At 73.3% G+C, this 53,664-nt stretch carries 49 protein-coding genes and 1 pseudogene (1 of these 50 running past the window's edge); 40 read left to right on the forward strand and 10 right to left on the reverse strand.

Features of this window, described 5'->3' with window-relative positions:
- Together ACIPM1_RS24945 and ACIPM1_RS24950 are read left to right on the forward strand one after the other, a co-directional pair.
- Positions 1-154, forward strand: the end of a protein-coding gene (locus tag ACIPM1_RS24945) for a 3-oxoacid CoA-transferase subunit B (RefSeq protein ID WP_402438248.1). Its footprint begins 521 nt before the window's first position; 154 of the gene's 675 nt are visible here — the last part of the coding sequence; the start codon falls outside the window, past its left edge; the stop codon is at positions 152-154.
- 46 nt (positions 155-200) lie between these two features.
- A complete protein-coding gene (locus ACIPM1_RS24950; RefSeq protein ID WP_402438251.1) occupies positions 201-809 on the forward strand; it encodes a TetR/AcrR family transcriptional regulator in 609 nt (202 codons plus the stop codon).
- 39 nt (positions 810-848) lie between these two features.
- Here the strand turns inward: ACIPM1_RS24950 and ACIPM1_RS24955 are convergent, their stop codons facing one another.
- Genes ACIPM1_RS24955 through ACIPM1_RS24970 form a run of 4 tightly spaced genes read right to left on the reverse strand, consistent with a single transcriptional unit; the run spans position 849 to position 4,282 of the window.
- Complete coding sequence (locus ACIPM1_RS24955; protein ID WP_402438253.1) at positions 849-1,775, reverse strand: LysR family transcriptional regulator; 927 nt, start codon at positions 1,773-1,775, stop codon at positions 849-851.
- A gap of 10 nt (positions 1,776-1,785) precedes the next feature.
- A complete protein-coding gene (locus tag ACIPM1_RS24960) occupies positions 1,786-2,928 on the reverse strand; it encodes an NAD(P)/FAD-dependent oxidoreductase (protein ID WP_402438256.1) in 1,143 nt (380 codons plus the stop codon).
- A complete protein-coding gene (locus ACIPM1_RS24965) occupies positions 2,925-3,113 on the reverse strand; it encodes a ferredoxin (RefSeq protein WP_402438259.1) in 189 nt (62 codons plus the stop codon). The genes ACIPM1_RS24960 and ACIPM1_RS24965 overlap by 4 nt, the downstream gene beginning before the upstream one ends.
- A complete protein-coding gene (locus ACIPM1_RS24970; RefSeq protein ID WP_402438262.1) occupies positions 3,110-4,282 on the reverse strand; it encodes a cytochrome P450 in 1,173 nt (390 codons plus the stop codon). Before ACIPM1_RS24970 ends, ACIPM1_RS24965 begins: the two co-directional genes overlap by 4 nt.
- A 207-nt stretch (positions 4,283-4,489) precedes the next feature.
- On the opposite strand from ACIPM1_RS24970, the gene ACIPM1_RS24975 reads away from it, so the two are divergent.
- Genes ACIPM1_RS24975 through ACIPM1_RS25000 form a run of 6 tightly spaced genes read left to right on the forward strand, consistent with a single transcriptional unit; the run spans position 4,490 to position 11,317 of the window.
- Entirely contained in the window at positions 4,490-5,464 is a 975-nt protein-coding gene (locus ACIPM1_RS24975; RefSeq protein WP_402438265.1) for a phosphotriesterase, read from the forward strand.
- 51 nt (positions 5,465-5,515) lie between these two features.
- Positions 5,516-6,469 (forward strand): phosphotriesterase, encoded by a 954-nt coding sequence (locus tag ACIPM1_RS24980; protein ID WP_402438268.1) that lies wholly within the window; start codon positions 5,516-5,518, stop codon positions 6,467-6,469.
- An 11-nt stretch (positions 6,470-6,480) separates the two neighbouring features.
- A complete protein-coding gene (locus ACIPM1_RS24985; protein ID WP_402438270.1) occupies positions 6,481-7,611 on the forward strand; it encodes an FAD-dependent oxidoreductase in 1,131 nt (376 codons plus the stop codon).
- A 3-nt stretch (positions 7,612-7,614) separates the two neighbouring features.
- Positions 7,615-8,538 (forward strand): alpha/beta hydrolase, encoded by a 924-nt coding sequence (locus ACIPM1_RS24990; RefSeq protein ID WP_402438273.1) that lies wholly within the window; start codon positions 7,615-7,617, stop codon positions 8,536-8,538.
- Between the two features lie 37 nt (positions 8,539-8,575).
- Positions 8,576-9,517: an MBL fold metallo-hydrolase gene (locus ACIPM1_RS24995; protein WP_402438276.1), complete on the forward strand. Its 942-nt coding sequence runs from the start codon at positions 8,576-8,578 to the stop codon at positions 9,515-9,517.
- Positions 9,518-9,535: 18 nt separating this feature from the next.
- Positions 9,536-11,317, forward strand: a complete 1,782-nt coding sequence (locus ACIPM1_RS25000) for a CocE/NonD family hydrolase (RefSeq protein ID WP_402438279.1) — start codon at positions 9,536-9,538, stop codon at positions 11,315-11,317.
- Positions 11,318-11,488: 171 nt separating this feature from the next.
- Here ACIPM1_RS25000 and ACIPM1_RS25005 read toward each other — a convergent pair whose 3' ends face one another.
- Positions 11,489-14,158, reverse strand: coding sequence for a LuxR C-terminal-related transcriptional regulator (locus ACIPM1_RS25005; protein ID WP_402438281.1), 2,670 nt, complete (start codon positions 14,156-14,158; stop codon positions 11,489-11,491).
- A 291-nt stretch (positions 14,159-14,449) separates the two neighbouring features.
- Between ACIPM1_RS25005 and ACIPM1_RS25010 the strand changes: the two genes are divergently transcribed.
- The 4 genes from ACIPM1_RS25010 (at position 14,450) to ACIPM1_RS25025 (ending at position 18,526) form a co-directional block, all read left to right on the forward strand.
- Positions 14,450-14,824, forward strand: a complete 375-nt coding sequence (locus ACIPM1_RS25010; RefSeq protein ID WP_402438393.1) for an ATP-binding protein — start codon at positions 14,450-14,452, stop codon at positions 14,822-14,824.
- A gap of 211 nt (positions 14,825-15,035) precedes the next feature.
- Positions 15,036-16,409, forward strand: coding sequence for a rhodanese-like domain-containing protein (locus tag ACIPM1_RS25015; RefSeq protein ID WP_402438284.1), 1,374 nt, complete (start codon positions 15,036-15,038; stop codon positions 16,407-16,409).
- Positions 16,410-16,556: 147 nt separating this feature from the next.
- A complete protein-coding gene (locus ACIPM1_RS25020; protein WP_402438287.1) occupies positions 16,557-17,144 on the forward strand; it encodes a class I SAM-dependent methyltransferase in 588 nt (195 codons plus the stop codon).
- A gap of 392 nt (positions 17,145-17,536) precedes the next feature.
- Entirely contained in the window at positions 17,537-18,526 is a 990-nt protein-coding gene (locus tag ACIPM1_RS25025; RefSeq protein ID WP_402438290.1) for a mechanosensitive ion channel family protein, read from the forward strand.
- Between the two features lie 25 nt (positions 18,527-18,551).
- Here the strand turns inward: ACIPM1_RS25025 and ACIPM1_RS25030 are convergent, their stop codons facing one another.
- On the reverse strand, positions 18,552-20,279 hold the full coding sequence (locus ACIPM1_RS25030) for a hypothetical protein (protein WP_356195644.1): 1,728 nt from the start codon (positions 20,277-20,279) through the stop codon (positions 18,552-18,554).
- Positions 20,280-20,505: 226 nt separating this feature from the next.
- Between ACIPM1_RS25030 and ACIPM1_RS25035 the strand changes: the two genes are divergently transcribed.
- The 5 genes and pseudogenes from ACIPM1_RS25035 (at position 20,506) to ACIPM1_RS25055 (ending at position 24,459) form a co-directional block, all read left to right on the forward strand.
- Positions 20,506-20,925 (forward strand): cell division protein SepF, encoded by a 420-nt coding sequence (locus ACIPM1_RS25035; protein WP_356195646.1) that lies wholly within the window; start codon positions 20,506-20,508, stop codon positions 20,923-20,925.
- Between the two features lie 104 nt (positions 20,926-21,029).
- Positions 21,030-22,286, forward strand: coding sequence for an AAA family ATPase (locus tag ACIPM1_RS25040; RefSeq protein WP_402438293.1), 1,257 nt, complete (start codon positions 21,030-21,032; stop codon positions 22,284-22,286).
- Positions 22,283-22,618 (forward strand): annotated as a pseudogene (locus ACIPM1_RS25045) (nucleotide pyrophosphohydrolase); the annotation flags it as partial. The gene ACIPM1_RS25040 and the pseudogene ACIPM1_RS25045, both read left to right, overlap by 4 nt.
- Before the next feature lie 386 nt (positions 22,619-23,004).
- Positions 23,005-23,475, forward strand: a complete 471-nt coding sequence (locus ACIPM1_RS25050) for a DUF6099 family protein (protein ID WP_402438296.1) — start codon at positions 23,005-23,007, stop codon at positions 23,473-23,475.
- Between the two features lie 60 nt (positions 23,476-23,535).
- Positions 23,536-24,459, forward strand: a complete 924-nt coding sequence (locus ACIPM1_RS25055; RefSeq protein ID WP_402438299.1) for an LLM class F420-dependent oxidoreductase — start codon at positions 23,536-23,538, stop codon at positions 24,457-24,459.
- A 218-nt stretch (positions 24,460-24,677) separates the two neighbouring features.
- On the opposite strand, the gene ACIPM1_RS25060 is transcribed toward ACIPM1_RS25055, so the two are convergent.
- From ACIPM1_RS25060 to ACIPM1_RS25075, 4 genes are all read right to left on the reverse strand, one after another.
- Positions 24,678-24,956, reverse strand: coding sequence for a hypothetical protein (locus tag ACIPM1_RS25060; protein ID WP_402438302.1), 279 nt, complete (start codon positions 24,954-24,956; stop codon positions 24,678-24,680).
- A gap of 27 nt (positions 24,957-24,983) precedes the next feature.
- Positions 24,984-25,388: a nuclear transport factor 2 family protein gene (locus ACIPM1_RS25065; protein WP_402438305.1), complete on the reverse strand. Its 405-nt coding sequence runs from the start codon at positions 25,386-25,388 to the stop codon at positions 24,984-24,986.
- 15 nt (positions 25,389-25,403) lie between these two features.
- Complete coding sequence (locus tag ACIPM1_RS25070; RefSeq protein ID WP_402438308.1) at positions 25,404-26,369, reverse strand: NAD-dependent epimerase/dehydratase family protein; 966 nt, start codon at positions 26,367-26,369, stop codon at positions 25,404-25,406.
- Between the two features lie 97 nt (positions 26,370-26,466).
- Positions 26,467-29,313: an alpha/beta fold hydrolase gene (locus tag ACIPM1_RS25075; protein ID WP_402438310.1), complete on the reverse strand. Its 2,847-nt coding sequence runs from the start codon at positions 29,311-29,313 to the stop codon at positions 26,467-26,469.
- Between the two features lie 961 nt (positions 29,314-30,274).
- Between ACIPM1_RS25075 and ACIPM1_RS25080 the strand changes: the two genes are divergently transcribed.
- The 23 genes from ACIPM1_RS25080 to ACIPM1_RS25190 all read left to right on the forward strand — a co-directional run.
- Positions 30,275-31,057 (forward strand): DNA-binding response regulator, encoded by a 783-nt coding sequence (locus ACIPM1_RS25080; RefSeq protein ID WP_402438313.1) that lies wholly within the window; start codon positions 30,275-30,277, stop codon positions 31,055-31,057.
- A 35-nt stretch (positions 31,058-31,092) separates the two neighbouring features.
- Complete coding sequence (locus ACIPM1_RS25085) at positions 31,093-31,884, forward strand: LuxR family transcriptional regulator (RefSeq protein WP_402438316.1); 792 nt, start codon at positions 31,093-31,095, stop codon at positions 31,882-31,884.
- Between the two features lie 238 nt (positions 31,885-32,122).
- The gene (locus tag ACIPM1_RS25090) at positions 32,123-33,037 is read left to right on the forward strand and encodes an ACP S-malonyltransferase (RefSeq protein WP_402438319.1); all 915 of its coding nucleotides are present in this window, start codon (positions 32,123-32,125) and stop codon (positions 33,035-33,037) included.
- Positions 33,038-33,068: 31 nt separating this feature from the next.
- Positions 33,069-33,821 carry a thioesterase II family protein gene (locus ACIPM1_RS25095; protein ID WP_402438322.1) on the forward strand — a complete coding sequence of 251 codons (753 nt, stop codon included), beginning with the start codon at positions 33,069-33,071 and terminating at the stop codon, positions 33,819-33,821.
- Positions 33,818-34,576 carry an IclR family transcriptional regulator gene (locus ACIPM1_RS25100; protein ID WP_402438325.1) on the forward strand — a complete coding sequence of 253 codons (759 nt, stop codon included), beginning with the start codon at positions 33,818-33,820 and terminating at the stop codon, positions 34,574-34,576. Before ACIPM1_RS25095 ends, ACIPM1_RS25100 begins: the two co-directional genes overlap by 4 nt.
- 130 nt (positions 34,577-34,706) lie before the next feature.
- On the forward strand, positions 34,707-34,961 hold the full coding sequence (locus ACIPM1_RS25105; protein ID WP_356194314.1) for an acyl carrier protein: 255 nt from the start codon (positions 34,707-34,709) through the stop codon (positions 34,959-34,961).
- 31 nt (positions 34,962-34,992) lie between these two features.
- Positions 34,993-36,258: a beta-ketoacyl-[acyl-carrier-protein] synthase family protein gene (locus tag ACIPM1_RS25110; RefSeq protein ID WP_402438328.1), complete on the forward strand. Its 1,266-nt coding sequence runs from the start codon at positions 34,993-34,995 to the stop codon at positions 36,256-36,258.
- Positions 36,255-37,406 (forward strand): beta-ketoacyl-[acyl-carrier-protein] synthase family protein, encoded by a 1,152-nt coding sequence (locus ACIPM1_RS25115; RefSeq protein WP_402438331.1) that lies wholly within the window; start codon positions 36,255-36,257, stop codon positions 37,404-37,406. Before ACIPM1_RS25110 ends, ACIPM1_RS25115 begins: the two co-directional genes overlap by 4 nt.
- Positions 37,403-38,284: a beta-ketoacyl synthase N-terminal-like domain-containing protein gene (locus tag ACIPM1_RS25120; protein WP_402438334.1), complete on the forward strand. Its 882-nt coding sequence runs from the start codon at positions 37,403-37,405 to the stop codon at positions 38,282-38,284. The genes ACIPM1_RS25115 and ACIPM1_RS25120 overlap by 4 nt, the downstream gene beginning before the upstream one ends.
- A gap of 22 nt (positions 38,285-38,306) precedes the next feature.
- Positions 38,307-39,155 carry an alpha/beta fold hydrolase gene (locus tag ACIPM1_RS25125; RefSeq protein WP_402438337.1) on the forward strand — a complete coding sequence of 283 codons (849 nt, stop codon included), beginning with the start codon at positions 38,307-38,309 and terminating at the stop codon, positions 39,153-39,155.
- Positions 39,152-40,123 (forward strand): hypothetical protein, encoded by a 972-nt coding sequence (locus ACIPM1_RS25130; RefSeq protein ID WP_402438340.1) that lies wholly within the window; start codon positions 39,152-39,154, stop codon positions 40,121-40,123. The genes ACIPM1_RS25125 and ACIPM1_RS25130 overlap by 4 nt, the downstream gene beginning before the upstream one ends.
- Complete coding sequence (locus tag ACIPM1_RS25135) at positions 40,120-40,464, forward strand: hypothetical protein (protein WP_402438343.1); 345 nt, start codon at positions 40,120-40,122, stop codon at positions 40,462-40,464. The genes ACIPM1_RS25130 and ACIPM1_RS25135 overlap by 4 nt, the downstream gene beginning before the upstream one ends.
- Positions 40,465-40,872 (forward strand): hypothetical protein, encoded by a 408-nt coding sequence (locus ACIPM1_RS25140; protein WP_356194294.1) that lies wholly within the window; start codon positions 40,465-40,467, stop codon positions 40,870-40,872.
- Positions 40,872-41,261, forward strand: coding sequence for a hypothetical protein (locus tag ACIPM1_RS25145; protein ID WP_402438346.1), 390 nt, complete (start codon positions 40,872-40,874; stop codon positions 41,259-41,261). Before ACIPM1_RS25140 ends, ACIPM1_RS25145 begins: the two co-directional genes overlap by 1 nt.
- A gap of 62 nt (positions 41,262-41,323) precedes the next feature.
- Entirely contained in the window at positions 41,324-42,448 is a 1,125-nt protein-coding gene (locus tag ACIPM1_RS25150) for a beta-ketoacyl synthase N-terminal-like domain-containing protein (protein ID WP_402438349.1), read from the forward strand.
- Positions 42,449-42,539: 91 nt separating this feature from the next.
- Complete coding sequence (locus ACIPM1_RS25155; RefSeq protein WP_356194285.1) at positions 42,540-42,788, forward strand: acyl carrier protein; 249 nt, start codon at positions 42,540-42,542, stop codon at positions 42,786-42,788.
- Positions 42,788-43,189 (forward strand): 3-hydroxyacyl-ACP dehydratase FabZ family protein, encoded by a 402-nt coding sequence (locus ACIPM1_RS25160; RefSeq protein ID WP_402438352.1) that lies wholly within the window; start codon positions 42,788-42,790, stop codon positions 43,187-43,189. The genes ACIPM1_RS25155 and ACIPM1_RS25160 overlap by 1 nt, the downstream gene beginning before the upstream one ends.
- Entirely contained in the window at positions 43,186-43,683 is a 498-nt protein-coding gene (locus tag ACIPM1_RS25165; protein WP_402438355.1) for a 3-hydroxyacyl-ACP dehydratase FabZ family protein, read from the forward strand. The genes ACIPM1_RS25160 and ACIPM1_RS25165 overlap by 4 nt, the downstream gene beginning before the upstream one ends.
- A 34-nt stretch (positions 43,684-43,717) precedes the next feature.
- Entirely contained in the window at positions 43,718-44,464 is a 747-nt protein-coding gene (gene fabG / locus ACIPM1_RS25170) for a 3-oxoacyl-[acyl-carrier-protein] reductase (protein WP_402438358.1), read from the forward strand.
- An 85-nt stretch (positions 44,465-44,549) separates the two neighbouring features.
- On the forward strand, positions 44,550-45,173 hold the full coding sequence (locus ACIPM1_RS25175) for a DsbA family protein (RefSeq protein WP_356194276.1): 624 nt from the start codon (positions 44,550-44,552) through the stop codon (positions 45,171-45,173).
- A 79-nt stretch (positions 45,174-45,252) separates the two neighbouring features.
- Positions 45,253-45,465 carry an MbtH family protein gene (locus ACIPM1_RS25180; RefSeq protein WP_356194273.1) on the forward strand — a complete coding sequence of 71 codons (213 nt, stop codon included), beginning with the start codon at positions 45,253-45,255 and terminating at the stop codon, positions 45,463-45,465.
- A 206-nt stretch (positions 45,466-45,671) separates the two neighbouring features.
- Positions 45,672-49,688 carry an amino acid adenylation domain-containing protein gene (locus tag ACIPM1_RS25185; RefSeq protein ID WP_402438361.1) on the forward strand — a complete coding sequence of 1,339 codons (4,017 nt, stop codon included), beginning with the start codon at positions 45,672-45,674 and terminating at the stop codon, positions 49,686-49,688.
- Between the two features lie 44 nt (positions 49,689-49,732).
- Positions 49,733-53,664 (forward strand): amino acid adenylation domain-containing protein (locus ACIPM1_RS25190; RefSeq protein WP_402438364.1); only part of this gene is annotated, 3,932 nt, incomplete at its 3' end.

Genomic DNA, 53,664 nt, shown 5'->3' on the forward strand with positions numbered 1-53,664 from the left:
CACGTACCCGCTCACCGGGGCCGCCTGCGTGAGCGTGGTCTACACCGACCACGGCGTGTTCGTCCCCGGCCCGGACGGGGTGCGGGTACTGGAGACGTACGGCACCACGGTCGCGGAACTGCGGGAACGCCTCGCCGTCGACCTGCTCCCGTGAGCCCCTCGCTTTACGGTCAGTAAAGGCGGCGCGTTAGGATCCCGGCATGGCGAACCTTCGTGAGGCGCAGAAGCGGATGACGCGCCGTCTGCTGCTGGAGTCGGGACTCGAGCTGTTCAAGACCAAGGGGTACGCCGCCACGACGGTCGACGACATCGCCACCGCCGCGGGCACCACACGCGTCACGTTCTACGCGTACTTCCCCTCCCGCAGCGACCTGATGAAGGCGCTCATCGACGAGCAGCTCAACGAGGCGCTGCAGCGCGTCCGCTCCCCCGAGCACGGCTCGACGGCTCAGGACCTCGTCGCCACCGTCGTCGAAGGGACGCCGGAGGCGATCAGGGCGTGGCTGCGGCGAACCGCCGACAGCTGGCCGGCCATCCGGCCGATCATCCGCATCGGCCGCGATGCCGCGGCCATCGAGCCGGAACTCGCCGGCCTGGTCGAGCGATGGCTGGAGGAGGCCATCAGCGACATCGAGGACGGGCTGACGGCGGCCGGGCGGTTCGAGCCCCATCAGCGTCACTTCCGGGGCGTGCTCGCGATGGCCCAGCTCGACTTCGTCGCCCAGAACTGGCACCGCGCCGACTGGAAGCTCACCCGTGAGCAGATGCTCGACGAGCTCAGCGCCAGCTGGGTGGCGCTGCTGACCTGATCCGGTCCGGCAAGGCCTGACCGGCGCGGCCGGTCGGCGTCAGTCGTCGTGCGACGCCGCGTCGAACAGCAGCGCGCGCAGCCACTCGACGAAGTGGTGATCAGCCAGCCGGGGGTTCCAGACCATGTCGATCCCGAGCCCGGGGATCGGGAACGGGAACTCCTCGATCCGCAGGTCGGCGAGCGTCCGCATGGTGGCGGCGACCCGGTGGCGCAGGAGAGCGACGCCACCCGCGCGGGCGACCAGGAAGGGCACCAGCAGGAAGTCGGAGATCAACCGGCCGACGCGATAGGGGACCCCCTTCTCCTCCAGCACCGCGTACGGGAAGACGCGCCGTTCGGTGTCGACGACGACGTGCGGCTGGGTGGTCAGGAGATCGAGGGCGCCGGCTTCCGGTGGCGTGTCCGCGGCGGCCACCACCACGCAGCGGTCGTCGTACAGGCGCTCCCGCGGATACGGCGAGAAGTGCCCTTCGGAGATCAGCACGACGTCGACGCCCTTGTCGGTGAAGGTGGCTTCGGTCGGCACCGTGATCGTACGCAGCCGCAACGTGGCGCGGGGAGCGCGCTCGGCGACGAGCCGCGACAGCCGGGGGCCGATGACGAACGCCGTGCTGTTCGTCATGGCGATCGTGATGACGCGCTGATCCGTGGCGGGGTCGAAGGAGGGGAAGTCCACGATGCGTGCCGTCTGCCGCAGGGCACTGCGCAGCGGCGCGATCAGCTCGAGGGCCCGCGGGGTCAGCGTGACGCCCGTCCCCTGTCGGACGACGAGATCGTCACCCAGCAGACGCCGCATCCTCGTGAGGGCGTGGCTCATCGCCGGCTGGGACAGGCCGACCCGTTCCGCCGCCCTGGTCACCGAACGCTCCTCGAGGAGCGCGAGGAGGGGCACCAGCAGGTTGAGGTTGACCGACGCCAGTCGGTCCAGACCCGAGCCCGTGGTGCCCTCTCCGTGGTCGCCCATGGAGCGAACCCTACGCGGCGGCCCGGGTCAGACGCCGCAGCCGGGGGATCGGGATCCGGTAGTCGAGCGCCGCGGCCACCCCGGTGCCGTCGTCGTGCGACCAGCGCATCAGCGCCGGCCCGCCGCCGGGCCCGCCGTCGACGTACGACGGTTCCCCGTCCAGCGGCAGGTCGCCGACCACCTTCAGGCTCAGCCCGAACTGCTCGGTCCAGAAGTACGTCTGGAACCGCAGCGGCGGCGCCTCGTCGCCGCGCACGAGTGCCCTCGCGGCGACCTTCGCCTGCTCGATCGCGCTGCTCCACAGGGGGACGCGGCGCGGCCCGCGCGGCGTGGGGAAGGCCGCGAGGTCGCCCACGGCGGCGATGTCGGGGCGGACCAGCCCCCGCGAGTCGACCGGGACGACGCCCTTCGCCGTGAGTCCCGTGTCCGCGAGCCACTCGGTGTTGGGCACGTCGCCGACCGCGGTCAGGAGGATGTCCGCCTGGAGGACCGTGCCGTCGTCGAGGACGACCCGGGCGTCCCCCTCGTGCCCCTCGAGCCGTGCCGACCCCGTCTCGACGACGGTGAGGCCGAGGTCCAGCGCGGCCCCGACGAAGACGCCGGCGAGGTACGGACCGAGCTGAAGGGTCAGCGGCACCCCCTGGGAGACGAGGGTGACCCGGCAGCCGGCGGCCAGGCACCCCGAGGCGATCTCCATGCCGAGCGGGCCCCCGCCCACCACGACCACCGACGGCCGTCCCGCCAGTCGGCTGCGCAGGGACAGCGCGTCATCCAGCCCACGCAGGGTGAACTCCTCGGGAAGGCCGGACAATCGCCGCGCCCGGGAACCGGTGGCGACCACGAGGCGGTCGTACGGCAGAGCCGTACCGTCGTCGAGGGCGACGAGCCGGCGGTCGGGATCGAGCCCGGTCGCGCGCACGCCCAGCAGCTCCGTCGCCCCGTGGCCGGCCGGCGGAAGCACGTGCGGCGACATGCCGTCGCCGTCGAGCAGCAGCGCCTTCGACAGGGCCGGGCGGCTGTACGCCGGGTGCGGTTCGTCGCTGACGACGGTCAGCTCGCCGTCGAAGCCGGCCTCCCGGAGCGTGTCGGCCGCGGTGAGCCCGGCGATCCCGTTGCCCACGACGACGACCCGGTTCGGCGCGCCCCCGCTCATACGACCCTCAGCGCCGCGACCGGGCACACGCGGGCCGCGGCCTTCGCCAGGGCGGCGTCGGCCTCGCCGACCTCCTCGCGGTCGAGCACGAGCTCGCCCTCGTCGTCGAGGTGCATGAGCCGCGGGGCGGCCTCCTCGCACAGGCCGTGGCCCTCGCAGCGGGGGCGGTCGAGAACGATCCTCATGCGGGGATCACCTCCAGGACGGGGAGCTTTTCGATGCTCCGGGTGATGTTGGCGGGGACACGGACCTCGGGTCCGACGACCAGGCGCTTGACGCGCCGGGACAGTGCTTCGATCACGGCGTGGGCCTCCAGGCGGGCGAGTCCCTGGCCGGCGCAGCCGTGCGGGCCGTAGCCGAACGAGAGATGGTCGACCGGGTTGCGCTCGACGAGGAAGGCATCCGGGTTCTCGTAGTGCCGGGGGTCGCGGTTTCCGGCTCCGAGCAGGACCGCGGTCTGCGAGCCCGCCGGGACGACGGTCCCGTCGACGTCGACGTCCCGGGTGGCCCGTCGGCCCCAGGCGTTGACGGGGGGCCAGAAGCGCAGCACCTCGTTGAACGCCGCCGGTACCAGCGACGGGTCCGCGCGGACCAGGTCGAGCTGCTCGGGGTGCGCCGCGAAGAGGGCGACGATGTTGCCGATCGCCGCCACGGTGGTGTCGACCCCCGCGCCGAGGTACTGGTGGATGATGTGGCCGGCCGTGCCCGGCGGGACCGCGCCGCGCGCCTCGGCGTCGAAGATGCCGCGGCCGACGGACCCTTCGGCCAGGTCGGCGGCCTCGACCTGGGAGCACCAGCCGTAGAGCTCACCGGCGATCGGGAAACTCTCGGCCGTGCGCCGGTTCATCGGACCGAGGACCTGCATGGCGGCCTGGCCCCAGCGCAGCATGTTGTCGCGGACGTGGCCGGTGAAACCGATCAGGTCCGCGACGACCTCCAGCGGGAAGGCGCGGGCGAGGGCGTCGACGGCCTCGAAGGAGCCCCTCTCGACGAGCTCGGCGACGAGGGCGTCCGCCTTCGCCTCGATCCGGACCTTGAGGCCGCGCAGCGCGCGCGGCGAGAGGTTCTCGGTGAGGGTGGCGCGCAGCTGGGTGTGCGCCGGCGGGTCGGACGCGAGCGAGGTGCCGGTGAGCGCCTCGTTGGCCATCGGATTGAACGCGATCGAGGTCGAGGAGAACGACTCCCAGTCCGCGAGCGCGTCCCGGACGACGTCGTACCGCGTCAGGACGTACACGTCGTTCTTCCGCAGATGGACGACGGGGCCCTGGTCCCGCAGTTCGGCGTAGACAGGGTAGGGGTCGAGGGCGACCTCGTCGGCGAAGAGGTCGATGTCGGAGACGGGCGGCGTGGTCATGCCGCCAGTGAAGGGCCCGGTCTCCCATTCGGCAAGTGAATGATGCGCATGCCGATACATGCACCCGGTTCATGAATGCTTCGACTGCTACTCTCAGTGCATAAATTTTTCTCACCGTTCGTTTCATTGACGTCATGTAAAGCGAATGGCTAACGTGACGGCGACGACAGGGTGCTGTGCACCCCATCCCGGACACGTGAGGCAGGCATGAGCGGCAAGAGCACCACCGTGAACACCGTCCTGGGCCCGGTGCCGGCCGGGGAACTGGGCGTCGTGTCGGTCCACGAGTCCCTGCTGTCGGTGGTTCCGGGCGCGGAGTACGCCTTCGACATCACCATCGACCGCGCCGAGGTCTTCGAGACCCTCGCCGCCAAGCTCAAGGACTTCCGCGCCCACGGCGGCGGCACGATCGTCGACAGCACCGGCATGTTCCACGGCCGGGACGTCCGGCTGTACGAGACCCTCTCCCGCGCGACCGGCGTCCACATCGTCGCCTCGACGGGCCAGGGCCCGGAGGAGATGCTCGGCGGCTACTTCCTCACGCCGCAGACCAACCCGCCCACGCCGTGGCCCGCGGAGAAGTTCGCCGATCTCTTCACCAAGGAGGTCACCGAGGGCATGGTGGTCCCCCGTGTGGAGCGCCGCGGCGCCGCCGGCCTGGTGGCCACCACCGCGACCGCCGAAGGCATGACGGCGACCGACGAGAGCCTGTTCCGCGGTGCGGCGCGGACGGCCCTGCGCACCGGCGTCGCCGTCTCCATCCGCTACGGGAGCGACGCCGTCCACGACCTCGGCATCGTCCTGGACGAGAAGCTGCCGGCCGACCGCGTCGTCGTCGGCGGACTCGACCGCAGGGACGCCGTCGCCGCCGGCACGCCCCACGAGATCGCCCGCCTGGGCGCCTACGTCGCGGTCGACCACGTCGGCACGGAGGACGAGGCGCACCTCACCGACGCCGAGCGCGCCGCCCTGGTCGCCGGCCTCGTACGGGACGGCTTCGGCGACCGGATCCTGCTCTCGTGCAACGCGACCGGCGTGGCGAAGGGCCACCCCGCGGACGACCGGCCGTACAGCCACGTCCTGACCACCTTCGTCCCGCTCCTGAGGGCACAGGGCCTCAGCGACGAGGACGTACAGCGGATTCTCGTGGAGAACCCGCGCCGCCTGCTGTCGGTGCGCTGAGCGCGCCCGACGCGAACGCCCATCAAGTTCTCTTCGTCGAAGGTGAGTTCCGTGTCGCGAGTGAATACCGTCCTGGGGCCGGTGCCGACCGAGGAGCTGGGGCTCGTGGCCGTCCACGAGCACATCGGCTACGGCATGCCCGGCTCCGAGCTGGACACGAAGTGGTGGAAGACCCCCGAGCAGCGGTACGAGGAGACCGTCCCGAAGCTGCGCGCCTTCCACGAGTACGGCGGCGGCACCTTCGTCGACGCGACCGGGATCTGCAACGGCCGCGACGTCGACCACTACAGGTCGCTGTCCGCGAAGACCGGCGTCCACATCGTCGCCTGCACCGGCTTCGTCGGCGGCGACACCGCCCTGCCGCACTTCGCCCGGGCCGACGTGGACTACCTGACCCGGCAGTTCGTCCACGAGATCACCGTCGGCATCGGCGGCACCGGCGGCCTCGCCGGGGTCATCAAGGTCGGCGTGAGCCGCGGCGGCCGTATGACGGAGCTGGACAAGCGCATCTACCGCGCCGCGGCCCGGGCCTCGCTCACCACCGGCGTGCCGATCCTGACCCACCTCGCGATCGACGCCGAGAACGCGATCGCCGTCTTCGCCGAGGAGGGCCTGCCCCTGCACCGCGTCCTGTTCGGTCACGTCGACGACGGCGTGAACGCCGACAGGACGCGGGACGTCTGGATCGCGGAGCAGGGCGGCCGCATCGGCTTCGACACCTTCGGCTACGAGACGGAGCTGCCGGACCCGCCGTTCTGGGCCCGCCCCCGCAAGGAGCGGCTGGACCACTTCCTGAGGTTCATCGGCGAAGGCCGGCTGAAGCAGGTCCTCGCGTCCGCCGACGCCAACTGCAGCCCGCTGGGCTGGCCGGGGGTGAAGGGACACACCGTCAACTACATCTTCGAGGACCTCATCCCGGACCTCCGCGCCGCGGGCCTCGACGAGGCCGCCATCGAGACGATCTTCGTCGACAACCCGGCCGACTTCCTGACCATCCAGAAGTAGAGAGAACCACCATGCAGCTCTCCGACCTGAAGAACCTGAGGATCGCCGTCGTCGGCGCGGGATACGGCGGCGCGGCGGCGGCCAAGGCCCTGAGCCTGCTCGGCGCCACCGTCGACGTCTACGAGCAGGCGAACCGGATCCGGGAGGTCGGTGCCGGCATCGGCCTGCGCCCGGCCACCATGAACCGGTTCCGCGAGTGGGGCATCTTCGACGCGATCGCGGAGGTGAGCTCGCCCAGCGAGTACTTCGAGATCCTCACGGCCACCGCCGAACCGATCATGAAGGAGGCGTGGCCGGCCGCCGGCGAGCAGACCCGCACCCATCTGATCCACCGCGGGGACTTCATCGACGCGCTCCTGGGCGTGCTCCCCGAGGACATGGTGCACCTCGGCCACAGGCTGGAGACCGTCCGGGACGAGGGCGACAGCGCCGTCCTCACCTTCGCGGGCGGCAAGACCGTCGAGGCCGACCTGGTCGTCGGCGCCGACGGCATCAAGTCGGCGGTGCGCCGTGAGCTGTTCGGCGACAAGGGCCCGGTGTTCTCGGGCGAACACGCCTACCGCGCCGTCATCTCCGTCGACGCCGCCCACGGGATGGTCGTCGACGACAACCTGCGGATGTACATCGGCGAGGGCACCAAGGTGTACCTGCTGCCGCTGCGCCACCGCGGCCAGGTGTCGTTCGACATCACCGCGCTGTGCCCGGACGGCACCTGGGCGCCGCAGGTCACCAAGGACGACCTGCTCGCCACGGTGGAGGGCTTCGACGACCGCCTCGTGAGCATCACGCGGGACCTCGACATGGACACCGTGAACATCCGCGCGGTCTACGACATCGACCCGGTCGGCACATGGCACTCGGACTCCGTCGTCCTCGTCGGCGACGCGGCCCACTCGATGCTGCACCACCAGGGCCAGGGCGCCAACTCGGCCATCGAGGACGCCGGCGCGCTCGCCGACGCCCTGCGGCGGGCGGACTCCCCGAAGGAGGCGCTGGCCCTGTACCAGGCCACCCGCAAGCCGGTCACCGACGAGTTGCAGCGCATCTCGCGCCAGGGCTGGACGGAGGACGAGATCAACGACGTCTTCCCCGGCCAGAAGCCCGCGGCCCAGCAGCCCGCGACCGCCGCCCCGAAGGAGTGACCCATGCCGCTGCACCCTGAGATCGCCGAGGTCCTCGCCGGCCTGCCCGCCCCGGACGGGGGCCCGCTCGACCCGGCCGCCCTGCGCGCCGCGGAGGAGGCGCAGGTGCCGCCCCTTGCGGAGCGCCTGCCACTCCACAAGGTCGAGGACGTGACCGCGCGGACGGCGTCGGGCGAGGTACCGGTGCGGATCTACACGCCCGCCGCGGCCGACGGCTACGGCCTGCTGGTCTACTTCCACGGCGGCGCGTTCTTCCTCGGCAGCCTGGAGACGCACGACCACGTCGCGCGTTCCCTGGCCGAGGAGACGGGGCTCAAGGTCGTCTCCGTCGGCTACCGCCTGGCGCCCGAGGCCGCCTTCCCGGCCGGCCTCGACGACTGCCACGCGGTCGTGCGCTGGGCCGCCGAGGAGGGTGAGAGCCTCGCCTGGGACGGCACCACCCTCGCCCTCGCCGGCGACAGCTCCGGCGGCGCCTTCGTCGCCGCGGTCGCGGCCAAGGCGCACGACGAGGGCTTCCACCGGATCACGCACCAGGTCCTCTACTACCCCTCGCTCGACCTGGACTTCGACGTCGACCGCTATGCCTCGCTGCGGGAGAACGCCGTGGGCTACGGCCTGGAGACGGCCGCGCTGAAGCCCTTCAACGCCTTCTACCTCGCCGGCGGCGCCGATCCCGCCGACCCCCTCGTCTCGCCGATCAAGCGGGCGGACCTCACCGGGCTGCCGCCGGCCCTCGTCGTCACCGGGGAGTACGACCCGCTGCGCGACGAGGGCGAACTCTACGGCCGTCGCCTGCGCGAGGCCGGTGTGGAGGCGACGGTGAGCCGGTACGAGGGCGCGGGCCACGGATTCGTCCAGCACTTCTCCTGGATCCCGGAGTACCACCGGGTCTTCGCGGAGACGCGCGACTTCCTCGACCGGCGCTGACCCGGCCCCCCCACGCATGAGTTCGGAAACCCAAGCCATGACACACCCGGTCAACGTCCATCCCCTGGTCTCGCCCTGGGGCCGCTTCGGTCTCTACAGCTTCTTCATCGACGCCCCACAGCCCGCCGTCGTCGACACCGGGATCGCCTCCTCGCCCGTCGAGGGGATGGCTCCCGCGCTCGAGGCGATCGGCCGCCGTATCGAGGACGTGCGCTGGATCCTGCTGACTCACGGTCACATCGACCACATCGGCGGGGCGTACGCCCTGTGGGAACTCACCGGCCGGCGTGCCCAGGTGGTGATCCACGAGGCCGACGCGCCGATGCTGCGCTCGCGGCGGGCCCATGTGGAGGAGTACCTCGCGGGACGGGGCCGCTACCTGGGCGATCCCGAGGGCGAGGCGAAGGTGACCGCCGCCGCGGACGCCGTCATCTCCGGCGAGATGGAGCCCTCCGCGCTGCTCAAGGGCGGCGAGACCATCTCCCTGGGCGGCGACGTCACCGTCTCGGTGCACTCGCTCCCGGGCCACACACCCGGATCGGTCGCCTACGTCGTCGACGGGCAGCGCTCGGTGTTCGTCGGCGACGCCGTGCAGGTCCACGGAGCCGCCAACGGCTTCCCCGGCTACACGGACCCGGTCGCCTACCGCACCGGCCTGGAGTACCTGCGTGACGAGGTCCGTCCGCGGCACCTGTACCTGGGCCACCCGTACCGCCGCGCCGACGGCACGCCGTACGGCGTGGAACTCGACGCCGTACAGGCCCAGGAGGCCCTCGCCCAGAGCCTCGCCGCCGAGGGCCGGGTCGCCGCGGCCGCCCACGGCTGCCTGGAGGCCGGCCTGCGGGAGACGGGCTCGCCGTACTCCCCGTTCGCCCCGGTCGCCGAGGAGCTCGGCTATTCCGGCGACCCCACGCTCGAGCCGTCGCCGTTCTTCACCTCCCTGCACGGCTACCGAGCGCAGCACGACCAGACTCTGTAGTACAGGAGCTTCGCACTCATGACCGACCTTCGTACGATCCTGGCCGGCGAGCAGACCATCGCCGTCCGCAAGGACCTGCGGGTACCCATGCGGGACGGCGTGGAACTCGCGGCGGACGCCTACCACGGCGTGGACGACACCCCGCGGCCCGCCCTGATCGCGATGAGCGCCTACGGCAAGGAACTGCAGGCCCTCGCCCTCACCACGCCGCCGCAGCGCCGGCCCAGCCCGATGTGGGACGGCTGCATCGAGGCCGGTGACATCGCGCGCGTCGTCCGTGAGGGCTACGTCCACGTCATCGGCGACATGCGCGGCACCGGTGATTCCGGCGGCGTCATGATCGGCAACTACAACGCCGGCGGGGTCCCCCAGGGGCAGGACCTGTACGACCTCATCGAGTGGGTCGCCGGGCAGCCGTGGTGCGACGGCAACGTCGGCATGATCGGCATCTCCTACTTCGGCTCCATGCAGGTGCTCGCCGCCGCCGAGCGTCCGCCGCACCTCAAGGCGATCTTCGTCAGCGGAGGTCACTTCGACTTCTACGAGACCACGTACCACGGCGGCGTCATGTGGTTCATGCCGCGTGCCGCCCGTGAGGGCCGCGGCGGCGACTCCGGCATCGCGCACACCGAGGTCAAGTCCCGTATGCGGGAGGTGTATGCGCCCGAGGAGCTGGACAAGCTCGTGAACGAGCGGCTGCAGGACCCGGACGTGGCGGCCTGGCCGAACCTCGTGCACGTGCTCAAGTACCCGAAGAACCGCGAGTTCTGGTTCGACATCGTGATGAACCCCCTCGACGGCGACTGGTACGAGGAGCGCAACCCGATCACACTGGCCGGGAACATCGACATCCCGGTCTACCTGCAGATCGACCAGGGCCGCGGCTGGACGCTGGACGGCCACATCGAGCTGTTCGACGCTCTGAAGGGCCCGAAGAAGCTGGACATCGGCTCCTACCCGCCGATGCAGTCGCGCCCCTGGATCGAGGAGCACGACAAGATGTTCCGCTGGTACGAGTACTGGCTCAAGGGCATCGACAACGGCGTCATGGACGAGCCCGCCGTGAGCGTGTTCGTGGAGGGCTCGCGCGAGGTGGTCACCGCGGCGCAGTGGCCGCCGAAGGAGACCGTGTACCGGTCGCTCTACCTGCGCCCGCGGCACAGGCTCTCGTTCGAGCCCGAGTTCATGGGCGCCGAACACGCCGCTCCCGACGGCTTCTACCAGGCACCGCTCACCGTCACCGACACGGTGGAGGTGCTGAAGTGGAGCACCGAGCCGTTCGAGGAGCCCACCGAGCTGATCGGCACCGGTGCGGCGCACCTGTTCGCCGAACTCGACCAGGACGACACCAACTTCATCCTCCGCCTGTGGGACGAGGCTCCCGGCGGCGGCCGACAGCTCATCACCACCGGCTACCTCAAGGCCTCCCACCGGGAGCTGGACGAGGAGCGCACCACCGAGGGCAACCCCTACCACCCGCACACCCGCGCGGTGCCGGTGGAGCCCGGGACGATCGAGGAGTACGTGCTGCGGCTGTACCCGTTCGCCGCCACCTTCCGCCCGGGCCACCGCCTGGTGGCGGAGTTGTCGAACGACGAGCCGATGGCCGACGCGCACAACGCGCTGCTGCCGCCGGACGCCTTCCACCTGCCGGTGGGCCGCCCGGTCACCCACAAGATCTACCGCGACGCCGCGCACCCCTCCCGGCTCGTCCTGCCGTTCACGACGGCCACGACTCGAGCGGCGACGGGGCCGGGCCCCGCGCGCCGCCCCGAAGGAGACCGGTCCGGCGCCTCCTGAGGGGCCGATTCGACGGCGGCCGGGGGCGCCGCGCCCCCGGCCGCCGGCCCTGGGTGGGCGGCGGGCTGCAGCACCGCGTGGGGGGTGGGGGGCCGGCGCTGCAACCGGGGCCGATACTGCCGCGAGCGCGGCTCCCGGACCATCCGGGGGCCGGAGTTCACGGATACGCAATCAACGAGCGGCCGCCTCCAGGGCGTGGGCGAGCTGCTGCCGGGAGTGCACACCGATCTTCTGGAGCGCCCGGGCGACGTGCTGCTCGACGGTGCGCGGCGACAGGTGCAGCGTGCCGGCTATCTCCCGGTTGGACATGCCCGCGGCGGCGAGTTCCGCGACCTCCGCCTCCCGGGGCGAGAGGACATCGCCGTACCGGGGGCGGCCGGGCGGGCGGCGTTCCCCGGCGGGCTGGTGACGGCGCAGGTCGGCGCGGGTGCGGGCGGCGTCCCAGCTGGCGCCGAGCGAGTCGAAGACCGTGGCGCGGTCGGTGAGCGCGGCGACGGCGGAGCCGCTGTCGTCTCCCAGGGCCAGGGCGCAGCGGGCGGCCAGCGCGGAGGTGAGCGCCTCGTGGTACGGCCGGGGCAGCGCCCGGTACGCGGCGGCGCTCCTCTCGTAGTAAGTGGAAGCCTCGGCCGTCCTCCCCGTGTGCTCGGCCAGGACGCCGCGGGTCCAGACGAGCGCGGCCTCGGCCGACGGCGCGTCACGGCCCTCCAGCCCGGCGGCGAACTCGTCGGTCATCGCGCTCGCGGTGGAGACGTCGCCGGCCCGCAGGGTCGCTTCCACCGCCCAGGGGGCGAGTTCCGCGGCCCAGGCCCACAGGCCCTTGGCGCGCAGCCGTGTCCACGCGGCGGCCGCCTCGGCGGCCGCACCGGCGATGTCGTCGTGGGCCAGGGCGAGTCTGACCAGGGCACCGGACACGGTCGCCGAGATCGGTACCGGGCCGGTGTCGAGGTCGGCCGCCTCGGGCCCGGTCAAGTGGGTGAGCGTGCCGGCCCATTCGCCGCGGGACAGGGCGAGCAGGCCGAGGACCATCCGGGCGTCGGAGGCGAGGTAGGGCATGTCGCCGGCCTCGTCGACGAACGCGCGGCACCGGTCGGCGAGGCCGGACCAGCGGCCGGTCGCCCAGTCCAGGACGAGGGCGCAGCCGCGGCCGGTGTGCTCGGCGTAGACGGCGCCGCTGCGCGCGGCCAGTTCGACGCCCTCGGCGAGCAGGGCGCGCGACTTCTCGTAGTGGCCGAGCCACACCACCGCGTCCGCCGCGTTGCACAGGCCGCGGGCGGTCTGCTGCCGGCAGCCGACGAGGTCGCTGTCGCGGGGCAGTCGCTCGACGAGCTGCCAGGCGGCCGGGTCCCCGCCGTTGAGCAGGACGCTCACGTGGTTCGCGGCGACGGCCGCCCGGACCACCGGGTCCTTCGACTCGTCCGCGACGGCCACGGCACGTTTGCTCCAGACGATGTTCTCGGCGAAGGACGCGTCCGGCCCGTACGGCATCGCCAGCGCCGACATGGCCCGGGCCAGCGGCACCGGCCGGCCCGCCAACTCGTCTACCGCGCGGACGAGTTCGTCGTGCCCCTCGATGACGAGGCCCATCTGGTTGCACTGCAGGAGCCCGAGGTCCAGCCGGATCTCACCGCGCACGGCCGGAGGGAGGTTGGGGTCGGCCACGATGTGCCGGAGGACCTTCAGCGTCTGGTCGGAGCGCAGGCCCACCACGGCACAGCGGGCCAGCAGCGTGGCGAGCCGGGAACGGGCCTGCTCGGGAACCGGGGCGGTCGCCAGCGCCGACTCCAGAAGGCCCACGGCACGCTGCTGCTCGCCGGCGTCCTCGTACTGCTGGGCGGCGCGTTCGACGGCGTGCAGCCAGCCCCGTTCGTCGCCGCAGGCACGGCGGTGTCCGGCCACGCGCTCCCAGGGGACGGGCTGGCGCCGGGCGAGCAGGCGCGCGGCCCGCCCGTGCAGCGCCTCGCGGGCGGGACCGGGCGCCGCGCGGCGGGCGGCGGAGGCGGCGAGCGGTGAGGCGAAGCCGTACCGGCCGTCCCCGTGCTCTTCCAGCGCCGCGGTCCGCAGGGCCGCGACCAGGGCGTCGTGGCCCGCCCGGCCGGTGAGGCCCGAGACGACGGCGAGGTCGCGTGCCGTGGCGGGCTCGTCCAGGACGGCGGCGGCGAAGACGATCCGCCGGTGCTCCTCGGGCACGGCGGCGATACGCCGAAGAACCAGGGCGTCGAGGCGGGGAGGGGCGTCCAGCCGGCCGGGGTCCGCGGGGAGCGGCCGGCCGTCGGCGGGGGAGTCCGCGACCAGCCGGTCGAGCAGGTCCGCCACGGTCTGCGCGACACCCCCGGCGGCGCGGTGCAGGGCCTCGGCCAGACCGGCCGGGCAACGGTCCGCGCCGAGCGCGTCCTCGGCCATCCGGCGCACCGCGGTGACGTCGAGCGGCCCGAGAACGTGCCGTACCACGGTCAGTTCGGCCGGGAACTCGGTGTCGGGCCCCAGCACCAGCCCCGGTTCGGCGAGTTCCTCGGGGCGGTAGCTCAGGACGCACGCGAGGTGGGCGGGCGGGTCGGCGAGCAGCGCGCGCAGTCCGGCGGTCCCGGCGGCCGCCGCGCGGTGCACGTCCTCGACGACGAGCAGCAGGGGGCCGTGCCGGGGCAGCGGCCCGTCGGGGGCCGTCCGGTGCACGGACTCGCCCCGGACCGCGGCGAGTCGGCGCAGCAGACGGCTCTTGCCGGTTCCCGCGGGCCCCTCGACCAGGAGGAGCACGGGCCGGCCGGCGCCGTCCGGGTCAAGGGCGGAAACGAGCCGTCGCAGCAGTGCGGCCTCGGCTTCGTCCGCTCTTGCGGCCTCCGGCATGGTTCGTCACCCCGACTTCGCACAGACAACCTCGTTGTTTGCGTATCCGTACTCAGTCTGCCCTGATTGCCGTGCGCTCGGGGCGGCGGGCACGGTGAAATCCGTGAGGCCCCGCGGTCCGCAGGGACCGGCGGGGCCCGCCGCCTGACGCGGTCGGCTGCCCAGCAGGAGTACGGCGTGAGCTACGTGACGTGTCCGAGCCCCGGCGGGGCGTCCCTCGGTGTGGACGAGCCGCCGAGATCCGAGCGCCTCCGCGAGAGGGTGTCCCCCGGTACCGGGCGCGTCCTGGTGGTGGCCGCCCTTCAGACGTCCCCGCACGCCGTGTCCCGTTTACGCCGGCTGGCGCGGGCGGTGGCGCGCGGCCGGGGGCTGTCCGCCGCGGCGCAGGAGGCGCTCGCCGTGATCGTCAGCGAACTGGCGACCAACGTCGTCCTGCACAGCGGCAGCGCCGACCTGACGATGATGCTGCAGAGCGACGACGCCACGCTGACGGTGTCGGTGCGCGACCGCGGGCGATGGCGGGAGCGCCCCTCGCCCCGGTGCGAGGAGGCCGACATGGACGCCGAGTTCGGCCGCGGGCTCGCCCTGGTCGACGCGTACTCCGTGGACAGCACCGTGCGGTCCTCCGACGAGGGCACTCTGGTGCGGGCCGTGATCGCCCTGTAGCAGACAGTCACCGTCCGCCGGGTCCCCACCGCACTCCCAGGGATACCCAGGGGGGTATTTGACGCTCGCGCGTCCGGGCGGTTACCGTGCTGGTTATATACCCCCCTAGGTATATGAGGGTGTGGTGAGCCGGCGGCGCGCCGGAGCTGCACGGAGTTCGACGGGGGCTGGCGGCCGATCGCCGGATCAGCCCGTGTTCACGGAGGTTTCTGTGTTCTTCGCCCAGTACTACCTGGACTGCCTGTCCCAGGCGTCGTACATGATCGCCGACGAGAAGACCGGCCAGGCCGTGGTGGTGGATCCGCGACGCGACGTCACCGAGTACCTGGCCGACGCCGAGGCCCGCGGCCTCACCGTCGTCGGCGTCGTCAACACGCACTTCCACGCGGACTTCGTGGCGGGGCACCTGGAGATGGCGGCCCGCACCGGCGCCTGGATCGGCTACGGGCGCCGCGCCGAGACCGAGTACCCGGTGCGGCACCTCGCGGAAGGGGAGCGCGTCAGCCTCGGTGACGTGACCCTGGAGATCATGGAGACGCCGGGGCACACGCCGGAGTCGATCAGTGTGCTGGTGTTCGAGCGGGCCGACGACGCCGTTCCCTACGGTGTGCTGACGGGAGACGCCCTCTTCATCGGCGACGTGGGCCGGCCGGACCTGCTCGCCTCCTCCGGTGTGACGGCCGAGGAACTGGGGGCGATGCTGTACGACAGCGTGCAGCGCAAGCTGATGGGCCTCCCGGACGAGGTGCGGGTCTTTCCCGCGCACGGAGCGGGATCGGCGTGCGGGAAGAACCTGTCGTCCGAGAAGCAGTCGACCATCGGGCAGCAGCGTCTCACCAACTACGCCTGCTCGCCGATGAGTTCCGACGAGTTCGTGGCCCTGGTCACCGCCGGCCAGTCGGCCGCGCCGGGCTACTTCGCCTACGACGCCGACCTCAATCGGCGCGAACGGGCCCTGTACGACCCGGCCGTGGCCCCCAGGCCCCTGACGGTCGAGGAGTTCCTCGCCCGCCGCGCCCGGGGTGCGGTCGTGGTCGACGCCCGTGACCCGCAGGAGTTCGGCGCCGGGCACCTGCGCGGGGCCGTCAACGTGCCCGCCGACGGACGCTTCGCCGAGCAGGCCGGCACCGTGCTCTCGCCGGCCGACGAACTCCTCGTCGTCGCCCCGGAGAACCGGGAGGAGGAGATCGTGACCCGGCTGGCCCGTATCGGGTTCGACCGTGTCGGCGGGTACCTGCGCGGCCCCGACGACGCCCTCGCCGGGCTGGGCGCGGAGGTCACCCCCGCCAGCCGCCTCACGGCCGCCCAGCTGCGCGAGGCGCTGGGCGAGGACAACCCGCCGCTCGTCATCGACGTGCGCTCCTGCGGCGAACGCAGCGCCAACGGGCAGATCGACCAGGCCCTGCACATCCCCCTCGGCGAACTCCCCTCGCGGATCGGCGAGATCGAGACCGGACGCCCGCTCGTCCTGCACTGCGCGGGCGGCCACCGCTCCTCCATCGCGGCCAGCCTGCTGCGCCACCGCGGATTCGAGGACGTCTCCGACGTCCTCGGCGGCTACGGCGCCTGGGCGGCGACCGCCTGAACCCGCCCGCTCCGGGGCGGCGTCGTGCCGCCCCGGAGCCTGCCGGGGCACGGGTTTGCCGTTCCCTTAGCGTGGAGAGGGGTCGGCCGGTCCGGTCCGCCGCACGGGCGGGAAGGACGTGGTGGACCGGAGGAGCGAGGAGGAGACATGGACGCGGACGCCTGGGACGAGCGCTACCGGGCCGCGGAGCGCGTGTGGTCGGTCGAGCCGAACCGGTGGGTGGCCCGGGAGACCGCCGGACTGCGCCCCGGGCGCGCGCTGGATCTTGCGGCGGGGGAGGGGCGCAACGCCGCATGGCTGGCGAGCCGGGGCTGGCGGGTCGACGCGCTCGACTTCTCCCCGGTCGCGGTGCGCCGGATCGAGGAAGCGGCCGGGAGGTACGAGGGGGCGGTGCGGGCCGCGGTGGCCGATGTCACCCGGTACACGCCCGAGGAGGCCGCCTACGACCTGGTCCTGATCTCCTACCTGCATCTTCCTCCGCCGGAGATGGACCGGGTGCTGGCGAGCGCCTGCCGCGCCGTGCGGCCGGGCGGCACGCTCCTGCTGGTCGGCCATGACGCCGACAACCTGGAGCACGGCACCGGCGGTCCGCGGGACGCACGGGTGCTGTCCAGCGTCGAGCGGGTGCGGGCGGTGTGGGAACCGTGCGCCGAGCTCGTCGTGGCCGAGGTGGCCCGGCGTCCGGTCGGCGACGCGGTGGCCCTCGACACGGTGGTCCGCGCCGTCCGCCGCTGACCCCGGCCGGCACCCCCGGGGCCGTGCCCGCGTGCGGCTCATGGCCCGCACGCGCGGCATCTCCTCGACCGGCCGCCCCCGGCCGCGCTGCGCGACCGCCGACGCCGGCCATGCTCACGGCCCCGTCCGTGTGGTCAGTCGTCCCCCGCCCCCTCGGGCCGGGCACTTCCGGCCGGCCGGTGTCCGCGCGCCACGTGCCGGACTCGGTCACCACCCGCGTCTTACCGCACGGCCCCCTGTCCCCGGCAGCGGTGGGCGACTGAGCCGCGGCCGCCTCGCCGCCCGATCCCGGGGACATCGCGGGCGATGCCGGTGTCATGACCGCACGTGGTTGTGGGTAGGCGCGGACGACGTCAGCGCAACACCCCTCCAGGAACGGAGCACACGAGTTTATGGCGCACCTACCTGAGCTGGCCGGTGCCGCGAACGCGGCCGTCGCGATGCCGCGGTGGATCAGCGACCACACCGCTGCCCTGATCGGGATTCCGCTGCGGATCGCTCTGATCGTCATCGTCGTCGCGCTGGTCAGGATGCTGGCGAAGCGGGCGATCACCCGGGTCGTCCAGCACATCCTGCAACCCGCCGAGGAGGGTGCCCAGGAGGCACGGCGCAGGAGGGGCCGGGGGCCCGCGGTGCTGCACCGCGACAGCAGCCGGGCCGGCGAGCGGCGCCAGCAGCGCGCGCGCACCATCGGCTCCGTCCTCAGCAGCGTCGTCTCCATCGTGCTCTTCGCGGTCGGCGTCGCCATGGTGCTCGACCAGATCGGCATCGCCCTGGGCCCGGTGCTCGCCAGCGCCGGTGTGGTCGGCCTCGCGATCGGCTTCGGCGCGCAGAACCTCGTCGCCGACTACCTCTCCGGCATGCTCATCATGATCGAGGACCAGTACGGCGTCGGCGACTCCGTCGACCTCGGTGAGGCCGTGGGCGAGGTCGAGCACGTCGGCCTGCGGCTGACCCACGTCCGCGACCTCAACGGCGGCCTGTGGCACATCCGCAACGGCGAGATCCAGCGGGTCCGCAACGACAGCCAGGAGTGGGCCCGGGCCGTCCTCGACGTCGCCGTGGCCTACGAGGCGAACCTGGACGAGGTCTACCGGGTCCTGGAGGAGACCGGACACGCCATGCGGCAGGATCCGGCGTTCGCGGGTGTGCTGCTGGAGGACCCCTCGGTGTGGGGCGTGCAGTCCCTGGACGCGGACGGCGTGCTGGTGCGCCTCGCGGTCAAGACGGTGCCGCTCAAGCAGTGGGGGGTCACCCGCGAGCTGCGCCGCCGGGTCAAGGAGGCCCTGGACGCGGCCGGCATCGACATCCCCTTCCCGCAGCGGACCATCTGGCTGCGCAGCGACGACGGCACCACCACCTCCCTCGCCGAGCTGCGCTGACCGGGCGGGTCCGCCCGGCGCACGGTCATCCCCGCTGTCGCGCCGTCAGCCGGATGTCCTGGCTCGACAGGGTCTGGGGCACGGCCGTGAAGGCGCGCAGACGGATGCGCGCGCCGGGGCGGGGGACCGGGTACCGGCCGCCGGGAGCCCGCAGTTCGACACGGGCGGTGGTGTGCGCGGGGATCTCGGCCGGGCCGCGCGCGAGGGACCAGTAACGGGTCATCGCCTGGCCCGTGGTGAGCATGAAGTGCGGGGCCAGGGCGCTGTCGCCGGTGTTGGTGACCTGAAGGGCCAGCCCGGTGACGTACCCGGCGGAGGCCCTCCGCACCGATGTGACCCGCATGGCCAGCGGCGGGCGGCCCGTCGCGGCCACGGTCGCGCTCACCAGCGCGGGCAGGAGCAGGAGGACGGCCGCCGCGATCCGGGCCGGCCGACGGTGCCGGCCGGACAGCGGGCCCGGCCGGGGCTGCCAGGCCCCGGCGAACTCCGAGGGGGGCGCGGTGACCGCGGCCGCCAGCCACAGCGGCGCCATCATCAGGTAGTAGCCGTCCTGGGACCGGGTCGCCACGAAGAAGGCGCACCAGGGCAGGACGGTCGCCGCCGGTCCCAGACGCCGGACGAAGAGCACGAAGAGGGCCAGCAGGGCCGCGGCCAGCAGCAGGCTGGCGTGCGCGTACCAGTCCAGGCGGTCGCTGCCGTCGGTGAGGTACAGCGAGACGTCCACCAGGCCCTGCCCGTGCAGCACCGCGCCCTGCGTCAGCGGCAGCGCGACGCCCGACAGCCAGGGGCCCGGTTCGCGCACCACGAAGTAGGTGTCGGCCAGCAGCCATACGGTGACCGCGACCGCGATGACGCGCAGTACGACCAGCCCGGCCCGCCGGGGGCCCAGTTCCCCGCGGCGCACCGCGTAGATCCCGGCCAGCAGGAACGGCGTGAGGAACCACGGCAGTTGCTGTGCCGCGCAGGCCGCACCCAGGCAGGCGGCCCGCGCCAGGCCCGCCGGGCCGAGCCGGCCGCCCCGCCCGATCCGGGGCCAGCGCACCACTACCGGCACGAGCAGGGCGAGGGCGAGGATCGCCGGGTAACCCTGCCGCCCGTAGGTCGGCAGGAACCCGAAGCCGAGGCACACCATGGTCGCCGCCGACCGCCACGGCACCGGCAGCATCCGCCACAGCACGACCGCGCCCGTGACGAGCGCCCCGGTGCCCATCGCCGTCGCGGGCGCGCCGCCGTGCCCCAGCCACAGCAGCGGAGCGGTCAGCCAGATCGCCAGCGGGGGATAGCCGTACGTGAAGTCGTAGCCGCCGTGCACCGTCGGCGTCAGGGCGATGTGGTGGGCGTGGAATAGCCAGGGCCACGGCCGGCCGTAGACCGGGTGCCCGGCGGTCAGTTCCCGGGCGGCCTGGGTGGTGAGCACCGCCTCGTCGCCGCCCGCGTGGTTCATCGCCCACGCGCACAGGACGAGCGCCACCGCCGTCGCCAGCACGCACAGGTCCAGCCGGGCCAGCGACCGCGTCCGGCGCACCACCAGGGCGAGCACCCCGCACGCCAGGATCGAGGCGTAGCAGAGCGAGATGACCGCGGCGACGGGCAGCCGGTGCGAGGCGGCCTGCGTCCACACGGCCCGGGTGCCTATGAACAGGCTGATGTCGGCGAGCAGGGTGAGGACGCGGTGCCACTGGGCGGGACTGTCCGGTGGGGACGCCGCCGGCCGGGCCGGCCTGCCGGGCGCCACCAGGTGCTTCTCTGCCACGTGCACGGCACCGGACGCTAACCGCGGCCGGTGAGCGGGTCGTGACAGGAGATGAAAAGTCCGGTGTGAGGCCGGTAAGAAGCCATGTTCGGGCCGTAACCGCTTCAACGCGGCGTCAGGGTCGTTCCGGGCGCGCGGCGGTGGAAGGCGGAGGATAGTTCGTCGCGCACCGTGTCGCTGTTCGGCCGAACGGGTGACTTGGCGTAAGAATTGGCTGGTGCACGCGATGAGTACGAGTCAGGTCAGGGGGGAGCCGGTGAACAGCCACGACGTCACCGATGAGCAGTGGGAGGGGCTCGCCCAGGTCGTTCCGCTGCGCGGCCGGGACGCCTGGCCGTCCGCGGTGGACCACCGAGTGCGGCCCGACGCGGAGACGGAGACCCGCCGCCGTTTCGTCGTCCTCCGGGTCAATGTGTTCGCGGACGCCCGCGACGTCGCCGAGACGCTGATGGCGGGGGTCCCGGTGCTGCTCGACCTCACCGGCGCCGAGACCGAGGTCGCCAAGCGGGTCCTGGACTTCAGCACCGGGGTCGTCTTCGGGCTGGCGAGCGGGATGCACCGCGTCGATCGCAACGTGTTCCTGCTCACGCCCCCCGGAACCGAGGTCAGCGGGCTCATGGAGGGCGCGGCGGTCCCCGGCGTCTAGGACGGAGGGGCCCGGCGGGGACGCCCCCCGATCCGTCCCCCGATCGTAGGAAGATCCCCGGGCGGAACGGTTCGTCCTCCGCGGGCTCTCCTACCGTCCGGGACATGACCGTGCCACCCGCGTCCGCCCCCGCCCCGTCGTCGTCCCGGACGCCGGGAGCGGAGCCGGCCTCTCCGGCTTCCGCGGCTTCCCCGGCTTCCCTCGTGCCTTTCGACGGCCCCGAGGAACGTCCGGCCCGCCGGGAGCGCCCGGACCGCCCGTGCGTCGTCGAACTGCGGCTCTCCGCGTTCGCCGGGCACCGCGGCGCGCGCCTCCCGCTCGGGCCGCTCACCCTGCTCGCCGGGCCCAGCGGGTCCGGCAAGACCACCGCGCTCACCGCGTACGAGGCACTCGCCCGCCTCGGCGGCGGCGCCGAACTCGGCGCGGTCTTCCCCGACCCGGTCGCCTGCGTGCCCGAACGGGCCCGCCCCGACGCCCAGCGCCGCCGCGGCTTCCGCATCGGCTGCACGGTGGACGGCCCCGAGGGGCCGGTCCGGCTGGACGTCGCCGTCCAGGCCGAGCCGGAACTGCGCGTCGTGGGCGAGCGGCTGACCGGCGGGGGGCTGGTCCTGCTGGAGACCGCGCTGCGCGACCCGGGGCGCCGCACCGTGCAGGCCGCCTGGCACACGGCGGGCTCCTCGCCGGTGACCCGCGCGCCGCTGCCCGACGACCGGCTCGGCACCGCGCTGCTGCCGCTGCGGGTGGCCGGGAAGACCGACGGGCAGCGGCAGGTGATCGCCGCGGCCGAGCAGACGGTGGTGGCCCTGCGGTCGGTGTTCGCCTGCGACCCTTCGCCCGCCCGGATGCGTGAGCCGGTGCCGGCCGGAGCCGGGCGGCTCCTGCGGGGCTGCGACAACCTCGCCGACGTGCTGTGGCGCACCCGCGCCGAATGCGGGCGGAGGCACGCCCGGCTCGTGGCGGCGGTGCGTGCGGGCTGCGCCGGGCCGGTGGCGGACGTGCTCGCCGAGCCGGCGGACGGCGGGCTGGTCCGCGCGGTGCTGGACCGCGGGGACGGGGTGCGCACCGGGTTCGAGCGGCTGGGCGACGGCGAGTTGCGGTACGCGGCGCTTGCCCTGGTGCTGCTGACCGGGCCGGGCGTGCTGGAGGTCGACCCGGCGGGCGAGGTGCCCGCCGCCCTGCAGACCCTCACGGTCCTCGCCGACGGATTCGACCGGGGACTGGACCCCCGGCAGCGGGCCGGGCTGCTGCGGCTGGCGGCGGAGATGTGCGCACGTGGGCACATCCGGCTCACCGGCGCGGTGAGCGACGCGTCGGGGGCCGACGGGGTGCCCGGGGCGAGGGTGGTAGACCTGGTGCCGTGACGAAGGACTCCGAGCGGCCGCTGGACGCGGCCGGGTTGCAGGCCCGGCTGGCCGAGTTCGCGGCCGCCCGCGGCTGGCAGCCGTACCACACCCCCAAGAACCTGGTCGCGGCGCTGAGCGTGGAGGCCTCCGAACTGGTCGAGATCTTCCAGTGGCTGACGCCCGAGGAGTCGGCCCGCGTCATGGCCGACCCGGAGACCGCGCACCGGGTGACCGACGAGGTGGCGGACGTCCTCGCCTATCTCCTCCAGCTCTGCGAGGTGCTCGGCGTCGACCCGTTGGCGGCGCTCGCCGCGAAGATCGACCGGAACGAGCGGAGGTTCCCGGTGCCGGGGGAGCCGGAGGCGACGGGCGCTCCGGAGGCTCCGGATGCCGCGGGACCTCCGGACACGGCGGGGACTCCGGATGCCACGGGAACTCCGGATGCGGCGGGGACTCCGGATGCAGCGGGGACTCCTGGCTCCCCGGAGGCGCCGGGCGCCGCCGGCGCTCCGGGCGGCATCGCGGGGGCTCGGGCCCGCGAGGGCGGGCGACCCTGAGGGGAATTGAGGACTCCGTTATCACTCTCCGGAGTCATCAAGCAGTCCGCTACCGATTTGTTGTCCGCAGATTTCCGCCTTCCTCTGGCTTTTCGCCCCAGACCACTTCACTCTGGGTAGTGAACAAGGGAGTTCGGGCGGACGTGCGATGAGCACGTCGGGAGAGACGGGGACAGCGCATGGAAGCGGTGCGGCTCATCCTGGCGAGCAGACGTGCCCTGGCGGGGAGCGGCGACGCCTCCGCGATCCTGACGGAGGTGTGGCAGGCGCAGGCCCTGGCACAGGCGATAGGCAGCCGGCTCGCGGTCTCGGGCCCGCCCGAACTGCGCGGGGAGGCACTGGGGCTGACGGAACTGGCGGGCCGGGGCTGCGGGGTGCTGGACGTGCCGCACCTCGACCCCGGGGATCTGCGCGCGGCCCAGCTGACCGAACTGGACGACGCCCGCCAGGCTCTGCTGTGCCTGGACGGCCTGCTCGGCGACGTCGGCATATCCCTGGTCGGCATAGCCAGCGCGGCGGCCGACGAGGGCGTGTACTGGCAGTGCATGGAGGCGATCGACGCGGCGGACGAGTCCCGGGACCGGGTCCGCGAGATGCTGCGGAAACTGGCGGCCCGCGAGGAGGCGCTGCCGGAACGGGAGCCGGGCTAGATGCCGGGACGGGAGCCCGGCGAGCGCGGGAACGGGAGCCCGGTCGGGCAGGATGGAGACATGGATCTTCGCATCTTCACCGAGCCCCAGCAGGGGGCCTCCTACGACACTCTGCTCGCCGTGGCGAAGGCCACGGAAGACCTCGGGTTCGACGCCTTCTTCCGTTCGGACCACTACCTCCGCATGGGCAGCGTGGACGGCCTTCCCGGCCCCACCGACGCCTGGATCACCCTGGCCGGACTCGCCCGCGAGACCAAGCGCATCCGGCTCGGCACGCTGATGACCGCCGCCACCTTCCGGCTGCCCGGAGTGCTCGCCGTCCAGGTCGCCCAGGTCGACCAGATGTCCGGCGGCCGGGTCGAACTCGGCCTCGGCGCGGGCTGGTTCGAGGAGGAGCACAAGGCGTACGGCATCCCCTTCCCCAAGGAGAAGTTCGCCCGCCTCGAGGAGCAGCTGGCCATCGTCACCGGCCTGTGGGCCACGGAGGTCGGCACGACCTTCGACTTCCACGGGACGCACTACGACCTCACCGGGTCGCCCGCGCTGCCGAAGCCCGCGCAGGCCCGGATCCCGGTGCTGATCGGCGGGCACGGCCCGACCCGCACGCCGAGGCTCGCCGCCCGGTACGCCGACGAGTTCAACATGCCGTTCGCCTCCGTCGAGGACAGCGAGCGCCAGTTCGGCCGGGTGCGGGCCGCCGCCGAGCAGGCCGGCCGCGGGCCCGACGCCCTGATCTACTCCAACGCCCTGGTGGCCTGCGTCGGCCGGGACGACCAGGAGGTCGCCCGCCGGGCCGCCGCGATCGGCCGCGAGGTCGACGAGCTGAAGGCCAACGGTCTGGCCGGCTCCCCGGCCGAGGTCGTCGACAAGATCGGCCGCTACGCAGAGGCCGGCTCCCGGCGGATCTACCTCCAGATGCTCGACCTGCAGGACCTGGACCACCTGGAGCTGATCTCGTCCCAGGTCCAGACGCAGCTTTCGTAGCGTCCGCGGACGCCCCGCCGGACACTCCGCTCGCCCCGGGCGAGCGACCGCCCCGGCCGCCCGAAGGAACGGCCGCCCGGGCCGCCCGTGGCACCCGCCGCCGGTAGGTCCCCGGCCGCTCCGGCCGACCCGTACGAACGGCCGGCCCGGGTTCCCCCGGACCGACGGCCGCCCCGCCCCACCGGCCGGGGCGGTCGGGGCGGGGCGACTCGCCCGGCTCACCACGCGGTGCCCTCCCGCAGGCACACGGGTGTTCCGTCCAGCGCGGCCGCACGCAGGACGGTGAGTGTCGGCGGGGACGCGGCGAGTGGGGTGCCGGGCAGGTCGGCGAGGTCGAACCCGCCGTGCCCGTCGTGCTCGGGGCCGAGCCGGACGGCCGTGCCCGACGCGCCGGGGAGAGTGCCGCCGGGGAGCGTGCCGCCGTGGAAGAAGCAGTCGAGGACGGGGCCGGTGCCGAGGACGTCCACGCGGTGGTTCCCGCCGATCAGCAGGGGCACGGGCCCGGCGCCCGCCCGCGGCGCCGGTCAGCGTTCGATGAGGCGGTGGAACAGGACCGTGTCGAAGACGTCCTCCATCCGCACCGCCACGCCGTCGCGCAGCGTCCAGGAGTGGATGAACGGCAGGGTCTGCGTGGCGCCGCGCACCGAGGTCACCTCCCGGACGCCGAACACCACCACCCGGTCGCCGGCGGACACGAACTCCTGCGGCTCCAGGCGCATTCCGCCGAGCACGGTGGGCACGTGGGCCAGGAACTCCTTGACTCCCGCGTGGCCGCGCTTGGTGCCGCCGAGGCCGTACTCGGCCATGCCGTCCGGGTGCACCCACTCGACCTGCGGGTCCAGGGTGTCCAGCAGCGCGCCCACGTCGCGGGTGTGGAAGGCCTGGTAGGCGCGCTGGATCAACTGCAGATTGAGGTCGCTCGTCGCCATGCCGGTCGTCCTTTCTCAGGCTCCGAGGTGGGCCGGGTGGAGGGCGCGCAGGGTGCGCTCGATGCCGTCCCGCCAGCCGACGCGGCAGGGGCCGGTGAGGCTGCGGCGGAGGGTGGGGTCGAACTGGTAGGTCTCCCGGGTGACCGCGCTCGGCACGAGGTCGGCCCGCACGCCGGTGAGCGCCTCGATGTGCCGGACGCAGTCGGTGACCCCGACCGCCTCGTCACCGCCCCAGTTCACCAGCGTCGCCGGGGCCGCGGCCGCCCGCCACAGCCGGGGTACCTGGTCGACGAGGTCGTCGGTGTAGAGCGGCGAGCACCAGTTCTGCCCCCGCAGCGGTACGGCGATGGGCTCCCCGGCCAGCATCCGGCGGAAGTACAGCATCGGCACGCCGCCGTAACCGCTTGGCCCGTAGGCGATGTTGAGGCGGGCGATGGTGGTGGGCAGGCCCAGCACCTGGGCGAAGGCGCGCACCGCTCCCTCGGTGGCGAGCTTGCCCATCGGGTAGGCGGGCAGCCAGTCGACGGCGCCGTCGACCGGGTCGTCCTCGGTGTACCGGTGGTCCAGGGTCTGCCGCCGGTACAGGGCGCCGGTCGAGACGTACAGGAACGCCTCGGCGGTGCGGCAGTGGCTCATCAGACGGCCGGTGGCCACCGCGTTGGTCTCCGCGGTGGCGTTGAAGTCGCCGTCCTCGCCGCGCCGGACGGCCGAGTGCAGCACGTGCGTGAAGTCCTCCGGCACACCCTTCAGCGCGTCCGGCGAGGGGTCGGCCATGTCCCACCGCCAGGTGGTGACGCCCCTGTCCTGGAGCGCGCGCTCGACGGCCGGGTCGCCGAAACGGCCCAGGCACCACACGTCGTTGTGCTCGGCCAGCGCCTCCGCGACCGGTCTCGCGACCTGACCGGTGCCGCCGGTGATCAGGATTCTGGCGCCGCGCGGTGCGGACGGGGCCTGCGGCGTGATCGGTTCGTGCGGGGTCATCGGTCCTCCGGGGTCTCGCGCTCTGCGGCGTCGTGGGGTTCGCCGGCGTGGTGCGGTGCTGGGGCGCCGTGGCGTTCGGCGGTCTCGGGCCGCGGGGTCATCGGGTGTCGGCGCGCCGGTTCGCGAGCGCGTCCGCCTCGGCCAGCCGGTGGTCCAGCTCACGGCGCAGGATCGCCTGGAAGTCCGCCACGTGCCGGGGACTCATCAGGGTGTAGTGCTCGCCGGGCACCTCGATGTAGCGGTTGGGCTCGGTGGTGAACTCGTCCCAGCGGCGCAGTTCGTGGTCGAGCCAGTCCTGTTTCGTGCCGCGCAGCGGGATCGCGTAGAAGACGCTCATCGAGCCCACCGAGCCGCTGGGCCGGTAGCCGCGTCCGAGGTCGGTGAGCGCGTCGGCGAGCTCGGCCCAGGCGGCGAACTTGGCCGCGTCCAGATCGAGTTCGGCGAGCCGGGTGGCAGGCGCCAGCGCGATCAGCCGGGCGATCTGCTCCTCGCGGGGGAGGTCGCGCAGCAGGCCGGGGAGTTCGAGGCTCTGCTTCTTGTCGATCAGCGCGAGGAAGAAGGCCAGGTTGGCGGCCGTCTCGACGAAGTCCAGTTCCTCCATGCGGTACTTGATGTGCGGCGGCAGGTTGAAGCTGCCGACGAAGTCGACCCGCTCGCCGCGCGCCCGGAGCACCTTGGCGATCTCGAAGGCGACCGCGCCGCCGTACGAGTAGCCCGCCACCGCGTACGGCCCGTGCGGCTGCTGCCGCTGGATGGCGTCCGCGTAGCAGTCCACCATCTGCTCGAAGGTCGCGAAGGGCTTCTCGCCCTCGTTGAAGCCGCGGGCACGCAGCGCGTAGAACGGGCGGTCTCCCACGAAGTACTTGGCGAGGTTGACGAAGACCAGGACTTCGCCGACCCCGGGGTGCACGCAGAACAGCGGGGTCTTGTTGCCTCCGGTCTGGAGCGGCACCAGCGGGTCGTACGGGCGGGCGCCGGGCGCGGTGTGCCCGTCGAGCCGGGCGGCCAGGGCCCGGACCGTGGGTGCGGTCAGGACCGTGACGACCTCCAGGCCCCGCACGCCGAGCCGCTCGGCGACCCTGCCGCGCAGCCGCAGGATGTCCAGCGACGTGCCGCCCAGGTCGAAGAAGTTGGCGGTGGCGCTGACGGTTTCGGGGTCGGCGTCGAACAGTTCGGCGTAGATGCCGGCGAGCACCCGCTCGGTCTCGCCCTCGGGGGCCGTGTGGCCGCCCAGCATCCGCAGGGTCAGCTCCTCGGCGGCCCGGCGCTCGCAGTCGTACGCGCCGGACTCCAGGCGCTGCCGCATCAGCGCGCGCTGGATCTTGCCGAGGCTGGTCTTGGGGAAGGCGTCCGCGGGCAGCGGCAGCACGAGCGCGGGACGGAAGCCCCAGTGCATCACCACCGTGCTGCGGATCGCCGTGATCAGCCGGTGCAGCGCGGCGTCGTCGGCGGCGCCGGCGCCGGGTTCGGCGTCCGGGGCGGTTGCGGTGGTGCGGGTGACTCCCGGCTCGGGGGCGAACGCGATCACGAGCTGCTCGGTGTCGCTGCCGGACGGGCGGAGGGGGAAGGCCGCGACATGGGAGCGGGCCACCCCGTCGAGCCGTTCCAGGGCGGACTCCACGTCATGGCTGAAGTAGTTGACGCCATTGACGATGATGCTGTCCTTGCTGCGGCCGACCAGGGTCAGCCGCCCCCCGTCGAGGTGGCCCAGATCGCCGCTGCGGAACCAGCCGTCGGCGGTGAACGCCTCGCGGGTGGCCGCCGCGTTGTTGTGGTAGCCGCGGGTGATCACGGGCCCCCGGAGCTGGAGTTCGCCGACCTCGCCCTCGGGCAGCGGACGGTCGTCCGGGCCGGCGACGCGGATGTCCAGGCCCTCGACCGGTGTGCCCAGGTTGGCGAACTCGGCGCCCCGGTCGGCCTCGGGGAAGGCCTTGCGGGAGTACACGCTGCCCGCGCAGGTCTCCGTCATCCCGAAGGCGGGCCACAGCGCGTCCCGGGCCAGCCCGTGGGGCGCGAAGCGGTCGAGGAACGCCTCACCGGTGGCGACCACGACGGCCTCGCCGCCGCTGACGATGTGGCGCAGCCGGGACAGGTCGAGCCGCTCGCCGGTTTCCCGCAGCCGCCCGGCCGCCGCGTTGACCAGACCGAGCAGGAAGTTTGGGGTGAAGGTCATCGTCACGCCGTGCCGGGAGATCAGCCGCAGGAACTCCAGCGGGTCGCCGAGCACGACGGGCGCCTCCACGTGGAGCTGGCGGCTGCCGGTGGACAGCGGGAGCAGATGGCACTCCAGCAGGGCGGCCACATGGTCGAAGGAGACCCAGTTCAGCGTGGTGTCCGCGGCGGTCAGCCGGTGGTGGCCGTTCTTGGCGGTCATGGAGGCCAGCAGATTGGCGTGACTGAGGACGACCGCCTTGGAGTGGCCCGTGGACCCCGAGGTCAGCACGAGCAGGGCGGTGTCCTCCGGGTCGGCCCGGTGGAACGCCTCCGCGGGGGTCTCGTCCGCGCCGTCGAGGCTCTCCACGGTCACCACCGACAGGCCTCGCACCGACGGCAGTTCGGCGGCCAGGGCCTCGGTCACGACCAGCAGCGGCGCGTCGAGCAGCTCGTTCACATGGGCCAGCTGGGCGCCCCACCGCTCCCGGTCCCCGCGCAGCGGTGCCATGGGGCAGGGGACGAAGCCGCCGAGCACGGCCGCCCAGAACGCGGGCAGGAACTCCTGCGGGCGTTCCAGGATCAGCACGACCCGGTCGCCCGGACGCAGCCCCTCGGCCCGCAGCCCGGTGAGCAGCCGGGCCGCCTCGGCGAGGAGCCCCGGATACGGCAGGTCGAGGTGGCCCGCGTCGGCCGGGCCGAGACAGTGGCGGACGCCGGAGGACGGGTGCCGCTCGGCGGCGTCGAGGAGCAGGTCGGCGAGGGAACGCGCGCTGCGGGAGGGGGAGTTCACGGTCGGCTGTCTCCTGGGCTTCGAGGTGCGCCGGGTCTTCGGGGCGCGCCGGCGGATGCGGAAAGGGACGTGACTGCGACTGTGCTTCGGATGGTGCGGCGGGACTTCGCGTGCCGTGCGGCGGGGCTTCGGATGCGGCTGGACGGGATTTCGGATGCCGTACGGCGAGGCTTCGGTGCCGTGCGGGGGACTTCGGACGCGGCGGGCCGGCGCTTCAGATGCGGTGGGCCGGCGCCGCGGGTGCCGTTCGGGGGCCGCATTCTCGGCCACCCGTAATTCCCCTGGGCGGTTGCCGGAATACCCGGTGCGGGACCCCTCCCCGGAGGGTGGGGCGGGCGATGAACTCCTGGCGAACATTGGCCGACCGCATTCGGTCCGCGCTCACCGGTTCCGTCTCTCCGCGGAGGTGGTGATCGTTTCCGCTGTACCGTCCGGCGCTGCGTCGCCCCCGTTCGACATCCGAATCCGCGGTGTCCGGAAGTGGCGTGATTGTGTGCCGGGCGGCCCCCGCGTGGCTTGTGGTCACGCAGTCACCGTAGGCTCGGCCGTGGGCGAACTTCGTTGTGGGTAACGGTGTTTGGCCGGAACCGGACAGACGTACGATGCGTCGTCGAGGGGGTGGCGGGCTCCGGGACGGAAGCGGAAGCGGAAAGTCAACTTCTGTAGTCCGTGTGCAGCTTGCTGTCAGAGTGGCCGGAAAAAAGCCGCCCGTGCCGGGAAAAGCGGGACAGCGAATAAGGGCCTCTCGTGATCTCCCCCGGTGCGGGATTCGTTGACTGGTTCTGAGCCAGCGAACTAGTGTCGGAGCGGAGCCGACCCATAGATGCCGCACGCCGAAGAGTTTTTCTATTGAACAGTTTAAGACTCATGTTCTTGGTGCGGGGGCGACGGGGTCCGTCGGCTGCCGGCACGGGGTGTGCGGGGGACTTGAGCAGGTCCCGGGAAAACCAAGGGGGAGCAAGTGACAGGTGCTGTCATCGACTCATCAGGCGCGGAGGGCGCGGAGGAACTCGCCCCGGGCGCCCATGCCGCGCATGTCGAGGAGACCCTGCTGCAGGCCCGGGCCCTCATCGAGTCCACCGTCTCCCTCTACCGGAACCGGCCCTCCGGCGGCCCGGACGGGACGCACACCAGCGTCACGGCGCTCCGCGAGACCCTCGCCCAGCTGCTGGTCGACGCGCGTCACTCGGTCTGCATCGCCCTGTCCTCGGCCGACGAGTTCAGCGACACGGTGAAGGAACTGCTGGCCGAGCGGGAACCGGGCCCGGTGGTCCGGGTGCTGTGCGCGACCGCGGTCGCGGACTGCTCCCTCGCCCGGCTCAGCGCGGTCCCCGGCTCCCGCTTCGAGATCCGCTGCTCCGAGGGGGAGTTGCGGGACGCCGTGGTGGTGGACGGGGCCCGGGCCCTGGTCCGGGCCGCTCCCGGCGACGGCGGCTCTCCGGCGATCATGGTCACCGACACCGCCGCCGTGCGCGCGCTGGAACTGCTCTTCGCCGGCACCTGGTCCCGCTGCCGGCGGCTCGACGAACACCTCGCCCTCAGCCCGCGGCTGCACAGCGAGCTGACCCGCCGGATCCTGGAACGGCTGCGGGCCGGCCGGACCGACGACGCGGCGGCCCGCGAACTGGACGTGTCCCTGCGCACCTACCGCCGCCACGTCGCGGAGATCATGCGCGAACTCGGCGCCACCTCACGCTTCCAGGCCGGAGCCCGCGCGGTGGAACTGGGGCTCATACAGAACTAGAAGGTCAAGAAAACGGGGAAACGGGGGAGTACGAGGTGCCCAACGGGCCTGAGGACGAGTTGGAGCAGGCGCTCCTGCAGGTGCAGAACCTGATCGAGTCGACGGTGGCCATCCACCGCGACCGCAGCCTCCAGGAGCAGCAGATCACCGTGGTCGACGGCGGCTACCGGGAAGTGCTGGCCCTGGCGGAGGAGTTCATCACCGGGGCGAGAAGGACCATCGACATCGTGCACGCCCGGATGCCGGGCTCCGAGGAGGAACCCGATCGCGGCGAACTGACCGAGCGCCAGCTGATCTACCGTGCCGCCGAGTCGGTCTCGGCCCGGTTGCTGACCAGCCCCGCCCTGGTCGACGAGGACTTCGTCCACGAACAACTGGCCCTGGAGAGACCCGTGGCCATCCGCATCGCGCGGGTGCCACCCCTGCAGGCGCTCATGGTCGACGGAACCGTCGCCCTCGTCGTCGCCGAGTCCGCCGTGGGCCGCCGCGCCTCGGTGATCCGGGCGCCGGAGCTGATGCACACCCTGCGCACCCTGTTCGAGAACGTCTGGCGCAACGCCGTTCCGGCGGGCGAGCGCATCGTCTTCGGCAGCCGGGACCGCGGCGCCCTGGCCCGTCAGATCCTCGGCGCGCTCTGGGCCGGCGTCACCGACGAGGTGGCCGCCCGCGACCTCGCCGTGTCCGTCCGCACCTACCGGCGCCACGTCGCCGAGATCATGGCGCTGCTCGGCGCCAACTCCCGCTTCCAAGCCGGAGTCAGGGCCGCGGAACTGGGCCTGCTGCCGCCCGCCGCACCGCCCGGCGGGGCGTCCTCCCGCCGTCCGTGACCGGCGCACTGGCAGCTTCCTGAAACTCTTGTTGCCGCCCCCGCGCACCGGCAGTTGTATGGAGCCCGAGGAAAGGGATTCGCCCCGGGAGGGGCATGACGGAATTCCTTCCCCGGCGGCTTCCGAGAATCCCCCGCTCCCTGTGCCGCCGGTGAGCGGGGACCCGTGCGCCTCCATACCCGCACGGGTCCCCGCCCCTCCCCGGTGAATTCGCGCGGAAGGCGGGACCATGAGTCGCATGCCGATTGCCCTGCTGTTCCCCGGTCAGGGAACGCAGAAAGAGGCCATGGGTGAACCCTGGCGGGACACCCCCTCCTGGGAACTCACCCGGGACATCTCCGAGGTGACCGGGGAGGACCTCCCCGAACTCCTGCTGCGCACCCCCGGCGACCGGCTGCGCCGTACCGACCTGGCGCAGCTCGCCGTCTTCACCGTCTCGGTGATCGCCCACGCCGAGGCGGTGCGCCGGGACGCGCTCGGCGGCCGGCCCGTCGCCTGCGCCGGGCACAGCCTGGGCGAGTACGCCGCCCTCGTCGCCGCCGGGGCGCTCACCGTGCCCGCCGCGGCCGCGCTGGTCGCCGCCCGGGGCCGGGCCATGCGCAGGGCCGCCGAGGCCAAGGAGGGCGCCATGGGCGTCCTCGTCGCCGCCCCGCTCGCGGAGGTGACCGCCCTGACCGGGCGGATGCGGGCGGACGGCTGCGAGGTGTGGGTCGCCAACGTCAACGCCCCCGGCCAGACCGTGGTGTCCGGCTCCGTCGAGGGCATCGACCGGCTCGCCGGCGAGGCGCCCTCCATCGGCGCCAAGCTGATCCGGCTCCAGGTCGGCGGGGCCTTCCACAGCCCGTACATGGCCCCCGCCGCCGACGCCCTGCGCGCAGCCCTGAAGGACACCGCCTTCGCGCCCGCCCACCTGCCGGTCGTGGCCAACGTGGACGCCGGGGCCCACGCCGGCGACTGCGACTGGCCCGCGCTCGGCACCCGCCAGCTCACCTCCCCGGTGCTCTGGGAGCAGAGCGTGCGCACCCTCGTCGGCCCCCTCGGCTGCCGCCGCCTCGTCGAACTCGGCCCCGGCCGCACCCTGGCCGGGCTGGTCCGCCGGATCTCCCCGGACACCGAGGTCGTGTCGCTGGACGGGCCGGGCGCCCTGGACTGACCACTTCCACGCCGTCAGGAGACCACCCACCATGGCACTTGGCACCAAAAGCATCTGGCTGCGCCGGTACGCCGGCCCCGCCCCGCCCCGGCTGCGCCTGCTCTGCCTCCCGCACGCCGGCGGCTCGGCCGGCTTCTTCCACAGCTGGGGGCACGCCTTCGGCGACGACGTGGAGGTGCTCGCCGTCCGCTACCCCGGCCGGCAGGAACGCATCGCCGAAGAGCCCTTCACCCGGGTCGAGGACGTCGCCGACGCCCTCGCCGACGAGCTGTCGCCCTACCTGGACGTCCCGCTGGCCGTCTTCGGCCACAGTATGGGCGCCTCCATCGGATACGAGCTCGCCCTGCGGCTCCAGGCACGCCACCACACCGCCCCGGCCCTGCTGATGGTCTCCTGCCGCAAGCCGCCGCACCTGCTGACCCCGCGCACCGCCGCACTCGCCGACGACAGCGCGCTGATCGCCGAGGTCGGCCGGCTGGGCGGCACCGACGCCGCGCTCCTCGCCGACCCGGACCTGCGCGAGCTGGTGCTCCCCGCGATCCGCGCCGACTTCACCGCCGTCGCCCGCTACACCGCCCGGCCCGGTCTCCCGCTCGACTGCCCGGTGACCGGCTACGTCGGCGCGAGCGACCCGGACATCCGGGCGGACGAGGTAGCCGCCTGGGCGGGCCTCGCACCCCGCGGCTTCGACCTGAGGGTGCTGCCCGGCGGCCACTTCTACCTGGTGGACCAGCGCACCGCTCTGGTCGCGGACATCCGCGCACGGCTGGCACCGCAGTGGTGAGCACCGCGACCCGGCCCGGGCAGACCAGCGGGGTGGGCGTACTCGACAAGGCGGCGGCGCTGCTCGACATCGTGGAGGGCGGCCCGGCCACCCTCGGCGACCTCGTCTCGTTCAGCGGCCTGCCCCGGCCGACCGTGCACCGCATCGCCCTCGCCCTGGAGCGGCTCGGGCTGCTCACCCGCGACCGGCACGGGCGCTGGGTGCTCGGCCCCCGGCTCGACGCCGCCGCCATCGGCGTGCACCACGACCGGCTGGCCGGGGCCGCCGGACCGGTCCTCGCCGAACTGCGGGCACGCACCGGCCTGGACGCCCGGCTCTACCGCCGCCGCGACGGCCTGCAGATCTGCGTCGCCGCCGCCGCGGACCCGGCCGGCCGGCCCGGCGCGGTGCCCGTCGGCGCGATCCGGCCCGCCTCCGCCGGCCCGATCGCCCAGGTGCTGCTCGCCTGGGCGGAACCCGACGAGCTGTACCAGGGCCTGCAGTCCGCGCGGTTCACCGCCGCCCAGCTCACCGTCGTACGCCGCCGCGGCTGGGCCTACGGGCCCGACGCCGTGCCGCCCGGCAGCGTCTCCTACGCCGTGCCCGTGTGCACCCGGGACGGGCGGATCGCCGCGGCCCTCGCTCTGACCGGGCCCGCCGCGCGGATGCCCGAGGCGCCCACGCGCACGCTCGGCGGCGCCATGTTCGACGCGCTGGCGGGCCTCGCCGACGCATTGCTGCGGCTGCGCGAGGAAATGCGCCCGGCCGGCTCCTGAGAAACACCCCGCCTTGGCAGGTTGTTGCAGCCGCCATTGTCGCCGGGGAAGCTCCACCCGCACCATTCAAAGGCGATTGCAGAGCGCCGTCCGCGAATCCGCGGCGGCCCATTCGAAAAAGGGGAAAAGCGTGTCCACTCTCACGCGCGACGAGCGTCTGGAAACCATCAAGGAAATCGTCTGCGACATTCTCGAGATAGAGGAGGACGAGGTCACCGAGGTCAGCCTGTTCAAGGAGGACCACAACGCCGACTCGCTGCGCGCCATCGAGATCCTCGCCGCCCTGGAGAAGGAGTTCGGCGTCGTCATCAACCAGAGCGAGCTGCCGCGCATGGTGAACCTCAAGGGTGTCTACGAGGTCGTCGCGGAGCCGGCGGGCTGGTAGTCGGACCGCTCGCGCGGACTGGGAGGTTGGCATGACGACGGCAGTGAGCGGCCCCGGCCACGGACGGCCGGAGCGGCACCGGGTGGTCCTCACCGGACTCGGGGTGGTCTCCGGCATCGGGCTCGGCGCGAAGGAGTTCCTCCAGGGACTCCGCGAGGGCCGCAGCGGCGCCCGGCCCATCACGGTGTTCGACACCGAGGGTTTCGCCCACGCGAACGGGTGCGAGATCACGGACTTCGACCCGCGGGACTGGATCAGCACGCTCGACGTGGAACAGCTCGGCCGGGCCGCGCAGTTCTCGACGGCGGCTGCCCGGATGGCCCTGGAGGACTCCGGACTCGACCTGACCTGGCTGCGCGCCCGGCGCGGGCTGATCTCCATCGGCACCACCGACGGCGAGAGTCACGACCTCGACCAGCTGGTCGAGAGCGAACTCGCCCACGGCACCGGCTCGTTCGACCCCACGGCCGCCCGGCGGGTGCCGGCCGGGCGGCTGTCGGTGGCCATCGCCCAGGAACTGGGCCTGAGCGACGTGGAGGCGCTCACCATCCCCACCGCCTGCTCGGCGGGGAACTACGCCATCGGCTACGGCTTCGACGCCGTCAGCTCCGGCGAGGCGGACTTCGCCTTCTGCGGCGGCGCCGACGCCATGTGCCGCAAGACGTTCACCGGCTTCTACCGCCTCGGCACCATCGCCCCGGACCGCTGCCAGCCGTTCGACGTCGACCGCAAGGGCATCCTCACCGGGGAGGGCGCCGGCGTCCTCGTCCTCGAGCGGCTCGACTCCGCCCTGGAACGCGGTGCCACCATCTACGCCGAGGTCCTCGGCTACGGCCTCAACTGCGACGCCCACCACCAGGTGGCCCCCGACCAGGACAGCGTCGCCGACCTCATGCGGCTCGCCCTGGACAACGCCGGCGTCGCCCCGCACGAGGTGGACCTCATCTCCGCCCACGGCACCGGCACCAAGGCCAACGACATCACCGAGGCGGGCGCCATCCGCCAGGTCTTCGGAGACAGGCCCCCGCGGACCGTCTCCATGAAGTCGATGCTCGGCCACACCATGGGCGCGGCCAGCGCACTCGGCGCCATCGGCTGCGCCCTCGCCATCCAGAACCGGTTCATCCCGCCCACCATCAACCACGTCACCACCGACCCCGAGTGCGACGTGGACTGCGTGCCGAACCAGGCCGTCGAGGCCGACCTGAGGATCGTCCAGAACAACGGTCTGGCGTTCGGCGGCAACAACGCGGCGGTCCTGCTCGGCCGGTACGACGCGACCCGGGAGGCGTCATGACGAACCGTCCCGTCATCGGCATGGGGGCCGTCGCCGCCACCGGCTCCGGCGTCGGCGAGCTCTTCGACTCCCTGTGCCGCGGCACCAGTGGCCGCGCCGGGCTGCGCGGCTTCGACCGCAGCCGGTTCCGCGCCCAGCACGCCTACGAGGTCGACGACCGGCCGGTGCCCGGCCAGGACGTCCCCGGACGCGCCACCCGGCTGCTGCTCGACGCGGTCGGGCAGGCCGCCGCCGACGCCGGCCTCGGCGACGACCTCAGCGGCATCCCCGTCCTGGTCGGCACCGGGCTGCGCGAGCTGCGCTCGATGGAGCTGTGGTGGCGCGACGGATCCCCGTTCGCCGACTCCGGGCTGCACTTCGGCACCGGCCTGCGCGAACGCTTCAACGCCGACGTCACGCACACCTTCTCCAACGCCTGCTCCGCCTCCCTGTACGCGCTGGCCCTCGCCTCCGACCTGCTCGACCAGCAGGGCGACGGCGCCCCCGACACGGTGATCGTCGCCGGCGTCGACGTGCTGACCGAGTCGATGTACGGGCTGCTCGAACGCGTCCACCCGCAACCCCCGGACCGGGTACGGCCCTTCGACCGCAACCGCACCGGCGTCCTGATGGGAGACGGCGCCGCCGCCGTCGTCCTGCGCCGCACCGACGAGGGCGCACCCCAGGTCTACGGACGGCTGCGCGGCGTCGCCGTCAACTGCGACGCGTACCACGTGACCGCGCCCTCCCCGGACGGCATCGCCGAGGCCATGTGCGCCGCCCACCGGCTCGCCGGCGTCAAGCCGTCCGACATCGACCTGGTGATGCTGCACGGCACCGGCACCCTGCTCAACGACGAGGCCGAGGCCGCGGCCCTGCGCGACGTGCTCGGCGACGACGCATCCGTGCCGCTGATGACCGCCGTGAAGTCCATGACCGGCCACACGTCCGGCGCCTCCGGGCTGCTCAACCTGATCGTCGGCATCCGCGCCCTGCAGGAGGGGCGCGTCCCGCCGACCGTCGGCCTGGACGACCCGGTGGAGGAGGCCGCGCCCTTCCGCTTCGTCACCGGCGAGGCCGCGTCCGGGCGCGAACTCGGGGTGGCCCAGCTCAACGCCTTCGGATTCGGCGGCATCAACGCCGTGGCCATTGTGGAGGGTCCCCGATGACACTGACACCAGCGACCGCCTCCGCCGCCGTGGTGGTGTCCGGCGCCGCCGTGCTGCTGCCGGGCGCCGACACCGTACGGGCCCTGGCCGACGGACCCGCCCCCGGCGGCGCGGCCGTCGAACCCGCCGACCACGTCGGCCGCAAGGGGCTGCGCTACAAGGACCGGGCCACCCAGCTCGGCTACGCCCTGACCGCCGCCGCGCTGCGCGACGCGGGGCTGCTCGGCGCGGACGGCCTGACCGTGCCCGCCGCCAGCACCGGCATCGTCGCCAGCTCCAACTTCGGCAACCTGGACACGGTGGCCCGGGCCCTCGACACCATCCGCGAGGAGACCGTCACCGCCACGAGCCCGATGGACCTGCCCAACGCCTCCAGCAACGTCATCGCCTCCTCTGCGGCCATCCGCTACGGGCTGCGCGGCCCCAATTTGATGGTCTGCAACGGCGAGACCTCCGGCCTGGACGCCGTGCACTGGGCCGCCACGATGATCGCGGCGGGCCGGGCCGAGCGGTTCCTGGTGCTCGGCGTCGAACCCGACAACGAGGTCGTGCGCCGCCTGCTCGGCGGCGGCCGCGCCGTCGACGGCGGAGCCGCCCTCGTCCTGGAGTCGCGCACCGCGGCCGCCGAGCGCTCCGCCACCGTCCGCGCCGTGCTCGGCCCGTACCGCAGGGGAGCGGACGAGCCGGGCGGCACGGCCCCCGGCTGGGAGCTGCCCGCGCACCTCGGCAGCGCCTCCGGCGCCCACGGGGTGCTCCAGATCGCCGCCGCCGTCGGCTGGTTCGACGCCGGCCGGCGCGAACCGGTGCGCGCGGTGGCGGGCGGCCCCGGCCACGACGCCGGCGCGGGCCTGCTGCTGCTCGCCCCCGAGGCGGCCTGACCGCCATGAGGAGGACAACCCGGTGAACACGCACATCGATCTGCGGCCCGTCTCCGTGGAACAGCGCACCGACGGCAGCGGCCCCCGGGTCCTGCTGCTGCACGGCCTCGCCGCCGCCGACAGCGTCTGGGAACGCGCCCTGCCGCTGCTGCCGGACGCCTACCAGCTGTGGACCGCCCGGCTGCCCTGGCGGACCGAGACCATCGCCGACTGGGACGCACAGCCCAACCTGCGGGGCTGGCTCGCCCAGGCCCTGGCGGCCGTACCCGACGGACCCGAGGTGGTGGTCGCCCACTCCATGGCGGCCAACGTGCTCCTGGACCTGCTCGACCAGAAGCAGCGGGGCGGTGTCGACGCGCTGCGCCGGTTCGGCATCCGCGCCCTGGTGCTGGTGTCGCCCTTCTACCGCTCCGGCGGCGGCGAGTTCGACTGGAGCACCATCAGCTACTACCTCAACGACTTCCACCTGATCATGGAGGAAGGGATCCGCGCCCACTCCGGCGGCCGGTTCTCCGAGGACGTCCAGCGCGCCATGGCCCTGCGGGTGCGCGACCGGGTCGGCCCCTACGGATGGCTGCGGTTCTTCGACCTCTATCTGCGCACCCCCTCCCTGGACACCGGCCGCGTCACCGTGCCCACGCTGGTGCTGGCCGGGGAGACCGACTTCGCCGCCCGGCCCGAGGAGGGCCTGGCGCTCGCCGGCGCGCTCCCCGACGCCACGGCCCGCGTCCTGCCCGGCTGCGGGCACTTCCCGATGCTCGACGCGGCCGAGGACTTCGCCGCCGAGCTGAGCAGTTTCGTCCACTCGACCCTGAGCCTCCCGCTGCAGCGGGGAGCCGCCCCTCTCGACGCCCTGGAGCCCCAGCGATGACCCTCGTCACGGACACCGCCGTCAAGGCGCTGCTGACCACCGCCACCACCACGCAGGTGCGCCCCCGCTACGAGGGCTCCAACATCTGCACCTGGATCGGCTTCAAGCACGTCAACTACCTCGTCGAGGAAGCCGTCCTGGACCACTTCCGGCAGGCCGGGCTGCCGGCCCGCGCCCTCTACGAGGAGCACGGCCTCGGCCTGGACCTGGTGTCCCTCGACACCCGCATCCTGCACGCCTTCCACATGGACGACGTCGCCGAGGCCGAGGTCGTGCCGTGGACCAAGGACGAGGACGCGACCATCGGGTTCAAGGTCACCGTCCGGTTCGAGCGCGACGGCGAGATCCACAAGGCCGTCACCTCCAAGGTCCGCGTCTCGCTGCGCAGGGACACCTACCTGGAAGCGGCCGGCGAGGTGCCCGAGCCGCTCGCCCGGTTCGCCGTAGCCGTGCTCGGCGACGACCGGGAGCGCGAGCCGGGCACCACCGCCCCGGCGGAGGAGGAGATCCTCGCCTCGCTCACCGAGGGACGCAACGCCTACGCCTGGAAGTGGAACATCCCCTACCCGTACTGCCACTTCACCGAGCGCATCCAGATGTCCGGCTACCTGCGGCTGATGGAGGAGGGCAAGGACCGCTTCGTCGCCGACCGCGGCATCTCCATCAAGACCCTGCTCGACGACCGCCGCTGGATCCCCGTCGTGCCCCGCTCCGACATCCGCATCCTCGACGAGGCGCTGATGGAGGAGGACCTGTACACCGTCTACACGGTGGAGGAGGTCTTCAAGGACTTCACCTACACCTCCCGCATGGACTGGTACGTGCTGCGCGACGGCGAGCTGGTGAAGACCGCCACCGGGCGCATCGTGCACGGCTACGCCCTGATCGAGAACCGCCGCGACTGGAAGCTGGTCACCTTCGACCAGCACGTCCTCGACGCCCTGAACGGCAAGGCGCCCGGCGCGTGACGGAGGACTGGGAGAGCGGCACGCCACGGCTGCTGCTCGTCGAGAGCCAGGCCGGCGCCGCCGGGGACACGGGTTTCCGGCACGACGCCGTCACCCAGGTGCTCACCGGGCAGTCCGCCCTGCTCTTCCTGGTGCAGGACGGCGTCGTGCTCGCGGTGCCGGGCAGCGACGCCGACCTGGACCGGTTCCAGAAGGAGGGCGGCGTCCTCGCGGCCGACAGCTTCTCGCTGGCACAGCACGGGCTGGACACCGCGACCCTGCGGCCCGAGCTGCGCGTGGTCGGAATGGACGTGGTGGCGGGGTGGATCCTCGATCCGGCGGTCCGGGTGGTGTGGCACTAGGTGTCCAGGCAGATTCCGCACACCGATGTGCTCATCACCCTCATGGGCGCGCCCCACGCCTCCGACCAGGTCACCAGCGCCCTGCGGCTCACCCAGGCCCTGCTGGAGCGCGACGCCACCGTCCAGGTGTGGACCTGCGGGTACGCCACGCTGCTGACCCAGCGCGCCCAGGGCCCCGACAAGCCGCGCAACCTCGCCGAGTGGAACCGGACGTACCCCTCCCTGCCGGGCCTGGCCGGGGAACTGCTCGACGCGTTCCCCGACCGCCTGCACTGGTACGGCTGCCGCTTCTGCAGCGACGACCGGGGCGTGGCCGAGCACCTGCCGGCGGTGGTGCTCCGGCCGCCCGCCGGGTACGCCGCCAACGTCGCCGCCGCCGGCAAGACGCTGCTGATCGGGGTGATCTGATGCCACGGCGGCAGCGCGTGCTGGCCATCGTGGAGCGTGGCTACCGGGGCGCTCTGGACAAGCAGTTCTTCGACGAGCTCTACCTCGCCACCGAACTGCACCGCCAGCTCGGCGGCCTGGACATCCTGCTGCGCGGCCCGGCCGTCGGCTACGCCCTGGACGCCGACCCGCCGCCGCCCCTGCGCATCGGCAACCGGACCGTCGACACCCTCGCCGACCCCCGCAAGGGGCTCCGCTCGCTGCTCGACGCGGGCGTCGGCGTCTGGGTGGAGCGGCCCGCGCTCGCCGCGCTCCACTCGCCCCGGCCGCCGCTCGCCGGCATCCGGCTCGCCGGGGAGGGCGAGGTGGCCGCGCGCTGGGGCGAGTACCGGATGGTCTTCTTCCTCTGAACTGCCCGAACTCCCCGCGAAAGCAACCGTATTCCCGTGAACGGAAGGAACTCGTGACGGTCATGACCACCCTCACCCAGGGCAGGGACACCGGTACCGGCACCGGACGCCCGGTGATCACCGCATGGTCGGCCGTGTCGCCGTACGGCATCGGCCGGGCCGCGTACGCCGAGGGCCTGCGCGAGCGGCGCGGCACCGTCACCGGCCTCGGCCCCGAGCACGGCTCCACCCCCGACGGCGTCGGCTGCGTCGTGCCCGCCTTCGGCGTACGCGAGGTGCTCGGCAAGAAGGGCACCCGCTCCATGGACCGGGTCACCGGACTCGCGGTCACCGCCGCCGGCGCGCTGCTGGACGACGCCGAGCGCAACCGCGCCGTGGGCACCGGCGAGGGCGCCGCCTTCGCGCTCGGCACCACCACCGGCAGCGCCCAGTCGATGATGGACTTCACCCGCGACTCGCTCACCGGCGACCAGCCGTTCTTCGTCGACCCGGCGCGCTTCCCCAACACCGTGATGAACTGCGCGGCCGGCCAGAGCGCCATCTGGTACCGGCTCAAGGGCCCCAACGCGACCATCGCCGGCGGCCGCACCGCCGGTCTGCACGCGCTCAACTACGCGCGCCGGCTGCTCGGTTCGGGCCGCGCCCGCACCGTGCTGTGCGGTGCCGCGGAGGAGTTCTCGCCCGCCCGCGCCTGGCTGGAGCACCACTGCGGGGACGGCACGGCCGCCGCCCCGCCGCTCGGCGAGGGCTGCGCGATGCTCCTCGTCGAGCCGCACGCGCCCGACGACCCCGGACAGCCCGTCCTCGCCGAGATCCTCGCCGTCGAACTCGGCGTCGTCCTGCACGGCGACCCCCGCCCCGCCCTCGTCGCCTGCCTGCGCTCGGCGCTGCGCCGGGCCGGCGTCGCACCGGAGCGGGTGACCGCCGTCGCCCGCTCCGGCGCCCCCGGCCGCGAGGGCCGCGGCGAGGCGGAGGCGGTGCGCGAGGTGCTGGGCGCGGCGGACGCCGCCGACGTGACGCCGACCGCCCTGATCGGCGACACCGGGGCCGCGGCCGCCGCCTTCCAGGCCGCCGCCCTCCTGTCGTACGCCGCGGACCGGCCCGCCGCGGCGGCCGGCCGGGTCGGCGTGATCACCTCCGTGGACCGCAGCGGCAGCGTCGGCTGCGCGCTGCTCGGCCTGCGCTGAGCGCCGGGCCCGGCCCCGGGCCTCTCCCCGCCCCCGAATCCCTCCCCGCACCACCCCTCCCCGCATCCCGAGCTGCCGAAAGGACCCGACCGTGCTGGACAAGGAAGAACTGCGAGCCCTCGTGGCGCAGGTGCTCGACGTCGACGTCAGCGAGGTGACCGACGACGCCCGGTTCGTCGACGACCTGGAGGTCGACTCCCTGATGGCCCTGGAGGTCGTCGTGATCCTGGAGAAGAAGTACGGCATCCGGCTGCCGGAGTCGGACCTCAAGCAGATCGTCACCCTGCGCAGCGCCTACGAGCTGCTGCTCGGCAAGCTCGACCCGGCGCGGGTGGCCTGATGACCGCCGCGAGCCCGCTCGCGGCGCGCGTCGAAGTGCTGCCCGCCGAAGGGGAGTTCAGCACCACGGCCCGCTTCACCGTGGACCCCGCCGAGACCGTGCTGCCCGGCCACTACCCGGGCTTCCCGATCTTCCCGGGGGTCTGCCTGGTGGAGTGCACCCACCAGGGTGCCGTGGCGACCGCGCCCGACGGCGCCAAGGGCGCCGCGCTGGCCGCCGTGGAGTCGGCCCGGTTCACCGGACCGGTCTTCCCGGGCGACCGGGTGGACGTCGCCATGACGTGGAAGCGGACCCCGGCCGGCGACTGGCAGTGCCGGGCCAGGCTGGGCACCGCCCGCGGTCCCGCCGCCTCCGTGCGGCTCCGCTACACCCCGCGGCCGGGCGAGGGGGCGGCGGCATGACGGGCCAGCGCGAGATCCGGGCCCGGCTGCCGCACCGCTTCCCCATGCTGCTCGTGGACCGGCTCGTCGAGGTCGTACCCGGCGAGCGGCTGGTCGCGCTGAAGGCCGTCACCTGCAACGAGCCCTGGTACGAGAAGCTCGGCCCGGACACACCCGACGAGGACTTCGCCTACCCGCCGGCCCTGCTCGTGGAGTCCTGGTGCCAGGCCGCCGGGGTCCTCGCCACCTGGGACGCCCCCAACCCGGACGTGCTGACCGGGCAGGTGATGCTCTTCGGCGGGATGACCGGCGTCGCCTTCCACCGCCCGGTGCTGCCGGGCGAGGTGCTGGAGCACCGCGTACGGCTCGACCGCCGGGTCGACGAAACCGTGCTGTTCGAGGGCGAGAGCCTCTCCGAGGGCGAGCCGGTGATGAGCGTGGAGCGCGTCGTCATGGCCTTCCGCCCGGCCTCCGCCCTGCGCCCGGCGTCCCCTCCGGGCCCCGCCGCCGGCTGACGCACCCCGCACGCACACCCACGAAAGAGAGACCATGACTGACAGCACACGCCGGGTGGCGCTGGTCACCGGCGGGTCGCGCGGCATCGGCCGGGCCACCGTCCGCGCGCTCGCCCGCGACGGCTTCGACGTCGCCTTCTGCTACCGCTCGGACGACGTCTCGGCCCGCACCCTGGAGAAGGCCGGCGACGAGTTCGGCGCACGGATCACCGGCACCCGCGTCGACGTGGCCGACGCCGCCTCGGTACGCGCCTGGATCGAGACGGCCGAGGAGCGCCTCGGCCCGATCGACGCGGCCGTCACCGCCGCCGGCATCACCCGCGACAACCCGCTGGTCCTCATGGAGGACGAGCAGTGGCGGCAGGTCATCGAGACCAACCTGGACGGCGTCTACCACGTCTGCCGCGCGGTCGTCTTCGGCATGATGAAGCGCCGCCGGGGAGCCATCGTCAACCTCTCCTCGGTCGCCGGCGTCCACGGCCACGGCACCCAGACCAACTACTCGGCGTCGAAGGCCGGGATCATCGGCTTCTCCCGCGCCCTGGCCAAGGAGACCGGGCGCTCCGGCATCCGGGTCAACGCGGTCGCCCCCGGCTTCATCGACACCGACATGGTCGCGGCGATGAACGACCAGGCCCGCAAGGTCGCCCTCGCCGCCATCCCGCTGCGCCGCATGGGCACCGCCGAGGAGGTCGCCGACCTGGTCGCCTACCTGGTGTCGGACCGGGCCGCCTACATCACCGGCGCCGTGCTCCAGATCGACGGCGGCATCACCCTCTGAGGTACGCCCCCGCCGCCAGGCGGTCCGGCCCCCGGCCGGCGGACCTCCCGAACCACCCGAGCAGAAAAGACCGTTGGAGGCGGTGATGGCACGACGCGGACCGCGCTGGTACTTCTCCTTCCGCAGCCCCTACTCCTGGATGGCCTACCGGGACCTGCTGGACCGCTACCCGGACGTGGCCGGACAGATCGAGTGGCTGCCCTTCTGGGAGCCCGACCAGCCGGCCCTGGACGAACTCGAGCGGAGCAACGTCAGGCTGCCGTACGTCGCGATGTCCAAGGAGAAGCACCTCTACATCCTCCAGGACGTGCGCCGCCTCGCCCGCGCCCGCGAACTGGAGATGGTGTGGCCGGTGGACACCGCGCCGCGCTGGGAGGTCTCCCACCTCGCTTATCTGGCCGCCGAGCGACTGGGCGCCGGGCCGGAGTTCATCGCCGCCGCCTACCGGGCGCGCTGGGAGCTCGGCGAGGACATCTCCGACCCGCGCACCATGGCCCGGATCGGCCGGGACATCGGCGTCGACCCCGCTGCCCTGGAGAGCGCGCACGACGATCCCGCCGTACGGGAGAAGGGCCTTCAGGCGCTGAACTCGCTGCACCGGGACGGAGTGTTCGGCGTTCCCTTCTTCATCGTCGGATTCGACAAGTTCTGGGGAGTCGACCGGCTTCCCCAATTCGCGGAATCGGTACGGGCGAAAGTCGCCACCTGACCGGCGTACGACCATCGCACAAGGCGTACGGCGACCGTACAAAAAGAAGCAGTGATCGCAGAGAAAGGCGACCCGAATCATGGCCACCAATCCCTTCGAGGACGACGCCGCGGACTACTTCGTCCTCGTGAACGACGAGGGCCAGTACTCCCTGTGGCCCGCATTCGCCGAGGTGCCGGCGGGCTGGACCGTGCGGCACGGCGCGGCGGCCCGTCAGGAGTGCCTCGACCACATCAACGAGCACTGGACGGACATGCGTCCGGCCGGCCTGGTCCGCGCCATGGGCGGCTGACCGGGACGGACGGACGGACGGGCGGCCGCGGGCCGCGAAGGGGCGGGCGTTGGCAGTTATCTGCAACGCCCGCTTCGCGTGTGCGGGAGCGGTTGGCAGGTTGATGCAGTGGGCGTTGTCGGTGAATTCCGGCGGATGCGAGAGTTTCAGCGGTTCCCCGGAACTGCTGATCGAGGTTGTTCGCCGAAGTTGTCTGCTAGGGGTGGATGGGAATGCTTGGAGACGGCATATCGCTGACCGCGGCCCAGGCCGGAATCTGGTTCGCCCAGCAGCTGGACCCGCAGAACCCGATCTACAACGCGGCCGAATACCTCGACATCCGGGGAGACATCGACGCCGGAATCCTCGAAAGGGCGCTGCGCATCCTGGTCGGGGAGGCCGAGGCGCTGCGGATGCGCGTCGTCGAGGACGGCGAGGGGCTGTGGCAGATCGCCGACCCCGACCCGCGGTGGACGCTGGAGCGGCTGGACCTGAGGGGCGAGGAGGACCCGGAGGCGGCGGCCGAGGAGTGGATGCGCTCGGTGCTCGCGGAGCCCGTCGACCCGCGTCACGACCTGCTGTTCCGGTTCGCGCTGCTGCGCGTGGCCGCCGACCGCTGCTTCTGGTTCTACCGCTACCACCACGTCACCGTGGACGGCTTCGCCGTCGCCCTGCTCGCCCGGCGGGCCGCCGACCTGTACACCGCGCTCGCCGCCGGCGAGGAGCCGCCCGCCGGGGAGTTCGGCCCGGTCGCCGATCTGGTCGCCGCGGACACCGAGTACCGCGCCTCCGAACGCTTCACCGCAGACCGGGAGTTCTGGCGGGACCGGCTGGCCGGCTGCCCCGAGCCGGTGGGCCTGTCCGACCGCACCCCGGTCATGGCGCACGGCCTGGTCCGCCGCACCTCGTTCCTGCCCCGGGAGAGCCTGGAGCGGCTGCGGGACACCGCCCGCGAGGTCGGCGTCACCTGGCCGGCCACGATGATGACCGCCGCGGCCCTCTATCTCCAGCGGTCCACGGGAGCCGACGAGGTGGTCCTCGGCGTCCCCGTCTCCTGCCGCCTCGGCCGCGCCGCCCGCTCCGTACCGGGCATGGTCTCCAACGTGGTGCCGCTGCGGGTGCCCGTCACCCAGGACATGACGCTGTCCGAGCTGCTCCAGCGGCTCTCGGCGGAGCTGCGGGCCGTGATGCGGCACCAGCACTACCGTTACGAGGACCTGGTCCGCGACCGCAACCTGCTGGGCGGGGGCGGACGGCTGACCGGCCCCGAGATCAACATCATGATGTTCGACTACGGCCTGGCCTTCGGCGACGCCCCCGCGGTGGTGCGCAACCTCTCCATCGGCCCCTCCGACGACCTCTCCCTGATCGTCTACGAGCGTTCCGACGGCCGCGGCCTCCAGGTCGACTTCGACGCCAACCCCGCCCTCTACACCGGCGAGGAGATCGCCGCCCACCAGCAGCGCTTCATCGGCTTCCTGGACCGGCTGGCGACCGCCGCCCCCGACACCCCGGTCGGGCACCTCGACCTCCTGGACGCCACCGAGCGCACCCTGGTGCTCCGCGGCCACAACGACACCGCGCACCCCGTGCCGGACACCACCCTGACCACGCTCCTCGAACAGCAGGCCCGGCGCACCCCGCAGGCGGAGGCCCTCCGCTTCGAGGGCAGCTCCCTGACCTACCGGGACCTGCACGCCCGCGCCGACCGGCTCGCCCATGTGCTGCGGTCGAACGGCGTCGGCCCGGAAAGCCTCGTGGCGCTCGCCGTGCCCCGCTCCGAGCACCTGGTGACCGGCCTGCTCGCGGTGCTCAAGGCGGGCGCCGCCTACCTGCCCGTGGACCCCGACTACCCGGCCGAACGCGTCCGCTTCATGGTGGCCGACGCCCGGCCCGCGCTGCTGCTCACCACCGCCGCGACGGCCGCGCGGCTGCCGGACGACCTGTCCGTGCCCACGCTCGTCCTGGACACGGACGACACGGCGGCCCGGCTGCGCGCCCAGCCCGGCACCCCGCCCGCCGGCCCGGCCCCGGAGGGGGACCACCCGGCGTACGTCATCTACACCTCGGGCTCCACCGGCCGCCCCAAGGGCGCCGTCGTCCCCCACCGCGCCATCGTCAACCGGCTGCTGTGGATGCAGCACCGGTACGGGCTCGGCGCCGACGACCGCGTCCTGCAGAAGACCCCGTCCGGGTTCGACGTGTCCGTCTGGGAGTTCTTCTGGCCGCTGATCACCGGCGCCACGCTCGTCGTCGCCCGCCCCGAGGGCCACAAGGACCCCCAGTACCTGGCCGCGCTGATCCGCGAGGAGCGGGTGACCACCGCGCACTTCGTGCCGTCCATGCTCCAGGTCTTCGTGCAGGAGCCAGCCGCCGCCCGCTGCACCGGACTGCGCCGGGTGATCTGCAGCGGCGAGGCGCTCCCCGGCGAACTGCAGAACCAGTTCTTCCGCGTCCTGCCGCGCGTCGGCCTCTACAACCTGTACGGGCCGACCGAGGCCGCCGTCGACGTCACCTGCTGGGAGTGCGCCCCCGCGGACGGACCCGTGCCGATCGGCCGGCCCGTCTGGAACACCCGCACCTACGTCCTCGACTCGGCCCTGCGCCCGGCCGCGCCCGGCACGCCCGGCGAGCTCTACCTCGCCGGTGTCCAGCTCGCCCGCGGCTACCTCGGCCGGCCGGGACTGACCGCCGGGCGGTTCGTCGCCGACCCGTACGGCCCGCCGGGATCCCGGATGTACCGCACCGGCGACCTCGCCCGCTGGACCGGCGACGGCGCCCTCGTCTACCTCGGCCGCACCGACGACCAGGTCAAGGTCCGCGGCCTGCGCATCGAACTCGGCGAGATCGAGGCCGCCCTCACCCGGCATCCGGGTGTCCGCCAGGCCGCCGTGGTGACCCGCGAGGACCAGCCGGGCGACCAGCGGATCGTCGCCTACGTCGTCCCCGCCGCCGGAACCGGCACCGGGACCGGCGACACCGGGACCGGCGCGGGAACCGGCGTCGGAATCGGCACCGGTCCCGACGCCGACGAACTCCGTCGCGAACTGGCCCGCGAACTCCCCGAGTTCATGGTCCCGACCGCCCTCGTCGGCCTGCCCGAACTGCCCGTCACCCCCAACGGCAAGCTGGACCGGCGTGCACTGCCCGCCCCCGACCGCACGGCCGCCGCCGGAGGACGCGCCCCCGGCAGCCCGCGCGAGGAGATGGTCTGCCGGCTCTTCGCCGACGTGCTCGGACTGCCCCGGATCGGCATGGACGACAACTTCTTCACCCTCGGCGGCCACTCCCTGCTCGCCACCCGCCTCGTCTCCCGCGTCCGCGCCACCTTCGGCGCCGAACTCACCATCCGCAGCATCTTCGAGGCGCCCACCCCGGCCCTCCTCGCGACCAGGATCGCGGGCGGCGACCGGGACGAGGACCCGCTCGACGTGGTCCTGCCGCTGCGCCCGCACGGCACCCGCCCCGCCGTGTTCTGCGTGCACCCGGCCGGCGGCCTCGGCTGGTGCTACGCCGGAATCATCCGCCACCTCGACCAGAACGTGCCCGTGTACGCCCTCCAGGCCCGCGGCCTGGACGGCACCGGCCCGCTGCCGGGCTCCTTCCACGAGATGGCCGCCGACTACATCGAGCAGATCCGCCGGATCCAGCCGCACGGCCCCTACCACCTGCTCGGCTACTCCTCCGGCGGCATCGCCGCCCACGTCATCGCCTGCGCGCTGCAACAGGCGGGCGAGGAGGTCGGGCTCCTCGCCATCCTCGACACCTACCCCGGGCAGACCCTCGCCGAGCTGGGCGAACAGGAGATCCTCGCCGACCTGCTGCGCTGGGTCGGCTACGACCGCCGCTACCTCGGCCGCAAGCCGCTCAGACACGACAAGGTCATCGAGATCCTGCGCAAGCTCGGCAGCTCCCTGGCCAGCCTGGAACCCCACCACATCGAGGCCATCGGCCGGGTGTACGCCAACGGGCGCGACCTCGTCCACGAGTTCGTGCCCGGCCGCTTCGACGGAGACGTCACGGTCCTCGTCGCCTCGCTCGACAAGGTCGACATCTCCCCGACCCCCGAGACCTGGCGCCCGTACGTGAGCGGCGACATCACCGCGCACCACCTGGAACGCAGCCACAACGACCTCATGAAGCCCGCCGCCCTGGCCGAGATCGGCCGGATCCTCGCGGCCGAGCTGCGGCGCACCGACCGGAGCACCGCCGCGATCCCCGCCCCGTCCCCGGCCGGCGTCTGACCGGCGACCGCGCAACCGACAGCCATTCAAGGGTGGTTAACACGATGAAGGACACCGTGCGCGCCGTGCCGGACGCCGACCCGACGGAGCTGATCGAGGCCCAGGCCGCCCGCACCCCGCACGCCACCGCCGTGGTCTTCGAGGGGCGGCGGCTCACGTACGCCGAACTCAACGCCCGCGCCAACCGGCTGGCCCGGGTCCTCGTGACGCGCGGCGCCGGGCCCGAGGGCCTGGTCGCGCTCACCCTGCCGCGCTCCCTCGAACTGCCCGTAGCGCTGCTGGCGGTGCTCAAGTCCGGCGCCGGATACGTGCCGCTCGACCCCGACTACCCGGCCGACCGCGTCCGCTACATCCTCGACGACGCCCGCCCCGCCCTGCACCTCGACGCCGCACGGCTCGCCCAGGCCGAGGCCGAGGGGACCCGCCTCGCGGACGACGACCTCACCGACGCCGACCGCCTCGCCCCGCTCCGGCCCGCGCACCCGGCGTACACGATCTACACCTCGGGCTCCACCGGCCGGCCCAAGGGCGTGCTGATCACCCGCCGCAACCTGCTCAACTTCCTCTCCTTCATGGCGGACCGCTTCCCCATGACCGGCCGGGACCGGCTGCTCGCGGTGACCACCGTCGCCTTCGACATCGCGGTCGTGGAGATGTACCTGCCGCTCCTGACCGGAGCCGCGGTGGTGATCGCCCCCCGGGAGACCGTCGTCGACCCCGTCCGGCTCGGCGCGCTCGCCACCGCGAGCGGCACCACCGTCCTGCAGGCGACCCCCTCGCTGTGGCAGGCCCTGACGGCCGAACGCCCCGACGCCGTAAGGGGACTGCGGATGCTGGTCGGCGGGGAGGCCCTGCCGCCCTCGCTCGCCTCCACGATGACCGCGCTCGGCGCCGAGGTCACCAACCTGTACGGCCCCACCGAGACCACCGTCTGGTCCACCTCCCTGCGGATCGAGGACGCCGCCCAGCTGCCCGGCATCGGCGGCCCGATCCGGAACACCTCCCTCTACGTCCTCGACGACCGGCTGCGCCCGAGCGTGGAGGGCGAGCTCTACCTCGGCGGCGAGGGCCTGGCCCGCGGCTACCGGAACCGGCCGGGTCTGACCGCCGAACGGTTCGTCGCCGACCCCTTCGGACCGCCCGGCGCCCGCATGTACCGCACCGGCGACCTCGCCCGCCGCCGCGCCGACGGCGGAGTGGACTACCTCGGCCGCGTCGACCACCAGGTCAAGATCCGCGGCTTCCGCATCGAGCTCGGCGAGATCGAGTCCGTCCTCGCCGCGCACCCGGAGGTCGCCCAGGCCGCCGTGGTCGCCCGCGAGGACCGCCCCGGCTCCCCGCTGCTCGCCGCCTACGTCGTCCCGGCCGCCCACGCCCGTGCCACCGGCGGCCCCGGCCCCGCCGCCCTGCGCGAACTGGCCGCCCGGACCCTGCCCGACTACATGGTCCCGGCCGCCTTCGTCACCCTCGACGCGCTGCCGCTCACCCCCAACGGCAAGCTGGACCGCAAGGCCCTGCCCGCCCCCGACTTCTCCTCCGCCACCACGGGACGGGCGCCCCGCACACCGCACGAGGAGCTGCTCGCCGGGCTCTTCGCCGACGTGCTCGCGCTGCCCTCGGCCGGCATCGACGACGACTTCTTCCACCTCGGCGGGCACTCCCTGCTCGCCACCCGCCTGGTCGGCCGGATCCGCTCCGCCCTCGGCGTCGAACTCCCCGTACGCGCCGTCTTCGAGGCGCCCACCGTGGCCGCGCTCGCCGAACGTCTCGGCGACGCCGGCACCGCGCGGCCCCCGGTGCGTCCCGCAGTCCGCCCCGACCGGGTCCCGCTGTCCTCCGCCCAGCTCCGCCTGTGGTTCCTCGACCGGCTGGAGAACGGAAGCGCCGCCTACCACCTGCCCTACGCCCTGCGGCTGCGGGGTGGGGTGGATCGGGAGGCGTTGCGGGCGGCGCTGGGTGATGTGGTGGCGCGGCACGAGAGTCTGCGGACGGTGTTCCCGGAGGAGGGGGGTGTGCCGTGGCAGGAGGTGCTGCCTGCGGGTGAGGTCGGGCTCGAGCTGCCGGTGACCGAGGTGGCTGCCGGTGGGCTGGAGGGCGCGTTGGCGGCCGCGGCGGCGCGGGGTTTCGATCTGGGGTCGGGTTTGCCGGTGCGGGCGGAGTTGTTCGTGCTGGGTGCCGAGGACCAGGTGCTGTTGTTGACGGTGCATCACATTGCTGCCGATGGGTGGTCGTTGGTTCCGTTGGGGCGGGATCTGGCGGTGGCGTACGAGGCGCGGTCGGCGGGGCGGGGGCCTGAGTGGTCGGCGGCGTTGCCGGTGCAGTACGCGGATTACAGCCTGTGGCAGCGGGAGCTGCTGGGTGCGGAGAGCGACGAAGCGAGCCTTGTCTCAGAGCAGTTGGAGTTCTGGAGGGTTGCTCTGGCGGGTGCTCCGGATCTGCTGGAGCTGCCGACGGACCGTCCCCGTCCCGCGGTGGCCGGCCACCGCGGAGCCACCCACGCCTTCGAGATCCCGGCCGAACTGGGCCAGCGGCTCCGGCGCACGGCCGAGGAGTCCCGGGCGACGTTGTTCATGGTGTTGCAGGCGGGTCTGGCGGCGTTGTTGTCGCGGTTGGGTGCGGGTGAGGACGTTCCGCTGGGGGGTGCGATCGCGGGGCGTCAGGACGAGGCGCTGGACGATCTGGTCGGGTTCTTCGTGAACACGCTGGTGCTGCGTACGGACGTGTCGGGGGATCCGAGTTTCCGTGAGCTGCTGGGCCGGGTGCGGGAGTGGGATCTGGCGGCGTACGCGCATCAGGACGTGCCGTTCGAGCGGGTGGTGGACGCGGTCGCGCCGGACCGTTCGCAGGCGCGGCATCCGTTGTTCCAGGTGATGCTGGTGCTGCAGAACACGGCCGCCGCCGAACTCCGCCTCCCCGGACTGCACACGGAGATGCGCCGCGTCGACACCGGAGCGGCGAAGTTCGACCTCGCCTTCGAGCTGACCGAGCACCGGGACGGAGCCGTCGCCGGCCTCCTGGAGTACGCCACCGACCTCTTCGACGCCGAGACCGTCGCGGGCCTCGCCGCCCGCCTGGTCCGGCTTCTCGACGCCCTGACCGCCACCCCCGACGCACCCATCGGCTCGCACGACGTGCTCGCCCCCGCCGAACGCCGTCAGGTGCTGGGGGAGTGGAGCGGCGATGCCCGCGAAACCGGGCAGTCGACCGTGCCGGAGCTGTTCGCGCGCCGGGTGGCGGCGGACCCGCAGGCGCCCGCGGTGATCTCCACTGCGGGGACCTTGTCCGCGGCCGAACTGGACGTGCGGGCCAACCGGTTGGCGCAGGAGTTGCGCGCGCGTGGGATCGGTGCGGAGTCGCTGGTCGCGCTGGCGCTGCCGCGGTCCACGGAGGAGCTGGTGGTGGCCGTGGTGGCGGTGTGGAAGGCGGGCGGCGCGTATCTGCCGGTGGATCCCGCGTATCCGGTCGAGCGGATCGCGTACATGCTCGACGACGCACGGCCCGCCCTGGTCCTGGCCACGGCCGAGACCGCCGATCGGCTGCCGCAGGGGACGCGTCCTCTGCTGCTCGAATCCCTGGACCGGGCAGACCTTCCGGACACCGCGCCCGCACAAGCGACACGCGTCCTGCCGGAGCACCCGGCCTATGTCATCTACACCTCGGGTTCGACGGGGCGTCCCAAGGGCGTGGTCGTCTCCCACGGGGGTGTGGCGAGTCTGCTGGTCACGCAGGCGGAGCGGCTCCGGGTGGGCCCGGGCAGCCGGGTGCTGCAGTTCGCGTCGCCGAGTTTCGACGCGACGTTCTGGGAGCTGTGCATGGGCCTGCTCTCCGGGGCGGCGGTCGTGGTGGCGGGTGCGGACGGCCTCCAGCCGGGCGAGCCCCTCGCCGACACCCTCAAGACTCATCGGGTCACCCACGCCACGCTGCCGCCCGTCGTCCTCGCCGCGATGGACGCCACGGACGCGCTGCTGCCGGGCGG

Source organism: Streptomyces sp. NPDC086766 (genome assembly GCF_044746005.1).
Lineage (GTDB): Bacteria > Actinomycetota > Actinomycetes > Streptomycetales > Streptomycetaceae > Streptomyces.

Bases quoted from the DNA above. Each gene is read 5' to 3' on its own strand.
- ACIPM1_RS25005 (WP_402438281.1), bottom strand. From the start codon at position 14,158: ATGCCGGAGGCCGCAAGAGCGGACGAAGCCGAGGCCGCACTGCTGCGA.
- ACIPM1_RS25020 (WP_402438287.1), top strand. From the start codon at position 16,557: ATGGACGCGGACGCCTGGGACGAGCGCTACCGGGCCGCGGAGCGCGTG.
- ACIPM1_RS25175 (WP_356194276.1), top strand. From the start codon at position 44,550: ATGGCACGACGCGGACCGCGCTGGTACTTCTCCTTCCGCAGCCCCTAC.
- ACIPM1_RS24950 (WP_402438251.1), top strand. From the start codon at position 201: ATGGCGAACCTTCGTGAGGCGCAGAAGCGGATGACGCGCCGTCTGCTG.
- ACIPM1_RS24960 (WP_402438256.1), bottom strand. From the start codon at position 2,928: ATGAGCGGGGGCGCGCCGAACCGGGTCGTCGTCGTGGGCAACGGGATC.
- ACIPM1_RS25115 (WP_402438331.1), top strand. From the start codon at position 36,255: ATGACGAACCGTCCCGTCATCGGCATGGGGGCCGTCGCCGCCACCGGC.
- ACIPM1_RS24970 (WP_402438262.1), bottom strand. From the start codon at position 4,282: ATGACCACGCCGCCCGTCTCCGACATCGACCTCTTCGCCGACGAGGTC.
- ACIPM1_RS25120 (WP_402438334.1), top strand. From the start codon at position 37,403: ATGACACTGACACCAGCGACCGCCTCCGCCGCCGTGGTGGTGTCCGGC.
- ACIPM1_RS25095 (WP_402438322.1), top strand. From the start codon at position 33,069: ATGGCACTTGGCACCAAAAGCATCTGGCTGCGCCGGTACGCCGGCCCC.
- ACIPM1_RS24985 (WP_402438270.1), top strand. From the start codon at position 6,481: ATGCAGCTCTCCGACCTGAAGAACCTGAGGATCGCCGTCGTCGGCGCG.
- ACIPM1_RS24955 (WP_402438253.1), bottom strand. From the start codon at position 1,775: ATGGGCGACCACGGAGAGGGCACCACGGGCTCGGGTCTGGACCGACTG.
- ACIPM1_RS25055 (WP_402438299.1), top strand. From the start codon at position 23,536: ATGGATCTTCGCATCTTCACCGAGCCCCAGCAGGGGGCCTCCTACGAC.
- ACIPM1_RS25035 (WP_356195646.1), top strand. From the start codon at position 20,506: ATGAGTACGAGTCAGGTCAGGGGGGAGCCGGTGAACAGCCACGACGTC.
- ACIPM1_RS24990 (WP_402438273.1), top strand. From the start codon at position 7,615: ATGCCGCTGCACCCTGAGATCGCCGAGGTCCTCGCCGGCCTGCCCGCC.
- ACIPM1_RS25110 (WP_402438328.1), top strand. From the start codon at position 34,993: ATGACGACGGCAGTGAGCGGCCCCGGCCACGGACGGCCGGAGCGGCAC.
- ACIPM1_RS24965 (WP_402438259.1), bottom strand. From the start codon at position 3,113: ATGAGGATCGTTCTCGACCGCCCCCGCTGCGAGGGCCACGGCCTGTGC.
- ACIPM1_RS25000 (WP_402438279.1), top strand. From the start codon at position 9,536: ATGACCGACCTTCGTACGATCCTGGCCGGCGAGCAGACCATCGCCGTC.
- ACIPM1_RS25150 (WP_402438349.1), top strand. From the start codon at position 41,324: ATGACCACCCTCACCCAGGGCAGGGACACCGGTACCGGCACCGGACGC.
- ACIPM1_RS25090 (WP_402438319.1), top strand. From the start codon at position 32,123: ATGCCGATTGCCCTGCTGTTCCCCGGTCAGGGAACGCAGAAAGAGGCC.
- ACIPM1_RS25065 (WP_402438305.1), bottom strand. From the start codon at position 25,388: ATGGCGACGAGCGACCTCAATCTGCAGTTGATCCAGCGCGCCTACCAG.
- ACIPM1_RS25185 (WP_402438361.1), top strand. From the start codon at position 45,672: ATGGGAATGCTTGGAGACGGCATATCGCTGACCGCGGCCCAGGCCGGA.
- ACIPM1_RS25165 (WP_402438355.1), top strand. From the start codon at position 43,186: ATGACGGGCCAGCGCGAGATCCGGGCCCGGCTGCCGCACCGCTTCCCC.
- ACIPM1_RS25070 (WP_402438308.1), bottom strand. From the start codon at position 26,369: ATGACCCCGCACGAACCGATCACGCCGCAGGCCCCGTCCGCACCGCGC.
- fabG (WP_402438358.1), top strand. From the start codon at position 43,718: ATGACTGACAGCACACGCCGGGTGGCGCTGGTCACCGGCGGGTCGCGC.
- ACIPM1_RS25040 (WP_402438293.1), top strand. From the start codon at position 21,030: ATGACCGTGCCACCCGCGTCCGCCCCCGCCCCGTCGTCGTCCCGGACG.
- ACIPM1_RS24995 (WP_402438276.1), top strand. From the start codon at position 8,576: ATGACACACCCGGTCAACGTCCATCCCCTGGTCTCGCCCTGGGGCCGC.
- ACIPM1_RS25050 (WP_402438296.1), top strand. From the start codon at position 23,005: ATGGAAGCGGTGCGGCTCATCCTGGCGAGCAGACGTGCCCTGGCGGGG.
- ACIPM1_RS25130 (WP_402438340.1), top strand. From the start codon at position 39,152: ATGACCCTCGTCACGGACACCGCCGTCAAGGCGCTGCTGACCACCGCC.
- ACIPM1_RS25160 (WP_402438352.1), top strand. From the start codon at position 42,788: ATGACCGCCGCGAGCCCGCTCGCGGCGCGCGTCGAAGTGCTGCCCGCC.
- ACIPM1_RS25145 (WP_402438346.1), top strand. From the start codon at position 40,872: ATGCCACGGCGGCAGCGCGTGCTGGCCATCGTGGAGCGTGGCTACCGG.
- ACIPM1_RS25180 (WP_356194273.1), top strand. From the start codon at position 45,253: ATGGCCACCAATCCCTTCGAGGACGACGCCGCGGACTACTTCGTCCTC.
- ACIPM1_RS24975 (WP_402438265.1), top strand. From the start codon at position 4,490: ATGAGCGGCAAGAGCACCACCGTGAACACCGTCCTGGGCCCGGTGCCG.
- ACIPM1_RS25025 (WP_402438290.1), top strand. From the start codon at position 17,537: ATGGCGCACCTACCTGAGCTGGCCGGTGCCGCGAACGCGGCCGTCGCG.